A 53,474-nucleotide genomic window follows, 5' to 3' on the forward strand; every position below is an offset into this window, starting at 1 on the left:
GATCGAGCCAGATCGTTAGCGAGCCGCGTCGCTTGAGCCCGTCGCTGTAGGCAGGCCAGTTCCTGGTCTTGTAAGTCGGCGGTGTCGGTCTGCTCATGCCGTCCAGCTATCACGCTGGATTCACGAGATGAATCCCCCTCAGGCCATTTGTGCAACAGAGCCTAGCAACATCAAAATCGCAACTGTTATTACCACAGGCCAAGGCCTACGACTTCCTCGAGGCTTTGCACGCATGACCGTTCACGCTCCTGCTCAAACTGCCGGTACCGATTCTGACCGGTGCTGTCCGTCCAGCGCAAGCCGCACTAGTATAACATCAAGGCTCATACCTCACAGGTCGTCGCCGATACGGCGCCGTTTCAATGCGAAAATGGCTTGCGAAACTGCAGGCACACACAGCCAAGCGTCGATAAAGTTCTGAAGGCACCACCTATCGAGACGCCCAGACGGCAGGCTTGTCGGAGGTTCAGGGCGATACAGTCTCAGGGGGGCCATCTAACGCTCCAACTTCGCCGTCGAGATGCACCAGGCCTTCGTCGAGCTGGTCGTTACCGGCACCGGCGTCCTGCTGGTGGAGGAGGCCCCGCTCGGCGAGCCCTCCGCCTTCCGCTTCGCCGCGCTGCCGCTGCGGAGCGCGGTGCTGGAGGAAGGGCCGGACGGCCGGCTCGACACCATCTACCGCCAGGCGCGGCTGACGCCGGGCCAGCTGCGTGCCCGCTTCCCCGGGGCGCCGCCCGAGCTGGAGCGCGCGGGCAGCGATGCGACGCCGCTGCAGCTGCTCGAGGCGCTCTGGTCCGAGCGCGGCGGCACCGGCTACGCCGCCATCCTCACCGCCGATCCCGGTCGGCCGCTGCTGCTGGCCGAGGGGCGCTTTCACGAGAGCCCATGCATCGCCTTCCGCTGGCTGAAGGTGCCGGGCGAGCTCTACGGCCGCGGCCCGGTGATGAAGGCGCTGCCCGATATCCGTACCGCCAACAAGGTGGTGGAGCTCGTCCTCAAGAATGCCTCGATCGCCGCCACCGGCATCTGGCAGGCTGAGGATGACGGCGTGCTGAACCCGGCGACGGTGAAGCTCGTCCCCGGCGCCATCATCCCCCGCGCGCCGGGCAGCAGCGGCCTCACCCCGCTCGCGGCGCCTGGCAATTTCGACGTCTCGCAGCTGGTCCTGCAGGACCTCCGCACCCGCATCCGCGGTGCCCTGCTCGCCGATCGGCTCGGCGCGATGCAGGCCGGCACGATGACGGCGACCGAGGTGCTGGAGCGCAGCGCGCAGACCGCGCGGCTGCTCGGCGCCACCTATGGCCGCCTGCAGACCGAGCTGCTGACGCCGCTCGTCACCCGCTGCCTCGGCATTCTCGGCCGGCGCGGCGAAATCCCGCCAGTCCTGCTCGACGGGCGCGAGGTGGCGCTGCGCTACGAGAGCCCGCTCGCCCGCATCCAGGGCCGGGCCGATGCGGCGAACACGCTGCTCTTCCTCCAGGCGGTCGGCCAACTCGGCGGCGAGGCCGCCCGGCAGGTCGATGCCGCGGCGGCGACCCGCTGGCTGGCTCGCACCCTCGGTGCCCCCGCCGAGGTGCTGGTGCCCGCTTCAACCCTCTCCAACCGGGAGTGACCCGAACATGCCCGAGGATCTGTTGCAGCCCGACGGCCCCACGCCGCGCCCCGCCGATGTGCCGGAGAAATTCTGGGATGCCGAGACCGGCACGCTGCGCACCGAGGCGCTGCTGAAATCCTACCGCGAGCTGGAGCGCCGCCTCTCCCAGCGCGCCGCCCTGCCCGGCGCGGATGCGGCGCCGGAGGATGTCCTGCGCTTCCGCCAGGCGATGGGCATCCCCGACTCGCCCGACGGCTATGAGATCACGTCGCCGCACGACCTCTGCTGCGCCGATGCCGAGGTGAACAGCCGGCTGCATGCCGCTCACTTCACCCCCGGCCAGGCTCAGCTGGTCTACGACCTCGCCGCCGAACGCCTGCTGCCGCTGATCGCCGAGGCCGCCGCCGAGTTCGAGGCCAATCGCCAGCGCGAGAAGCTCGCCGCGCATTTCGGCGGCGAGGAGCGCTTCAAGGCCATGGCCGCGCAGCTCTCCGCCTGGGGCCGCGCGAAGCTGCCGGCGCCGGTCTATGCCGCGCTCTCCTCCACCGCCGAGGGCGTGCTCGCGCTCGAGCGGATGATGCAGGGCGGCGAGCCCGGCCTCTCCCGCGAAGGCATGACGCCGCCTGGCGAGAGCGAGGCCGAGCTGCGCGCCATGATGCGCGACCCGCGCTACTGGCGGACGCGCGAGCCGGCCTTCGTCACCCGCGTGACCGAGGGCTTCCGCCGCCTCGTCGGCCAGTAAGGCCCCATCCCCTTTCCCGCCGCGAACAACCCCGCCCGCATCCAGCGGGCGGAGCCGCGGCGTGCCATGCCGCGGCGGTCCTGCAAGCGGGACAAACCGCCGCGCCACGGCGTCACCCCCAAGACCTCCAGCCGAAGGGCAGACCATGTCCAGCTCCATCGACCAGGCTTTCGTCAAGCAGTACCAGGCCGAGGTTCAGGAAGCTTTCCAGCGCCAGGGCAGCAAGCTGCGCCCGCTCGTGCGCAGCAAGTCCGAGGTGCGCGGCGCTTCCACCATCTTCCAGAAGGTTGGCCGCGGCACCGCCGCCGCCAAGGCGCGCAACGGCGTCGTGCCGATGATGAACATCGACCACACCAATGTCGAGTGCTTCCTGCAGGACTACTACGCCGGCGACTGGGTCGACCGGATGGACGAGCTCAAGACCAACATCGACGAGCGCGCGGTGGTGGCGAATGCCGGCGCCTACGCCCTCGGCCGCAAGACCGACGAGCTGATCATCTCCGCCCTCGATTCCGCCACCAACGAGGCGGTCGGCACGAACACCGGCGAGACCGACAACGACGGCATGACGCGCGCCAAGGTGCTGCTCGCCTTCCAGGCGCTCGGCAATGCGGACGTGCCGGATGACGGCAACCGCTTCGCCGTCGTCGGCTGGAAGCAGTGGAGCGAGCTGCTGACCATCCAGGAATTCGCCAACACCCAGTATATGGGTCCGGACGAACTGCCCTGGAAAGGCACGCAGGCGAAGCGCTGGCTCGGCGCCATCTGGATGCCGCATAGCGGCCTGACCAAGAACGGCGCGCTGCGCTACTGCTACTTCTTCCACAAGACTGCGATCGGCCATGCCTCGGCGGCGGAGATCTCCACCGACATCACCTGGCACGGCGACCGCGCCGCGCATTTCGTCAACACGATGATGAGCCAGGGCGCCGTGCTGGTCGACAACACCGGTGTCGTCCGGATGCGCTGCAAGGAATAACGCAGCCGCCGCCCCACCCCGCGTCCGCGGGGTGGGGCACCCCTTTCCCTCACCGCCGGAGTTCCGTACCCGATGGCCCTCTCCGCCCTCGCGCTCTGCACGCGCGCGCTGTTGAAGATCGGCGCCCAGCCGATCGCCTCGCTCGACGAAGGCACCGCCGAGGCCGAGGTGGCGGCCAACCTCTATGTCGGCACGCGCGATGCACTGCTCTCCTCGCATCCCTGGAGCTTCGCCACCGGCCAGGCCTGCCTGCCGCGCCTGGCGGCGACACCGGTCGCCGACTTCCAGCATGCCTTCCAGTTGCCCGCCGGCTTCCTGCGCGTGCTCTCGGCCGGCGTGCCGGAGAGCGGCCGCGGCCTCGCCTACCGGCTGTTCGAGGACCGGCTGCACTGCAACGCGCCGCAGGTCGTCCTCAGCTATATCTTCCGCCCGGACGAGGCCGCCTTCCCGGCCTTCTTCGCCGCCGCGCTGGCCACGCGCTTGGCCGCCGAATTCTGCATCCCGCTGACCGAGAACACCTCCCGCGCCCAGCTTCTGCTGGCCCAGGCGGATGCCGAGCTGCGCAATGCCCGCCGCGCCGACAGCCAGCAGGCGACGCCGCGCGCCATCGAGGACTTCCCGCTCGTCACCGTGCGGGGCTGAGCATGGGCCAGTCCCGCACGCTGAAGACCAGCTTCACCGCCGGCGAAGTGGCGTCCACGCTGCTCGGCCGGCCCGACCTGCGCGCCTATGCCAATGGTGCGCGACGCCTGCGCAACGTCTTCATCCAGCCGACCGGCGGCGTCACGCGCCGGCCCGGCCTCCGCCACGTGGCGATGCTGCCGGGCGCCGCGCGGCTCATCGCCTTCGAGTTCAACACCGAGCAGGCCTATCTGCTGGTGCTGACCGGCGGGCTGCTCCAAGTCTTCATCGACGACGGGCTGGTGGCGCAGTTCTCCGCGCCCTGGACCGCGGCGATGCTGCCGCAGCTCGCCTTCACCCAGAGCGCCGACACGCTGCTGGTCTGCCACCCCGACCTGCCGCCGCAGTGCGTCACGCGCACAAGCCATGTGGCCTGGACGATCGCGCCCTGGTCCTTCCTGCGCGAGCCCTTCCACCGCTTCGCCGCGCCCGAGGTCACGCTGACGCCGAGCGGCACGACGGGTGCCATCACCCTCACCGCCTCCGCCGCCGTCTTCGCGGCCGGCCATGCGGGCGTCCGCTTCCGCCTCGGCGGCAAGCGGCTGGTGATCGGCAGCGTCGTCTCGCCGACCCAGGCGAATGCGGTCGTGGAAGAGACCCTCGCCGGCACCCCGGCGACGACGGATTGGGATGAAGCCGCCTTCTCGCCCGTGCATGGCTGGCCGGTGACGCTCTGCTTCCACCAGGACCGGCTGGTGCTCGGCGGCTCGCGCGACATGCCGAACCGCCTCTGGCTCTCCTGCACCGGCGACCTGTTCAACTTCGACCCCGGCACCGGGCTCGACGACCAGGCGATCGAGTTCAGCCTCGTCTCCGACCAGGTGAACGCCATCCGTGCCGTCTTCTCCGGACAGCACCTCCAGGTCTTCACCTCGGGCACGGAATGGATGGTGAGCGGCGCGCCGCTGACGCCGGGCAGCATCCAGCTCGACCGGCAGACACGCGTAGGCTCGATCACGGCGCGCATGGTGCCGCCGGTCGATGTCGACGGTTCCACCATCTTCGCCAGCCGCAGCGGGCGGGGGATCTTCGAGTTCACCTACACCGACCTGCAGCAGCTCTACCAGGCGAACGATCTCGGCCTCGTCGCGCAGCACCTGATCCGCGACCCCGTCTCCATGTGCTACGACCAGCGCCGCCGGCTGCTGCATGTAGCGATGGCCGATGGCAGCCTCTCGACGCTGACGCTCTACCGCGCCGAGCAGGTCATTGCCTGGACGCGGCAGGAGACGGCCGGCACCTTCCTGGCGCTTGCCGAGATCGGCGGCACGGTCTGGGTCGCGGTGCGGCGGGCCGGCAGCATCCGGCTCGAGCGCTTCGACGATGCGCTCGGCCTCGACGCGGCGCTGACCGGAGCCACGCCAGCGCCGCAGGACAACTGGTCCGGCCTCGCCCATCTCGAGGGCCAGCCGGTCGGCGTCGTCGCCGATGGCGCACCGCGCGAGCCGGCGGTGGTGCAGGCCGGCAGCGTCACCATCCACCCGCCCTCGACGAGCGTGCAAATCGGCCTCGCCTTCACCCATGTGATCGAGCCGCTGCCGCCCGACCTCTCCACCGCGATCGGCGCCCGCGCGGCGCCGATCCGCCTCGTCGCCGTCACCTTCCGCCTGCTGGAGACGACGGCGCTCGCCGTCGATCTCGGCCGCGGCACGCAGCCGGTGCCATTCCGCCGGCTCGACACGCCGATGCTCGACGCAGCCCCCGCGCCCTTCACCGGCGATGTGCGGCTGCGCGCCCTCGGCTGGCGCAGCGATGCGATGCGGCCGCTCTGGCGCATCGAGGACGACACGCCTCTGCCGATGACGCTGCTTTCCGTCACCACCGATACGAGGATGACCGACTGATGGGCGCACTCACCTCGATCGCCACCGTGCTCGGCGCCGGTGCGACGGTCTACGGCCAGGTCCGCCAGGCCCAGGCGCAGAACGCCGCCAACAAGGCCCAGGTGCAGATCAATGCGACGCAGGAGGCGGCGCAGCAGCAGGTGCTGCTGGCCCAGGCGCAGGAGGCGGCGCTGCAACGGCAGACGGCGCTCGCGCGCACCGTCGCCTCCGCCCGCGCGCGCCTCGCCGCGGCCGGCGTCTCGCCCGACAGCGGGTCGGCCGCCGCCGTGACCGGCGGCCTCGCCAGCGAGGCGGCAGCGGCCCAGGGCGCGGACGAGGCGACCTTGCGCGCCCGCCTCGCCGATGGCCGCAGCAGCCTCTTGAACCCGGACGGCACGGTGACGGCGCTGCTGGGCGCTGGCCGCGGCATCGCCGGCATCGGCCGCGGCTTCGGCGGCATCGCCAGGACCCTGTTGGATTAGGAGCGCAGCATGGACGACCATATCAGGATCGGCGACGTCGCGCCGCGCGTGCAGTACCGTGCGGATGGCGTGCTGACCGGCTTCACCTATCCCTTCCCGATCTTCGCACCGACGGATCTCGAGGTGCGGCTGGACGGCGTTCCGCAGGCCGGCGGCTTTGTTGTCACCAATGCCGGTGCCAGCGAGGGCGGCAGCGTCGTCTTCTACGCGCCGCCGCGCGCCGGCACCCAGGTCACGCTCCGCCGCAACATGGTGGTGGCGCGCACCACGGATTTCCAGGCGAACGGCATCCTCCGCGCCCGCACGCTGAACGACGAGCTGGACTACCAGGTCGCCGTGCTGCAGGAGGTGAAGGACGGCCTCGGCAACGCGCTGCATCTCGACCCGTCGGAGAGCGGCTCGACGGCGTTGCCGCTGCGCGGCGCGCGCGCCAACCGGCTGCTCGGCTTCGACAGCCTCGGCAACATCGCGACCTTCGGCCGCGACGAGGGGCTGCTGACCATCGGCTTCCCCGGCGGCGTGCCGCGCACGGTGGAGGACAAGCTTTCCGAGCGCCTCACCGCGCGCGACTTCGGCGCGACCGGCGACGGCACGACGGATGACGGCCCCGCGCTCCAGGCGGCGATGACGGCGGCGGCGGCGAGCGGCAAGCTGCTCGAGATCGGCGAGGGCATCTTCCGCACCAGCATGGCGCTGACGCTGCCGGGCGCCGCCGCCGGCCTCGTCATGCGCGGCAGCATTCTCTATGCAGGCCCCGCCGGCCTGCCGGCGCTGACACTGGGCGATGGCGGCACGGCCAACAACCAGGGCAAGCTTTACAGCGGCCTCGCCGTGCTCCGCGCCGTGCAAAGCGACTGGTCGGACGAGGGCGATGTCGGCATCCTGATCCGCAACCTCGATGCCGGCACCGTCGATATCCGCCGGGCCGAGCGTTTCACCATCGGTGTGCAGCTGGTGGGCGACGGACGCGGCTGCGAGGACAGCGACCTGCGCTATGGCCGCCTGATCGACAACCGCATCGGCCTCGACCTGCGCACGCTGACGGCGAGCGGCTGGATGAATTCGCTGCGCCACCAGGGCGGGCATTTCGCCTGCTCCAGCGCGACCAATCCGACGCAGCCGCGCTTCGGCGTGCGGCTCTCCGCCGCGGCCGGCGCCTACAGGCTGCACAACACGCATCTCTTCACCGGCCCGGCCTTCGAGCTGCAGCGCCAGGGCACGCCGGGCGCGGTGGATGCCATCCCCTTCCTCGTCGAGGTCGACGGCCGCTGCCTGGTGGCGACGGGCGTGCGGATGGAAGCCTGCTCCCCCTATGTCGCCCGCCACACCGGCGGCTTCAGCGATGCGCGCTACGAGGTCTCCTATGTCGGCACCTACGGCTTCCTCGGTTGCTCCGTGCAGTACCAGGGCGCCTCGCGGGCCGGTGGGACGGTGGTGCCGATGCACCAGGCCGTGGCCGCCATCGCCGCGCCGCGGCTGGTGGCGGGCGCGGAGAACCTGCGGACGCTCGCCTTTCGCCAGGGCATCTCCGTCAGCGATGGCATCGGCTTCGACCAGCTGGCGGTGCTGTCCGGCAACCCCTCCGGCCCGCCCTCGACCCTGAACGGCTTCTGCTTCCCAGGCCTCAACGCCTTCACCCTCAACGCCGACGACGTGACCATCCCCACCTCGCGGGCGCTGGCCTACATCGTCGATTGCAGCCATTGCAAGGAGTTCTTCATCGCCGCCGAGGGCATCGGCCTGCGGCCTATGGTGATGCAGTTCGACGCCGCGGAGAATGTGCTCGGCGCCGGCAGCCCCGTGCTCTTCTCCAACATGAACACGCTGATGCAGGGCACGCCCTCCTACTGGTGGGAGGGCAATGCCGATCTCGACAGCCTCACCGGCGGCTTCGCGCTCAACAAGCTGCAGCGGGTGACGCTGAGCGCCGATGCGCAATACGCCGCCATCGGCATTCGCGGCAGCTCGGCCAGCGCGGTGCTGCGCTCGCTCCGCCTCTACACCTCGGCGCTGCACGCGCCGCGGGTGCTGTTCGGCGGCTCGCGCGCCTGGGGCAAGCGCGAGTACACGGTGAGCGACACTGGCTGGACCATCCCGGCGCTGGCCGCCGGCGCCACCGCGACCTATGACGTGACGCTTCCCGGCGTGCGGCAGGGCGATTTCGTTCGCGCCGGCTTCGCCCAGTCGGCCGGCTTCCAGAACGGCGGCGTCGTCTTCCACGCCTCGGTCGGCGGCACGGCGGGCAGCAACCAGGTGCGCGTCACGGCGCAGAATGTGAGCGGCAGCTCGATCACCCTCGGCGCCGGCACGCTCTTCGTCCGCGCCGTCAAGCCGCGGGTCTGAGCGCATGGCCGCCAAACGCAGGCTTCGCATCTCAGGCGACTTCGCCGGCGCCGTGGCGCTGGTCTTTGCCGACTACCGCCGCTTCGTCGCCCTCTGCCTCGAGGAACCGGACGAGGCCATGGTGAAGGCCTTCGCCGCCCGCCACACCGCCGGCCGCACGGCCCTCGCCCATGCCGAGCAGCTGCTGAAGCTCGCCGCAGATGCTGGCGAGGAGGCGCAGCAGGACGCCATCGCCGAGGTTCTCGCCGAATGGCGCCGCCTCATGCCAACCCTGCCGGAGGAGGAGGATGACGCAAGCGCCGGACGTTGACTTCCTCGAATTCGCCTGGATCTGGAACGCCGTCCAGAACCAGGGCATGCCGGCGCCGCACCGGCGCATCGCCCGCTGGCTCCAGGCCCGCTGGGAGTGCGACGACCGGCGCCTTCTGCTGATGGCCTTCCGCGGCTGCGGCAAGTCCACGCTGGTCGGGCTGTTCTGCGCCTGGCGCCTGCTGCGGGCGCCGGACACGCGCATCCTGGTCCTCGCCGCCGACCAGGTGCTGGCGGCGAAGATGGTCGCCCAGGTGCGCCGCATCCTGGAACGCCATCCGCTCTGCCGGCAGCTCCTGCCGGAACGCGCGGAGAGCTGGGCGGCGGACCGCTTCACCGTTTCCCGCAAGGCGGTGCTGCGGGACCCGTCGATGCTCGCCCAGGGCATCGGCGGCAACATCACCGGCGCGCGGGCCGACCTCATCATCTGCGACGATGTCGAGGTCGCCGGTAATTGCGACACGGCGGGCAAGCGCGAGGAGCTGCGCGAACGGCTCGGCGAGTGCGAGTTCGTCCTCGTCCCGGGGGGAGGCATCCTCTATGTCGGCACGCCGCATTGCGCCGAGACGCTCTACCTGCCGCCGGAGGAGCCCGCCGCCTTCCTCCGCGGCTACCGGCGCCTCGCCCTGCCCCTGCTCGATGCCGAAGGCCGCAGCGCTTGGCCCGAGCGCTTCACGCCGACCTCGGTCGCCGCACTCCGCGACCGCGTCGGCCCGCTGCACTTCGCCCGGCAGATGCTGCTCCAGCCGGTGGCGGAGGCGGCGCTCCGGCTCGATCCGGCCCTCCTCATCCGCTACGGGGAGGAGCCGGACTACCGCGAGGCCGGCGGCCGCGCCCAACTCTCGCTGCTGGGCCGGCGGCTGGCCTCGGGCGGCGGCTTCTGGGACCCGGCCTATGGCCGCCCCGGGGCCGGCGATGCCTCGGTGCTGGCCGCAACCTATGCGGACGGCGAGGGCAACCACTACCTCCATCGCCTCGCCTACCTCACGCATGACCCGGACAGCCAGGTCGACCCCGCGACCCAGCAATGCCGGGCCGTGGCGCGGCTGGCGCGGGAGCTGCTGCTGCCGGTGATCCGGGTGGAGACGAACGGCCTCGGCCGCTTCCTCCCCGCCCTGCTCCGCCGGGCGCTGGCGGAGGCGGGGGCGCCCTGCACGGTGATCGAGCATGCCAGCCGCCGCGCCAAGGCGGAACGCATCCTCGCCGCCCTGGAGCCGGCGCTCGCCGCCCGCCGCCTGCATGCCCACGAGTCGGTGTTCCGCACGCCCTTCCCGGGCGAGATGGCCGCCTGGCGGCCGGACGCACCCGGCCAGCGGGACGACGCCCTCGACGCCCTGGCCGGCTGCCTGCTCGCAGAGCCGGTCCGCCTGCCCGCCGCCATGCCTGCCCCGCGCCAGCCCGCCTGGCGCGGCTAACCGGCCTTCTTCAGCCGCAGAATCTCCCCGGCATGCCGCTCCCGCCCCGCCGGGGTCAGCTCGTACCGCCCATCCGCCCTGAGCCTCGCCAGCCCCATGCCCTGGAGCCGTTCCAGGCATGGCCCGTCCTTCAGCCCATCGGGCCGTCCGCCTCCGCCCACCAGCACCAGCCGGTGGAGCGCCGCGCGGCAGCAGGTCTCGAGATAGGGCTCGTTCCAGATCGTCACTGTTCCATCGCGTCCCGGTACCGCCCGAGGGTGGTCGCACCGGCACGCCGCTTCAAGGAGGCATGTGAGCCGCGATGTCAATCGAACCCACCTGGTGGATCAGCGCAGTGGAGGCGCCGATCGCCGCCGCCCTGTTCTGGATGCTCCACGGCCTGCGGAAGGACCTGCACGACCGCATCGACCGCACCACGGAGCGGGAGAGCGGCGAGGTCCGCCGCACCCGCGACGAGCTCGCCGACTTCAAGCTGGAGGTGGCGCGCAGCTACGTCCCGCTCTCGCTCATTCGGGACGTGGACCGCCGCCTCTCCCAGCACCTGCTGCGCATCGAGGAGAAGCTGGAGGCAGCCGGCACGCTCCGCCTGCGCGACCGCCTCGGGGGAGACGAGCCATGAGCGCCGAGGTCCTGGCCCTCACCCTCCGCGCCGAGGCCGGCAGCCGCTCCGTCCGCGCCATCGAGGCGCTCGCCGCCCTGGTGGTGAACCGCGCCTGCCTGGCTGCCGAGGCCCCGGCGCTGCGCACCCGCTTCGCCCCCGGCCTCCGCGCCGGGGCAGGTTGGGCCGCGCTGCTGGCCGAAGCCTGCCGCGCCCCCTTCCTCTTCCGCTGCTGGCAGCCCGGCCGGCTGCGCGCCGAGGCGCCGGCCGATGCGGCGATGGAGGTCTGCCGCCGCATCGCCGCCCGCGCCATGGGCGGCGCCCTGCAGGACCCGACCGAGGGCGCGACGCACTGGCACGACGGCGCCTCGCTCCCCGGCTGGGCGATCGGCCAGGTGCCGACCGCCGAGATCGGCGGCCTGGTCTTCTACCGCCTGCCCGGCTGAGCCCGCGTTACAGCAGGACAAGCCCCGCCCGCGCGCCGCGCGCCACCGCATCCGCCCGGCTCGCGGCGCCGAGCTTCTGCAATACGGCGGCCACATGCGCCTTCGCCGTATGGAAGGAGAGACCGAGCCGCCGAGCGATCACCTTGTTGGAGGCCCCGGCGGCCAGCAGGTCCAGCACCTCGCGCTCGCGCCGGGTCAGCCCCGCCTCGACCGCCGCCGGCGCCGGCACCCGGCCGACGAGGCCGGCAAGCTGCGCCGGCGGCAGCACCGCCAGCCCACGCGCGATGGCCGGCAGCGCGGCCGCCAGCAGGGCAGGGGCCGCATCCGGCGGCAGCACCGCCCGCGCCCCGGCGCGGAGCGCGGCCAGCGCCGTCGCCCCCTCGGCCAGCACCAGGGTCGGCGGCCCCTCGGGCTCCACCGCCGGCAGTTCGGTGACGACCACCGCCGCCGTCGCCGGCTCCTCCACCAGGCGGATACCGGGCAGGTCGGCCAGCCGCGCGGCGATATCGGCATCGGCGGCATGCACCGCGACGGAAGGCAGGCTCGCCGGACGCCGCGGCGGCGTCCCATGCGAAGGCCGTTCGAGTAGGATAGCAGCCATCACGCAGCAGCCCTTTCACCGATCCGCAGCGTTACCCGTCGCTGCTCCCCGCCCCGGAGCAGGTCGAGCACCACCTCGGTGCCGACGCTCTCCGGGTCGAGCCGTGCCAGCATCTCCCGCACTGACCCGAGCGGCACCCCGTCCCAGGCCGCCAGCACGTCGCCCAGCATCAGCCCGGCCTGGCCCGCCGGGCTCTTCGGGTCGATGCCGACGACGATGAGCCCGCGCAGCCCCTCCGCCCGCACCGGCTGCAAGGCGAGGCCGACATAGCCCCGCGCCACACGCCCATGACGTTGAATGTGCCCGACCGAGCGGGCGATGGTTTCGGCCGGAATGGCGAGCGCCCGCCGCCTTGGTCCGGGGACGGCCATGCCGACCAGCCGCCCGGCATGGTCGAGCACCGCCCCGCCCTCGCAGGCCGGGTCGAGCCGGAGCCCGAGCTGGATTCGCCGCTCCAGCCGCCCGCCGCGCATCGAGCGCCAGGGCCCCGCCACCTGCGCCGCCGCGCCGTAGGCGACCAGCGGCCCATGCTCGTCCCGCCCGATGGCGATCACCAGATGCCCCGCCGCCAGCGCCTCGGCCGGCGCCGTCTCAAGCCCCGGCAGCGGCCCCGTCTCGGCCCGCAGCAGGGCGACATCCGTGCCGGGATCGCGCCCGATGAGGCTCGCCGTCACCTCCCGCCCGTCCGGCAGGGTCAGGGTCAGCTCGTCGTCGCGCTCCAGCGCCTCCTCGGCGGTGACGACCAGCCCCTCGGCCCAGAGCAGGCCGGACCGCGCCCGCCCGTCGCGGCCATGCACCGCGACGGTACGGGCAGCCCCCAGCGCGCCGAGGCTGGCGAGCCGGTCGGAGAAGGCGGCGAGGGCGGGAATCAGGGCGTCGCTCATGATGCTTAATGTGTGCATGCCCTGGCCTCGGCGCCATGGCCCGAATGGGCGGGCCGCGGATAACCGCCGGCCATCAACCCTTTCGTGAAAATCGGGTGCGATGATGCAACGGACCGGTGGTTGACCAAAACGGCCGGAACGGGCGCCATAGGCGGCATCGGGGCGTGGGGGATAGAATGTCGAAGCTGCTGTCATGGCAAGGGCCGGCGCTGGCCGTGCTGCTGGTGCCGCTGGCCGGGTGCGGCCTCACCGTGGAACGCAGCGAGCGCGTCGCCGCGATGCAGCGGAATCTCCAGGCGTCGGAGGCCCAGGGAACCGCCCTGCGCGGCCGCGTCGCCGAGCTGGAACAGGCGCTCGCCGCCGAGCGCCAAGCCGCCGGCGACCTCGCCGCCCTCGAGCAACGCCTGAGCGCCGCCCGCGGCGCGCTCGCCAATGCCCAGCGCTCCCGCGGCGGCGCCGAGGCCGAGGCGCAGCGCCTGCGCGAGCGCCTCGCCGCGGAGGAACGCCAGCTCGCCGAGCTGGAGCAGAGCAGCACCGCCCGCCGCGGCAGCCTCGGCGAGGCGGAGACGCGCATCGCCAGCCTGCGCGACCAGGCCGCCGCCGCCGAACGCCGCCTCGCCGAGCTGCGTGACCAGTCCTCCGCCCAAGACGGCCGCCTCTCCTCCCTCGGCGAGCGCGCCGTCGCCGAGGAACGCCGCCTCGCCGGCCTGCGCGAGATGGCCGCCACCACCGAGCGCCGCCTCGCCAGCCTGCGCGACGAGGTGGCGAACGAGGACCGCCGCCTGGTCGGCCAGCGCGAGCGCGCGACGCAGGAGGAGGCGCGGCTGCAAAGCCTGCGCGCCACCATCGCCGAGGCGCAGCAATCCCTCGCCGAGCGGCAGCAGGCCGGCACCGAGGCGGAGCGCCGCATCGCCACCCTTCGCGCCGACACGGCCAATGCCGAGCGCGAGCTGGCCGCCCGCCGCACCGCCCTCGCCGAGGCCGAGACCCGCCTGACCAGCACCAACCGCAGCGCCGACGAGGCCGCCGGCCGCGCCCGCGCCTCGCAGCAGCAGGTGGCCGAGGCCGACCGCCGCCTCGCCGGCCTGCGCGACGAACTCAGCCAGGCCGAAGCTGCCCTGACGCAGCGCCGCGGCGCCGTCGAGCAGGCCCAGGCCGAGCTGGCCCGCATCACCACCGCCCGCGACGAGGCCCAGACCACGCTGCGCGGCCTCGAGCAGCGCAGCGCCGCCCTGCGCCAGGAAGTCGGCGCCGCCGAACGCCGCCTCGCCGAACTGCGCGACGGCACCGCGGCGGAGGAGCGGCGCCTCGCCTCGGTCCGCGCCGAGGCCGAGGCCGCCGGCACCGAGCTCGCCGCCCGCCGCGCCGCCCTGGCAGAGGCCGAGACCCAGGCCCGCGCCGTCGAGGCCGCCCGGCGCGACGCCGCCCAGCTGCTCGACCAGGCGGCCGCGCTGCGGGCGCAGGTGGCGCAAATGGAGCAGCGGCGCCAGGAACTCGCCAGCGAGATCGCCGAGGGCGAGGGCCGCCTGGCCCGGCAACGCCGCGAGATGCAGGCCCTCGGCGAGCGGATGACGCCGGCCAGCGGCCAGTCGCCTACGCCCGACACCCCGGCCGAAGGCGGCGGCGCCCCGCCTCGCTGACGCGGGGAGGGCGCCTAAAGCCCTAAATTCCTAAATGTCCGAAGCCGCGCCTGGCCGCCCCGGCGCGGAACGGGCAGGCTGGAGCCGGCCGGCACCCGTGGCGACCTGCGGCACGGCAAACGGCGCGGATCAGCGCGATGGACGAGGTGGCGCCCCATTGATGAAGAACCGACCCGTCACCTGCCCGCCGCATGTAGGGCCGGTGGCGCCATGATCACCGTGCGCTTCCTGACCAGCGGGCGCGAGGCCCGGGTGGCGGAGAGCACCAGCCTGCTGCGCCTCTCCATCCGCGAGCAAGGCGGCATCCCCTTCAAATGCGGCGGCGGCGTCTGCGGCACCTGCCGCTGTAAGGTCGAGGCGGGGCGCGACCATCTCGAAGCGGTGACGCCGAAGGAGCGCCGGCACCTGACCGAGGCCGAACTCGCCGATGGCTGGCGCATCGCCTGCCAGGCCCTCGTCATCGGCGACGTATCGGTCTCCTGGCCCGAGGCCGGCAGCAAGCGGTGAAGACGCTCCTCATCGTCTGGCACAGCATGACGGGCGGCACCCGGCAGATGGCCGAGGCCGCCGCCCGCGGCGCCGCTGGCGAGGTGCGGGTGCGCCTGCTCCCGGCACCCGAGGCCGGCCCGGACGACATGCTCGCGGCCGATGGCTACCTCTTCGCCACGCCCGAGAACCTCGCCGCCATGTCGGGGCTGATGAAGGACTTCTTCGACCGATCCTACTACCCGGTGCTCGACCTGGTGAACGGCCGCCCCTATGCGACGATGATCTGCGCCGGCAGCGACGGCAGCAACGCCGCCAGGCAACTTGCCCGCATCGCCACCGGCTGGCGGCTGCGCCCGGTGGCGGAGCCATTGATCCTCTGCACCCGGGCACAGACGCCGGAGGCGATCCTCGCCCCCAAGACCATCCCGCCCGAGGAGCTTCGCCGCTGCGAGGAGTTGGGAGCGATGCTCGGGGCAGGCCTGGCGATGGGGATTCTTTGACACCGACGGGCTATGGTGCAGGCATGTCCCGGCCCTTCCTCCGCCGCATCGCGCATATCCCCATCATCCTGCTCGCATTGGTGGCGGTGCTGCTGGAGTCGACGCTGTGGCGCTGGCTGACGGCACTCGGCCATGCGCTGTCGCGCCTGCCGGTCTTCGCGGCGGTGGAACGGCTGGTGGCGCGGCTCAGCCCGCGCATGGTGGTGGTGGTCTTCGTGCTGCCCTTCCTCGCCGTCATCCCGTTGCTGAAGCTCGGCGAGCTCTGGCTCTTCCTGCACGGGCATTTCGTGCTGGGCATCGTGCTGCTGCTGGCGGCGAAGGTGCTGGGCGTCGCCTTCTCCGCCCGGCTCTTCGCCATCGCCCGGCCGAAGATGCTCCAGGTCCCGAGCTTCGCCTGGGCCTATGGCGGAGCGATGCGGCTGCTGGCCTATGGCCATGCGGTGCTGGAGGGCATTCCCGCATGGGTGGCGGCACGGGAGTTCATCCACCGCCTCGGCGCGACCGGCCGAGCACTGCTGGCGACGGGCTGGCGCGCCTTGCGCGGCGGAGGCGGCCCTGGCCTCCGCCTGCGCTTCGCCGCCGCGATGCGCCTTCTCCGCCGGGGCTAGCGCCAGGGCTCCACCAAAATCTTCGCGTGCCGCTCCGGGCTGGCGAGGTCCTGGAAGGCCTGGCGCACGCCATCCAGCCCTGTCCGCCCGGTGACCAGCGGCGCCGCGTCTATCCGCCCGGCAGCGATGTGGTCGAGCGTCTCGTGGAATTCCTCCGGCGTGTAGCCCAGCACGAATTGCAGGCTGAGCTGCTTGACGATGCCGAAGAAGGGCTCGATCTGGTCCGGCTGCATGCAGACGCCTACGACGACGATGCGGGTGCCGGCCGGCGCGCCCTCCATGATCTGCTGTACGACGCCGGGCACGCCGACGCATTCAAAGACGACCGCCGGCCGCCGCCGCGGCCCGGTGCCGAAGAGCTGCGCATATCGGCCAGGATCGAAACCCTCCGGCGTCACCGCCGCCTCCAGCGCCGCATAGGGTGAGTCGCGCGCCGGATCGATCACCGTGGTCGCCCCCATCCGCTCGGCCAGCGCCCGCCGCGCCGGCGAATAGTCCGAGGCGATGATCGGTCCCGCCCCGCGTAGCTTCAGCGCGGCGATCACCGCCAGCCCGACCGGCCCGCAGCCGATGACGAGCGGCACATCCGCCTCCATCATATGCGCGAAATTGACGGCATGCAGCCCGACCGCCATCGGCTCCACCATCGCCGCATGGTCCGGCTCCATCCCCTTGGGCAAGGGCAGCAGCATGCGCTCGGCGAGCGGCATGTACTCGGCGAAGGCGCCCGGCACCTCCGGGTTGTAGCCGATGCCCTGCACGGTGCTGCCGCGGATGGTCAGCGGCATGGAGGTGACGAGCGTGCCAGGGGCGAAGCGCCCTTCGGTGCCCGGCCCGTTCGCCACCACCTCGCCGACGAATTCATGGCCGAACACCACGTCGCGATCGGCCGGCATGCCGAAGCGCCCGCCGCTGCGTGCCGACAGCTCGGCGAATTCCTTCGCATGCTTGGCGGCATGCAGGTCGGAGCCGCAGATGCCGCAGGCGCGGGTGCGGACCAGCACCTGGCCTTCGCCGAGATCGGGGTCGGGGACGGTGTCCACCACCAGATCGCCCTGGCGGAAGATGGCTGCGCGCATCGACATTTCCTCCGGTTGTTGTGCGCATTGAACCGCCCATCGCCTGCAACCCGCAAGCTGTCATCGAAGGGACGCTGAACCGCCATCCGCCTGTCAGGACGCATGCGCTATCGGCCCCGGCCGGAGAGAGGTGGATGATGCAGCGGCCGCGGAACGTGCTCCTGATCGTGGTGGACCAATGGCGGGCGGATTTCGTGCCCTGGCTGGGCGCGGATTTCCTGCGCACGCCCAATCTCGACCGGCTTTGCCGCCAGGGCGTCACCTTCCGCAACCATGTGACGACGACCGTGCCCTGCGGCCCGGCCCGCGCCAGCCTGCTGACCGGCCTCTACCTGATGAACCACCGGGCGGTGCAGAACACCGTGCCGCTCGACGTCCGGCACATGAATCTGGGCAAGGCGCTGCGGCGCATCGGCTACGACCCGGCGCTGATCGGCTACACGACGACGACGCCCGACCCGCGCACCACCGGCCCGCGCGACCAGCGCTTCACCTATCTCGGCGACCTGATGGAAGGTTTCCGCAGCGTCGGCGCCTTCGAGCCGACGATGGACGGCTATTTCGGCTGGCTCGCCCATAAGGGCTACACGCTGCCGGAGCGGCGCGAGGATATCTGGCTGCCCGCCGGCGAGGATGCCGTGCCCGGCGCGACCGACCGCCCCTGCCGCATCCCGGCCGAGCTGTCGGACACCGCCTATTTCACCGACCGCGCGCTGACCTACCTGAAGGGCGTCAACGGCAAGCCCTGGTTCCTCCATCTCGGCTACTATCGGCCGCACCCGCCCTTCATCGCCCCGGCGCCCTACAACACGATGTACGCGCCCACGGCGATGCCTGGCCCGGTGCGTCAGGCGGACTGGCGCGACGAGGCGCGGCAGCACCCGCTGCTCGACTTCTACCTGCGCGGCATCAGCCAGGGCTCCTTCTTCCATGGCGCGGGCGGGGCGGTGACGGGGCTCGACGAGGCCTCCATCCGCCTGATGCGCGCCACCTATGCCGGGTTGATGAGCGAGATCGACGACAATCTCGGCCGCGTCTTCGCCTATCTCGAGGAGACCGGGCAGTGGGAGGACACCATGGTGGTGTTCACCTCCGACCATGGCGAGCAGCTCGGCGACCATTGGCTGCTCGGCAAGATCGGGTATTTCGACGAGAGCTTCCGCATCCCGTTGGTGGTGAAGGAGGCCGGGCGGCCCGCGCGCCCCGGCGCGGTGGAGAGCGCGCCGACCGAGAGCATCGACCTGATGCCGACCATCCTCGAGGCGCTCGGCGGCGAGATCCCGCGCGCCTGCGACGGCGCCGCGCTCGCGCCGCTGCTGCGTGGCGGGGCGCCGGCGGGCTGGCGCGACGAGCTGCATTACGAGTTCGACTTCCGTGACGTCTTCTACTCTCGGCCGGAGAGCGAGCTCGGCCTGGACATGGACGAGTGCAGCCTCTGCGTCATCCAGGACGGAAGGTACAAATACGTCCACTTCGCCGCCCTGCCGCCGCTGTTCTTCGACCTGGAGCGGGACCCGCACCAGTTCACCAATCTCGCCGAAAGCCCGGAGCGTGCCGCGCTGGTGAAGGAGTATGCGCAGCGCGCCCTCTCCTGGCGGCTGCGCCATGCCGAACGCACGCTGACCGCCTATCGCGCCACGCCCGATGGGCTCGAAGACCGGGGGACCCCAGCATGATCGACCGTCGTAGCCTCCTCGCCGGCACCGCGCTCGCGGCCGGCCTGCCGCGCTTCGCCATCGGCCAGTCCGACCAGCGGCCGAGCATCACCGTCGCGGTGCAGAAGGTCAGCAACTCGAACACGCTGGAGCCGCTGCGCGAGCAGTCGAATGTCGGCGAGCGGGTGATGCTGACCTCGCTCTGGGAAGGCCTGCTCGGCCGCGACTACGGGAGCCGGCTGGAAACCGTCCCCGTGCTCGCCACCGAGGTGCGCCGCATCAGCGACAGCGTGCTGGAGCTGAAGCTTCGGCAGGGCGTGAAATTTCACAATGGCGACGAGCTGACGGCCGAGGATGTCGCCTTTTCCTTCGGCAACGAGCGTATGTTCGGCCCGGGCGGCCCGAACAGCGGCAGCACCATCCGCATCAACGAGGTCAATCCCGGCCGCGCCGGCCGCGAGTTGCCGGTGGAGGTGCCCGCCGTCGCCAATCGCAGCTTCCCCGGCTTCGAGCGCATCGAGATCGTCGACAAGTACACGCTGCGCTGGGTCAACCGCACGCCGGACGTGACGCTGGAAGGCCGCCTCGCCCGCTACGGCGCCGAGATCGGTAGCCGCCGGGGCTTCGCCGAGGCCGCCACCTGGCTCGATTGGGCGCGCAAGCCAGTCACCACCGGCCCCTACAAGGTAGCGGAATTCCGTGCCGACAACTCACTCACCCTTGTCGCGCATGACGAGTACTGGGGCGGCCGCCCGCCGCTGAAGCAGCTGCGCTTCGTCGAGGTGCCTGAGGTGTCCTCCCGGGTGAACGGGCTGCTTTCCGGCGAGTACCACTTCGCCTGCGACATCCCGCCCGACCAGATCGCCGGCATCGAGCGTAACCGCGCCTTCGAGGTGCTGGGCGGCACCATCCCGAACCACCGGCTGACGGTATTCGACAGGAACCATGCTACCTTGCGCGACCCGCGGGTGCGCCGCGCCTTCACCCATGCGATCGACCGGCAGGCAATCGTCGACAGCCTCTGGGCCGGGCGGACGGCGATCCCGCGCGGGCTGCAATGGGATTTCTACGGTGACATGGTCATCGCCAATTGGGCGGTGCCGAAATATGATCTCGCCGAGGCCCGCCGCCTGCTGCGGGAGGCTGGCTACAAGGGCGAGCCCATCCCCTACCGCCTGACGAACAACTACTACACCAACCAGGTGGCCACGGCGCAGGTGCTGGTCGAGATGTGGCGCGCCGCCGGCCTCAACGTGCAGATCGAGATGAAGGAGAACTGGTCGCAAATCCTGGAGGCGACGCCGACGCGGGCGGTGCGCGACTGGTCGAACTCCGGCCTGTTCAGCGACCCGACCTCCTCGCTCACCAACCAGCACGGGCCGAACGGCCAGCAGCAGCAGGTCGGCGAATGGACCAACGAGGAGTTCAACCGCCTCTCGGTCGAGCTGGAGACGAGCACCGACCGCGCCCGCCGCAAGGCGGTCTTCCGCCGCATGCTGGAGATCGCCGAGCGCGAGGACCCCGCCTATACGGTGCTGCACCAGAACGCGACCTTCACCGCCAAGCGCCGCGACATCCGCTGGCGCGCGGCGCCGGCCTTCGCCATGGACTTCCGCGCGGCGAACTGGGGTGTCTGAGCCGCTGATCGCGCTGCGCGGCCTCACCGTCGATTTCGGCGGAGCGCCGGCGCTGCGCGGAATCGACCTCAGCGTGGCGCCGGGCGAGGCGCTCGGGCTGGTGGGCGAGAGCGGCTGCGGCAAGTCGGTCACCTGGCTCGCCGCGCTCGGCCTGCTGCCGGGGCGGGCGCGCGTCGCCGGCAGCGTGCGGCTCGGTGGCGAGGAGTTGCTGGGCGCCCCGCCGGCGGTGCTGGACCGGGTGCGCGGCGGACGCGTCGCCATGATCTTCCAGGACCCGGCGAGCAGCCTCAACCCGGTGCACCGCATCGGCCGCCAGGTGGCGGAGGCGCTCGGCTTGCATCGAGGGCTGCGCGGCGCGGCGGCGAGGGCCGAGGCGCGGCGGCTGCTCGATCAGGTCGGAATCCCCGATGCCGGGCGGCGGCTGGATGCCTATCCGCATGAACTCTCGGGCGGCCAGAACCAGCGGGTGATGATCGCCATGGCGCTCGCCGGCCGGCCGGAGCTGCTGGTGGCGGACGAGCCGACCACGGCGCTCGACGTCACCATTCAGGCGCAGATCCTCGAACTGCTGGGCGCGCTGCGGCGGGAGACGGGCATGGCACTGGTGCTCATCTCCCACGACCTCGGCGTGGTGGCGGAAACCTGCGAGCGGGTTGCGGTGATGTATGCCGGGCGCATCGTGGAGGAGGCGTCGGTCGGCCGCCTCTTCGCCCGGCCGACACACCCCTACACGCAGGGCCTGCTCGGCGCCCTGCCGCCGCTCGACGGGCCCCGCCTGCCGCTCGCAGCCATCCCCGGCAGCGTACCGGAGCCGACTGCCATGCCCTCCGGCTGTGCCTTCGCCCCACGCTGTCCGCAGGCCGCCGCCGCCTGCGCCGCGGGCGTGCCGGCCACCATCGCCGTCGAGCCGGGCCATGCCGCCGCCTGCCTGCGCGCGGTGCGGGAGCTGGTGCCGGCATGAGCGATGCGCCGTTGCTCGAGGCCGTCGGCCTCACCCGCCGCTATGCGATGCGCCGCGGCCTCTTCGGTCGGCCGGTAGAGGTGCGGGCGGTCGATGGCGTCTCGCTCACGCTGGAACGCGGCCGGACCCTCGGCCTGGTCGGTGAGAGCGGCTGCGGCAAGTCCACCACCGGGCGCCTGGTGCTGGGGCTAGAGCGGCCGGATGCCGGCAGCGTCGTCTTCGAGGGCAGGCCGATGCCCGGCCCCGGCACGCCGGCCTGGCGGGCTCTCCGGCCGCGGATGCAGATGGTCTTCCAGGACCCGCTCGGTGCCCTCGACCGGCGCATGACCATCGGCGCGCAGATCGCCGAGCCGCTTGAGATCCACGGCATCGGCGACCGCGCCGACAGGGTCGCGGCGCTGCTTCGCGATGTCGGCCTGCGTGCCGACCAGGCCGGGCGCTATCCGCATGAGCTTTCCGGCGGCCAGCGCCAGCGCGCCGTACTGGCCCGGGCGCTGGCGACCGATCCGGCGCTGCTGGTCTGCGACGAGCCGATCAGCGCCCTCGACGTCTCGATCCAGGCGCAGGTGATGAACCTGCTGGTGGAGCTGCAATCCCGCCTTGGCACCGCGATCCTCTTCGTCAGCCATGACCTGCGCGCGGTGCGGCAGGTGAGCCACCGGGTCGCGGTGATGTATCTCGGCCGCATCATCGAGGAGGGCGAGCCGGATGCGGTGCTGCACGACCCGGCGCACCCCTATGCCCAGGCGCTGGTCTCCGCCATCCCGCATCCCGGCCGCAGCCAGCGGCGCATCCTGCTGCAGGGCGACCCACCCAACCCCGCCGACCGGCCGAGCGGCTGCGCCTTCCACCCTCGCTGCCCCGTCGCCACGCCGCTCTGCGCGAGAGAGGACCCGGTGCTGAAGCCTCGTGCCAGCGATGGCCGCCGCGTCGCCTGCCATGTGGCACAGGGCGATGTTCCCGCCCGGAGGGCGGCGTGATGCTCCGCTTCCTCGGCTTCCGCCTGCTGCGTGCCGCCATCACCATCGTCATGGTGGTGAGCTTCGCCTTCGTCGTGCTGCGCCTCTCGGGTGACCCGGCGCAGATCATCATGGGCGCCGATGCGCCACCCGAGGCCATCGCCGCCTTCCGCCGCGCCTGGGGGCTGGAGGAGCCGCTCTGGCTGCAATATTTCCGCTATTTCGGGGCGATCTTCAGCGGCGACCTCGGCCGTTCCATGCGCGATGGGCGGGAAGCCATCGGCCTCGTCGCGGAGCGCATCCCGGCGACGCTGGCGCTCACCGTTCCGGCGCTGCTGATCAAGCTCGGCCTCGGCATCCCGGCCGGGATCACCGCGGCGCTGCATCGCAACTCCTTCATCGACCGGGCGGTGATGATGCTGGCGGTCGCCGGCTTCACCGTGCCTTCCTTCGTGCTGGGGCTGTTGCTGGTGCTGGTCTTCGCGGTGCAGCTCGGCTGGCTGCCCTCGGGCGGGCAGGAGGGGTGGCGCCATGCCATCCTGCCCATCGTCACCATGGGGGCCGGAGGTGCTGCGGTGCTGGCGCGCTTCACCCGCAGCGCGATGCTGGAGGTGCTGGGCCAGCCCTATATCCGCACCGCCTCGGCCAAGGGCGTGCCCTGGCGGGCCGTGGTCTGGGGCCATGCGCTGCCGAATGCGGCGATCCCGACCGTCACCATCATCGGCTTCATGGTGGGCAGCCTGATCGCGGGCGCCGTGGTGGTGGAGAGCGTCTTCTCCTGGCCCGGCGTCGGGCGGCTGCTGGTGGTGGCCGTCGCCAACCGGGACCTCGCTGTGGTGCAGTGCATCCTGCTGCTGGTGGCGGCGACCATGGTGACGGCCAATCTCGTGGTCGACCTGCTCTACGGCGCGCTCGACCCGCGGCTTCGGCAGAGGACGGCCTGAGATGTCCGGCATCGCACTTCCGGTCCGGCTGGCCAGCAAAGGGAAGCGGCGGCGCTGGCCGGCGCTGGTGGTCTTCGCCATCGCCTGGCTCTTGCTGATGCTCGGCGTCGCGCTGCTGGCCGATGCCATCGCCCCTTACGCCTATACCGCGCTCGACCTCCGCAACCGCCTGGCGCCGCCTGGGGCGACGATGCTGCACCCGCTCGGCACGGACGAGCTGGGGCGCGACGTGCTGTCGCGGCTGATTTTCTCCATCCGCATGAGCCTGCTGATCGCCTTCGGCGCGACCATCATCGGCGCGCTGATCGGCACCTCGCTCGGCGTGCTGGCGGCGCATTTCCGTGGCCTGGTCGAGCAGGTTGTCCTCGCCCTGGTGGATTTCTCGGCCAGCCTGCCCTTCCTCATCCTGGCGCTCGCGGTGCTCGCCTTCTTCGGCAACTCGCTGACGCTCTTCATCTGCCTGCTCGGCCTGCATGCCTGGGAGCGCTATGCGCGGATCGCGCGCGGCCTCGTCATCAGCGCCGGCGCGCAAGGTTATGCGGCGGCGGTGCGGCAACTCGGCGCCTCGCCCTGGCGCGTCTATGGCCGGCACGTGCTGCCGAACATCGCCTCGACGCTGATCGTCTCGATGACGCTCGCCTTCCCGGAGGTCATCCTGCTGGAGAGCGGCCTTTCCTTCCTCGGCCTCGGGGTGCAGCCGCCGGAGACCTCGCTGGGCTCCATGGTCGGCTATGGGCGCGAGTATCTGACGCGGGCGCCCTGGATCCTGCTGTCGCCGGCGGCGGTGATCGTGCTGACGACCTTCTCAGTCTCCGTCCTTGGCGACTGGCTGCGCGACCGGCTGGACCCGACCCTAAGCTAGTGGAGCCGCCCCGGCTGGTGCGGGCTGTCGAGGCTGAAGGTGGGGATCGCCACGTCGAAACCCTCGCCGGTATCGCTCAGCACCATGTGGTAGGTGCCCCGCATGAAGCCCGAGGGCGTCGCCAGCGGCGTGCCGGAGGTGTACTCGAAGCTTTCGCCAGGATCGAGCACCGGCCGCTCGCCCACCACCCCATCGCCATGCACCTGCTGGGTGCGCCCTTGGGCATCGGTGATGAGCCAGGTGCGCTTCAGCAGCTGCACCGTCTGCCGGCCCTCGTTGGTAATGGTGACGCGATAAGCCCAGACGTAATGACTGCGTTCCGGCGCCGACTGGTCGGCGAGGAAGAAAGTTCGGACCGAAACCCGCACGCCCCGCGTCACCTCGGTATAGCCGGGCTGGCGGGCCGGGTCGGCATCGGTAGGCGAGCGCTGCATGGCTTCAGCTCTCCCCCAGACGGAAAGTGGCGGTCGGGTCGCTCCAGGTCTCAAGGCCCATGATGTAGTTTCCCCCCGTTTGGGGCCACAGCCTGCCACGGCCGCGACCCCGCGCGCTACTATTCCGCGGCGCGGGCTACAGCCCCGCCCGCCGCGTCCAGCGCATCGGCCAGGTCCTCGATCAGGTCCGCTACATCCTCCAGCCCGACCGAGAGCCGGATGGTGCCGTCCGTGATGCCGAGCCGCGCCCGCTCCTCCGCGCCGATGCGCATATGTGTGGTCGTCGCCGGATGTGTCACCATGCTCTTCGAATCGCCGAGGTTGTTCGAGACGTCGATCAGCTTCAGCGCGTTGCAGAAGCGGAAGGCCGCCTCCTTCCCCCCCGCCAGGTCGAAGGTGACGATGGTGCCGCCGCCCGTCATCAGCTTCTGCGCCAAGGCGTACTGCGGATGGCTGGCGGAGAGGGGATAGAGCGCCCGCTTCACCTCCACCCGCTCGGCGAGGAAATCGGCGATGGCGGCGGCGCTGCGGCACATGGCGTGGACGCGGAGATGCAGCGTCTCCAGCCCCTTCAGGATTACCCAGGCATTGAAGGGGCTGATCGAGGGGCCAGTGTTGCGGATGAAGGGCTGCAGCACCTCGTCCACCCACTTCTTGCTGCCCAGGACGGCGCCGCCGAGCACGCGGCCCTGGCCGTCCATGTGCTTGGTGCAGGAATAGACAACGACATCGGCGCCGAGCGTCAGCGGCTTCTGCAGCAGGGGCGTGGCGAAGACGTTGTCGACGACGACGATGGCGCCGGCCTTGTGCGCAAGCGCCGCGACGGCCGGCAGGTCGACCAGTTCCAGCATCGGATTGGAGGGCGTCTCCAGCAGCACCAGCGCCGCCGGCCGCGACAGCGCCGCCTCCCACTGCGCGAGGTCGGCGCCATCGACGAACTCGCCGGTGATGCCGTAGCGCGGCAGCAAGGTCGAGACGATCCAGTGGCATGAGCCGAACAGCGCCCGCGAGGCGACGACACGGTCGCCCGCCTTCAAGTGCGACAGCATCGCCGCATGCACCGCCGCCATGCCTGTTGCGGTGCAGCGGCAGGCCTCGGCCCCTTCCAGCGCTGCCAGCCGGCCTTCGAGCATGGAGACGGTCGGGTTGCCGAAGCGGGAATACTGGTAATGCGTGGCGGTGCCGGCGAAGGTCGCCTCCGCCTGCTCGGCGCTGTCATAGACGAAGCCCGAGGTGAGGAAGAGCGCCTCCGCCGTCTCGTCATGGTTGGAGCGCATGGTGCCGCCGCGGACGAGCAGGGTCGCGGGGCGGAGGGGACGCTCGGGCAGGGACTTGGACATCGGATTGGAACACCCTGGCAAACCAATGGCGTCCGGCACCCTTCACGGGGCGCGAGGGCACCCGCAGGCACCCTCGACGGCCGATTTAGCGCGAATATTTTGAACCCATCACCGTCGCTGCGCGTCGCCGATGGGGACCCGTAAGGACCTCGCCGCAAGCTGGCCGGACAAATCGCGAGGGGGCCTCGCGGCCCGGGCGCAGTTAGCGGCCCCGGACGCATGCGGTCAACCCTCCATACCGTCTGATGCAAGAGGCGGGCTTGAGCCCAGCGCCGGCTGCGGCTAATGTCATCCCTACTGCGGGCGTAGTTCAGAGGTAGAACGTCAGCTTCCCAAGCTGAATGTCGTGGGTTCGATTCCCATCGCCCGCTCCACCATCCCCTCATCAACGGCCTTTCACTTGGCCTGCGCCACCCTCCGGGGCAGAGTGCAGGCCGAACCCCTTTGGGAATTGCGACAAGTTGGAATTAACGCCTGAACAGGTCGCCGCCGCCCGAGCCATCGGCTGCGCCTTCTTTCCCGCGACCGAATTGCAGGTCCAGCGCCTCACCATGCAGCAGCGCATCTTCAAGGTGGAGGGCAAGCATTACCTGCTGAGCCGCGACGGTTCCTATTTCGAGACGGCCGGCACGCTGCGGGCGCTGATCGCCAAGGCGGCGCCCCCGCCCGCGCCGGTGCCCGAGGTTCCCGTCGTCGAGGCCCGGACTCCCAAGCCACCGCCGCCTGAACCAATCATCGAGGCTCCGGCGCCCGAGCCGCCGCCACCCGATCCGGTTGCCGAGGCCACCATCCCCGAGCCGCCTCCACCCGGCCCGGAGGCCGAGGCCGCGATTCCAGAGCCGCTTCCGGCGGAGCCGGCCCCGCCACCCGCCCCCCGTCGGCGTGGCCGCCCGCGGAAGGCTGCTGCCGCGCCCGTGGAGGCCGAAGCGCCCGAGCCCGAGCCCGAGCCCTCACCGCCCGCTACCGAACCCGCCCCGCCCCGCCGCCGCACCAAGGAGACCCAGCCCCGCTGGAAGACCGCCGGCCCCGCTCGTCGCGGCCGCCTCAAGCCTTCCTCCTGAGGCTGGACAGAACGCCCCGCCTCGGCTTCCTTGCGCATGAGGATCGAGGAACGTTCATGCTGCTTCGCCGCACCACCTTGGCCGGTCTCGGTACCCTGCTGGCCGCCCCGGCGCTTCACGCCCAACCGGCCGAGTGGAAGCCCGACCGGCCGCTCCGCCTGATCGTCACCTACCCGCCGGGTGGCGTAACCGATATCGTCGGCCGCATCGCCGCCGATCCGCTGGGCCGGGAACTCGGTCAGCCCGTGGTGGTGGAGAACCGCGCCGGCGCCGGCGGCAATATCGGGACGGGGGCCGCCGCCCAGGCGGAGGCGGACGGCACCACCATCCTCTTCGGCACCACCGCCATGTTCGGCGTGAATCCCGTCCTTTACGCCAATAGCGGCGTCGATGCGGTGCGCGACTTCATCTGCCTCGGCACGATCGGGGAGGTGGCGAACATCCTCTCCGTCATACCATCCCGCGTTCAGGCGAAGGATGTGCGGTCCTTCATCGCCGAGGCCAAGGCGCGGCCGCTGATCTACGGCTCGGTCGGCAATGGCAGCTCGTCGCATCTCTCGGCCGCGGTCTTCCTGAAGGAGGCGGGGATCGACGCGACGCATGTGCCGTACCGCGGCTCCTCGCCGCTGGTCGCCGCCATGCTGGCGGGCGAGGTGGATTTCGGCTTCGACACCACCGCCACCTCCACCGCGCATATCCAGTCCGGCGCCTTCCGCCCGCTCGCCGTCACCACCGTCCGCCGCGCAAGCGCCCTGCCGCAGGTGCCGACGCTGAAGGAGAGCGGCATGCCGGATGTCGACCTCGGCATCTGGTTCGGCCTCTTCGTGCCGCGGAAGACGCCGCCGGCCATCATCCGGCATCTCACCGCGGCGCTGGAGCGGACCCGCACGCCGCAGACCGAGCAGCGCCTGCAATCGGCCTTCGTCGACCCGCTCTATATCCCGCAGCCCGAGGTGGACGGCTATATCCGCGCCAGCGCCCTCCGCTGGCAGGCCATTGCGAAGGACGCCCGCATCTCGGTCGATTGAGCCATGCTGCTCAGCGCTGCCAGAGGCCGAATCGGCGCGCCTGCTTGAGCCACCAGCCCTGCTGCCGCCACCAGGGCAGGAAGGCCCGCCGCGCCGCCGAGGCCGGCGCCCAGCCGGACGGGTCGGCCAGCCGCTCCAGCAGCAGTTCCGGCCCGCAGGGCAGCATCGTCACCGGGTCCAGGTAGCGTGGGTAGAGGATCAGCGCGCCGGCGACCAGCGCATCCAGCGGGAGGGCACGGCCGCGCCGCGGCACCGGCTCCATGTCCCGCGTCAGGCCCCAGCCGGCATAGAAGGGGCGGCCCCAGACCGTTACCTCCAGCCCGCGCAGCAGCGCCTCGAAGCCGGCGAGGCTGGTGATGCCGTGCAGCGCATCCACCTGGGCGAAGAGCGTGCCGATATCGCCCTCCGCCGCCACCGCATCGGCGAAGCGGAGTGCCAGCCGCCGCGGGACATAGCCGCGGCGATAGCCCGTCTCCACATCCGGGTGCGGACGGAAGACGATGAAGGCTCCCGGCTCCTGCCGCCGCACCGCCTCCAGCAGGGCGAGGTTGCCGCGCACCCGCCCGGCGCCAAGCCGGATCGAGGCATCGTCCTCGACCTGCCCGACGACGAGGATGCGCCGCCGCCCCGGCGTCGCCGGCAGGGGCGGGGCCGGGCGGCGGAGGTTGTACTTGGTCACCCCCTGCGCGACGATCGACATACGCAGCGCCGCCGCGCGCGCCAGCAGGGCAGGGGTGAAGGCCGTCTCTGCCAGGATGCGTTCCAGCGTGGAGGCCTCGCCCGCATCGTAATGCGGCACCAGAGGATCGACGGCCAGCGAGGCGGAGGGGATGAAATCCACCCCGAGCCCGACCGAGCGCAGGAAGCCATCCTCCACCCAATGCAGCGGCACCCCCGCCGCCCGGCAGCGCGCCGCCAGCCCCGGCGAAGCCCGCGTCGCCCAGACAGCGATGCCGCCCTGCCGCTCCCGCGCCACGGCCAACGCCTCATTCTCATCTCCGGCGAAGATGACAGGCGGGCCGTCATGCGCGAAGGCGGCGGCGATGGCGGCCTGCTTCCACCGCGCCATGCCGAGGAAGGCGGCGATGCCCCGGTTCGCCGCCGCCTCGCGCCGCCACAGCGCGAGCAGGGCCAGCCCCTCCTCGGCGGTGGAAGCCTGCCCGCGGAACGGATCCGCCCAGCGCGTAGCCGCCAGCAGCCGGGGATCGATAGGGTCCGGCCAGAGCGGTTGCAGCGCGGCCGCCTGCGCCTCAGCCTCGGCCGATGCCGGACGGGCCAGCGCCGCCGCGACCGGCTCCTCGCCGATGGCCGCCAGCAGCCCCACCACGCGCCGCCGTGGGCCGAAGGCGGGTGCCGCCCAGGGCCCCTCGGCCAGCTGTACCCCCTCCGGCACGCCCTCGGGGAAGAAGGCTGCCAGATGCGGAAGCTCGGTCAGGGCAGCTCCTGCATCCGCCGCTCGACCATAGCACGCCAGGGGGCCTCGGGTGGCGCCTCGGCCACCAGCGCCTGCCACAGCTCGCGCGCCCGCTCGGGGTGCCCCGCCCGCGCCTCGACCAGGCCAGAGAGGAAGCGCAGGCCCACATGCTGCGGCGCCTGGGGCAGGGCCGTGGCGAGCAGCCGCCGCGCATCCTCCACCTTCTCGTCCTCCAGCAGGACCTGGGCGAGCTGGCTGGTCAGCTCCGGGTCGAATTGCGCTGCCAGCGCGCGCTTGTAGGCCGCCGCCGCCGGGCCGAGTGCGCCGCGGCTGCGTTCGGCATTGCCGAGCAGGCGGTAGCCCTCCTGCGCCTGCGGCGTCGTTGGGTCGAGCCGTGCGAGGCGGCTGCGCAGCAGCTCCAGCATCTCCTCGTCCCGCGCCGCCACCTGCTGACGCAGCGAGAAGGGCGCCGAGGGCATGTCCGGCAGCGCGCTCGGCCAGTAGAGGGCGAGGGCCAGCAGCGGCACGGCGGCCACCGTCGCCCAGAGGGCGAGCTTCGCCCCGCGCCCGGCCTGGGTGCCCGGCTCGGCCGGGGCCGCCAGCAGCCGGCGCTGTACCTCGAGCACGGCAGCCTTGTGCGCCGTCTCGTCCAGCCGGCCGGCGTCGCGCTCGCGGTCCAGCTCCTCCATCTGCGCCCGGTAGAGGGCGAGGTCGGCCTCGCGTCGCCCGCGCGCCGCCGGCGGGCGGAACAGGCTGGCGGCGAGCGGCAGGATCGCCGCCACGGCCAGCAGGCCGAGCAGCGGCCAGAACGGAAACCAGTTCACTCGCGCGGCCTGCCGGAGAGTTGGGCGAGGCGATCGCGCTCCGCCTGGGTGAGCTCCTGCGGCCCGGGCGCCACCCGCTGCCGCCGCCGCATGCCGCGGATCAGCAGCGCGCCACCGAGGAGCGCGATGGCCGGCATCCCCCAGAGCAGCGCCGTCTCCGGCTTGAAGGGCGGCTTCAGCAGAACGAAGTCACCGTAGCGCTCATGCACGAAGCGGAAGACGGCATCGTCCGGCTTGCCCTGCGCCACCTGCTCGCGGACGATCCGCCGGAGGTCGCGGGCAAGGTCGGCATCGCTGTCCTCGATCGACTGGTTCTGGCAGACCATGCAGCGCAGCTCGCGCCCGATGACGCGGGCGCGCTCTTCCTGCGCCGGGTCGGGGAGCTGGTCGGCCGGGTCGCCCACGGCGAGCGCCGGACCCGCGGCCAGCATCAGCAGCAGCAGCCAGCGGATCATGCGGTGCGCCGCAGCAAGGGAGTCACCTGTTGCGCCAGGATCTCCTCGGTGATTGGCCCGGCCATCCGCCAGCGGATGATGCCCGACTTATCGAGGAGATAGGTCTCCGGCACGCCATACAGCCCCCAATCGATCGCGACCCGCCCCGGCTGGTCCACGCCGAGCCGCGCGTAGGGCGTGCCGCGCTGCTTCAGGAAGCCGAGGCTGTCCGCCGGCTTGTCCTTGTAGGCGATGCCCATGATGGCGACGCCGTCGCGCGCGAGGCGCATCAGCTGTGGATGCTCGATCACGCAGGGCACGCACCAGGAGGCGAAGAAATTCACCAGCAGCGGCTTACCCGTCTTCAGATCGGCCGCCGACAGCCCCGGCAGCCCCGTGCCCTCGAGCGGCGGCAGGCTGAAATCCGGCGGCGCCTTGCCGATCAGTGCGGAGGGCACGCCGCGCGGGTCGTAGTTGCCGGTGCCGAGGCCGCGCAGCATGGCGTAGAAGCCGGCGCCGCCGAGGCCGGCGACGGCCAGCGGCGCCAGCAGCAGCGCGCGGCGGCGCCAGGCGGCCGCTTCGGGGTTGGGGGCCGCCTCGCTCATGCCCGTGCCCCGGCCTTCACGGCCTTCGGTGCTGGCGCCGAAACACGGACGCGTCGGTCGCTGAGCGAGATGCCGCCGCCGAGCGCCATGATCGCGGCGCCGAGCCAGATCCAGGGCGCCAGCGGGTTGTGGTGGATGCGCAGCACCGCGCCGCCCTCCCGTTCCTCGCCGAGCACCACATAGAGGTCGGCGAGCCAGTTGGTGTGGATCGCCGCCTCCGTCGTCGTCATCCGGGCGACGGGGAAGCTGCGGCGCTCCGGCGTCAGAACCGTCACCAGCCGGCCGCCATCGCGCACCTCGACCGTCGCACGCCGGGCCGAGAAATTCGGCCCCGGCGCATCAGCGACGCCGACCAGCCGGTAGTCGTACCCGGCCAGCGCCACGCTCTCGCCAGGCTTCACCAGCCGCAGCGTATCGGTGGCGAGGCCCATGCCGGCGAGGCCGAGGATCATCACCCCCATCCCCGCATGGGCCAGCGCCCCGCCCCAGGCCGCCCGCGGCAACCCCTTGGCCCGCGCCCAGGCCGCCCGCGGCCGGCTGAAGAGCGCGATGCGGTCGGCAATGTCGGCGACGGCGGCGAGGATCACCCACACCGCCGCGCCGAAGCCGAGCGCCGGACCGACGCGATAGCCCTCGATGGCGAAGCAGAGCACGAGCGCCACCAGCCCGGCGAGCGCCGCCCACCACAGCCGCTGCAGGGCGGGGAAAAGCCGCGCCCGCTTCCAGGGCATCAGCGGCCCGAGCGTCATGGCACCGATCAGCGGCACCGCCAGCGGGAAGATTGCCGTGTTGAAGAAGGGCGGCCCCACCGAGAATTTCTCGCCCAGCACGAGGTCGGCGAACATCGGGTAAAGCGTGCCGGCCAGCACCACCGCCGCGATCGAGCAGAGCAGCAGGTTGTTCAGCACCAGCGCCCCCTCGCGGGAGACCGGGGTGAAGACGCCTGTCGGCAGCATCGCCTGCGCCCGCCAGGCGAAGAGCAGGAAGCCGCCGCCGATATAGACCGCGAGCAGGATGAGGATGACGGTGCCGCGCGCCGGGTCGTTGGCGAAGGCATGCACGCTGTTCAGCACCCCGGAGCGGACGAGGAAGGTGCCGAGCAGGCTCATCCCGAAGGCGAGGAGGGCGAGGAACACCGTCCAGGTCTTCAGCGCCTCCCGCTTCTCGACGACGATGGCGGAGTGCAGCAGCGCGCAGCCGGCCAGCCAGGGCAGCAGGGAGGCATTCTCCACCGGGTCCCAGAACCAGTAGCCGCCCCAGCCAAGCTCGTAATAGGCCCACCAGGAGCCGAGCGCGATGCCGAGCGTCAGGAAGGACCAGGCGGCCAGCGCCCAGGGCCGCACCCAGCGCCCCCAGGCCGCGTCGACGCGCCCCTCGATCAGCGCGGCGACGGCGAAGGCATAGGTCACCGCGAAGCCGACATAGCCGAGATAGAGCAGCGGCGGATGGAAAGCGAGGCCCGGGTCCTGCAGGATCGGGTTCAGCCCCTGGCCGTCCATCGGCGGCGGCCAGATGCGCTCGAAGGGATTCGAGGTGGCGAGGATGAAGCCGAGGAAGCCGAGCGCCACCAGCGCCAGCACGCCGAGCACCCGCGCCTGGAGCGCCGAGGGAAGGTTGCCGCCGAAGGCCGCCACCGCCCCGCCGCAGAGGGCGAGGATGAGCACCCAGAGGAGCATCGATCCTTCATGGTTTCCCCAGGCGCCGCTGATCTTGTAGAGCGTCGGCTTCAGCGAGTGGCTGTTCTGCACCACGTTCAGCACCGTGGTGTCATTGGCGACATAGGCCCAGACGAGGCAGGCGAAGGCCGCGGCGACCGTCACCAGCACGCCGGCGGCGATCGGCCCGGCGGCGCCCATCAGCCGCGCATCGGCCCGCTGCGCGCCGGCTAGCCCGACCAGCGCCTGCGCAAGCGACAGGGCCAGCGCGAGGGCGAGGGCGAAATGCCCGATCTCGGGGATCATGAGCCGCGCCTCGGCTGCGCCTGCGCCGGCTCCAGCATGTTCCAGGTGGCGGCCGGGGGCGGCGCCCCCTGGTTCGGGTTCCAGTGGCCGCTCTTCTTCAACGCATCGGCCACTTCGGGCGGCATGTAGCTCTCGTCGTGGCGGGCCAGCACCTCGCTCGCGCGGAAGGTGCCGTCGGGCCCGAGCTTGCCAAGGGTGACAACGCCCTGGCCCTCGCGGAACAGGTCCGGCAGCACGCCGGCATAGGTGACGGCCACCCCATTCGCGCCATCCGTCACGCGGAAGCGCGCCTCCGGCTTGCCGTCTGGCGCCGTCTCCCGCACCACGCTGCCGGTCTCGACGAGGCCGCCAAGGCGGAAGGCGCGGTCCGGCTTCGGCGCCTCGCGGGCGATGTCGCTCGGCGAGCGGAAGAAGACGAGGTTGTCCTGGAAGGCGGAGAGGGTCAGGGCCGTGGCGCTGCCGAGCCCGAGGGCACAGAGCAGCAGCAGCCAGAGCCGGCGGGACTTGCGGGTCATGCGGTATCCTGTGCGCGCCTTGCGGCACGCGGGTCGAGCTGGGCCAGCCGGCGCTTCGCCGCGGCATGACGCAAGATGGTGGCGATGGCGAGGATCAGGAAGCCACCGAGCACCAGCGCATAGCTGGCCGTGACATGCATCCAATGGAGGCTCATCAGGCGGCCTCCGCCCGTCGCGCTGCGGCGAGTTCAAGCGCCCGGATGCGCCGCTCCATCACCGCCGCCCGCGTCCGCGCCAGGACCAGTGCCATGAAGGCGAGGGTGAAGCCGAGCGCGCAGACCAGCAGCGGGTAGAGGATGTCGACATGCAGCCCCGGCGCGCCGAGCCGCGTCACGCTCGCCGGCTGGTGCAGCGTGTTCCACCAATCGACCGAGAATTTCACGATCGGCACGTTCACTGCCCCGATCAGCGCCAGGATGGCGCCCATCCGCGCCCCGCGCTCGGTGTCGTCGAAGGCGCGGACCAGGGCGGCATGGCCGAGCCAGAGGAAGAACAGCACCAGGACCGAGGTGAGCCGCGCATCCCAGACCCACCAGGTGCCCCACATCGGCTTGCCCCAGAGGCTGCCGGTGGCGAGGCAGAGGGCGGTGGCGAGCGCCCCGATCGGCGAAAGCTCCCGGCAGGCGAGGTCGGCCAGCGGGTGCCGCCAGATCAGCGACAGGATCGAGCCTACCGCCAGCCCGGCATAGCCGCCCATCGCCAGCCAAGCCATCGGCACATGGATGTAGAGGATGCGGACCGTCTCGCCCTGCTGCCAGTCGGGCGGCGAGAAGAACAACCCCCAGGGCAGGCCGATACCGAGCGTCAGCACCGCCGCCGCCGTCAGCCAGGGCAGCACCCGCCCGGACAGCCGCAGGAAGCGGCCCGGATTGGCGAAGCGGTGCAGCCCGCCCCGCGGGGCAGGGGAGAGGGGCCTGGCGCCCAGGCTCGTGTCGGCGGTTTCCACGGCGCCACCCTAAGCCTTGTGCGCGACGGATTGAAGCTTTCGCACAGCCGGGTAACCTGCCGCCCTCGATAACCGAAAGGAACGATTATGCGGCACGGCTTGGCCAGCACGGTCGCCCTCGCAGCCATGGCTCTCGCCCAGGCGGCCATGGCGGAGACCTTCCTTACCTGCCGCTTCCCCAATGGCGGGCAGCTCCGGGTCGTGGTGGAGGAGCGCGGCCTTGCCGTCGAACGGCCCGGCCAGACCGCCTGGCTGGAGTCGGAGGAGATGGGCATGCGGCGTGATCCGTTGGCCGCCGGCTTCGGCTCACCCCTGCCCGGCGAGGGCTGGCGGGGCGTGCCGGCGCATGACCGCTTCGCTCTCAGCCTGTCCCGGGTGACGGGGGAGGCGCGGCTGCTCTTCTCCCGCCGGCCCGATCCGGCGCAGGTCGAGGCCTGCCGCGCCGCCGCCGCCGCCCGCCCGGCTGACCAGCCCCCGTCGATGCCGGTGCCTTGCGAGGTTCCGGTCGCCGCCGGCACCCTGGCCGGCACCTGCGAGGTCCAGCGGTTGAAATTCTGAACCTTACAGCATCCAGGCCGAGCCGACCGGGTGGCTCACGGCCGGCAGCACCCCGCTGCCGAGCCCGGTCTCCATATGCCAGGCCGCGCTGCCGCCCAGCGCCTGGCCGACCCAGACCCCGTCCGGATCGGCCGCCGCCGCCAGCGCCGCGTCCGAGCCCGCCAGATCGGCGACGAGCTGCGCCCGGGTGACCCCGGAGGCCAGCCGGCCGAGTTGCAAGGCCAGCTCCGCCGCCTCCGGGTCACGGTGCAGGGCGGATTGGTAGAGCGTCGTCACCAGCGCCGCATCGTCGAGCCCGGCCATTGCCCCCGTCACCAGCCCCGCCGCCAGATCGACCCAGCCCTGGCCCGCGGTGTTCTGCTCCACCAGCGTCGCCCGCTGGGTCCCGCCCGCCGCTTGTCCCGTCACCGTGCTGTGCAGGGCCGAGGCACGTACCGCCTGCCCCACCGGGTCGAAATCGAGGTAGCCATCGGCGAGGCGGATGGTCTGCACCGCCGGCATCCAAACCTCCTTGCCCTCGGCGAGCAGCACCTGGCGCAGTTCCTCGCCGTAGCTGTTGGCGGCCGTGACATTGCGGGCCTCATGCAGCGTCACCGCCTGGCTCGGCGTGTGGAGGACGAAGCCAGATTGCGGCGTCACCGGCGTCAGCACATCCACATGGCTCTGCTGCGTGCCCGGATCCGTCACCGTGAGGTTGAGGGTGAAGCCCGCGCTCTGCCGGCCGTCGGAGACCTGGACGAAGAGCGGGCGCGTCGGCATCTCGTCAAGGCCGAGGCTGATGCCATCCTTCAGCTTCAGCACATTGCCCACCACCTCGAAGCGCCAGGCATCCTCCTCTGAAAAGGTGAAGGTGAAGGGCCCGGCCGAATCCGGGTCGGTGACGGAGAGCGTGCCGATCGCGCTGCCGATGGCCCCTGCCACGACGCTGCCGCCGGTGACGAGACGCAGGTCGCTCGGCGGCGCGTCGTCCTGGTCGAGCACGGCGATGCGATAGACCGTGCTCGGGCTCTGCCGGCTGCCATCGGCGAAGACGAAGCGGAGCGAGAAGGAGAGCTGTGTCGGCAGGTGGGCGGCGGCGAAATACTCGTAGTCGACTGGGGCGGCGAGGCCGAGGGTGACGAGGCCCAGGCCCGGATCCCACGCCGCTGAGAAATTCAGCGCGTTGGCGCCGATGAGCTCGATCCCGACCAGGCTGTTCGTGTCGCCGGTGAGCGTCAGGCCGGCGGCCCATTCCCCGGGTTTCGAATTCTCCCGCAGCGTGCTGGGAATGGTCCCGGAAACCTGGACGCTCGGCATGGTTTCTCGCCCCGTCTGTGTGACAGGGCGGACCATGTGGCACCGATCTTACGGAAGCATAAATGAGACTGGCGCTATTTCCGTTGGGCGGCTGCCAGCTGCGTCCGCACCGTCCAGAGTTCCGGAAAGAACCCCCGCTCGAGCACGCCCTTGAGATAGGCGACGCCGGCCGAGCCGCCGGTGCCCATCCGGTGGCCAATGATCCGCTCCACCGTCCGCATGTGCCGGAAGCGCCAGGTCTGGACGGCGTCCTCGAGGTCCACCAGCTCCTCGGCCAGTTCATAGAGGTCGAAATGCGCTTCGGCCTGCTCGTAGACGATGACCCAGGCCGCGGTGACGCCTTCGTCGGCCGCATGAGGCTTGCTGGGGTCGCGCCCGAGCACCGCCTCCGGCACCGGCAGGCCGCGGCGACCAAGCAACCTGAGCGCCTCGTCATAGAGCGAGGGCCCGTGAAAGGCCGCCTCCAGCACCGCCAGGATGTCCGGCCGATGGGCATGCGGCTTCAGCATGAAGCCGTCCCGCGCGCCGAGCTTGAACTCGATCAGCCGGTACTGCCAGGACTGGAAGCCGGAGGAACTGCCGAGGCTGTCGCGGAAGGCGAGGTAGTCGTGCGGCGTCATGGTCGAGAGCACGTCCCAGGCCTCGACCAGCTGCTTCTGGATGCGCGAGACGCGCGCCAGCGCCTTGAAGGCCGGCCGCAGCGCATCGGCGCGGATGTTGGCCATCGCCAAGTCCAGCTCGTGGTTCAGGAGCTTCATCCAGAGCTCCTGCACCTGGTGGATGGTGATGAAGAGCAGCTCGTCATGCTGGCCGGAGAGCGGCTGCTGCGCCGAGAGGATCTGGTCGAGATGCAGGTAGTCGCCATAGCTCATGCGCTTGGCGAAATCGGTCTCGACACCCTCGACCATGGTGATGGCCTCCTCGGAAGACTTACTTTAAGCTTAAAGCAATCAGCCGGAGCAAGACCATGCTGGACCTCCGCCCGCACTTCTCCCGGAGCCTCGGCGCCGCGCCGGAGCGGCTGCATTTCGCAGCCCACAGCCACCATCCGCGGCCCGACGTGACCCGCGCAGCCCAACTTGCCGCCTGGGACGACGCGGCCCGGTTGCTGGACACCAAATGGGGGCATGTCCTCGGCCCGGTCTGGCAGTCGGCCCAGCGCCATGTTGCCCGGCATTGCCGCCTGCCGGACCCGTCGACCATCGTCTTTGCGCCGAACACCCAGGAATTCGTCGTCCGCATCCTCTCGGCGTTGCCCACCCACCGGCGGCCGCGCATCCTGACCACGGATGGCGAATTCCACAGCTTCGCCCGGCAGGTCGCCCGGCTGGAGGAGGAGGGGCTGATCGTCGTCACCCGTATCCCGAGCGAGCCAGCGTGCGACTGCATCCCGCGCCTCGCCGAGGCTGCCCGGCAAGGCTTCGACCTGATCTGGGCGAGCGAGGTCTTCTTCACCTCCGGCGCCGCGCTGACGGACCTGTCCGCCCTGGCCGAGGCAGCGGGCGAGGCCGCCCTGGTCATCGACGGCTACCACGCCTTCATGGCCCGGCCGGTGGCTCTCTCGGCCATCGCTGGCCGCGCCTTCTACCTGGCCGGCGGCTACAAATACGCCATGGCGGGGGAGGGGGCCTGCTTCCTCCATTGCCCGCCGGGCTGGCTGATGCGGCCGCGCTCCACCGGCTGGTATGCCGGCTTCGGGGCGCTGGCGGAGGGTGGAGCCGGCGTGCCCTATGCCGAGGATGGCTGGCGCTTCATGGGCTCCACCTTCGACGCCAGCGGCCTTTACCGGCTGAACGCAGTGATGGACTGGCTCGCCGGGCTCGGCCTCGACGCCGCCGCCATCCATGCCCATGCCCATGCGCTGCAGGCGCGCTTTCTCGCCGGCCTGCCGCACACCGGGCTCGATCCGGCCCGGCTGGTGGTGGCGCCGGATGACCCGGCGCGCGGCAATTTCCTCGCCTTCAACCTCGAGGATGCGGAGGGCTGGCAAGCCCGCCTTGCCGCGGCCGGCATCGTCACCGACCGGCGCGGACGGCGGCTGCGCTTCGGTTTCGGCCTCTACCAGACGGGGGAGGAGGTGGACCGGCTGCTCGATCGGCTCCAGAATCTGGCGCCATGAACTCCCCCATCTACACCATGGTCCGCGCCGCCGACTGGCGTGCGGCCGAGGCCGCCGGCGCCTATCACGGCAGCGCCGATGACCGGCGCGACGGCTTCCTCCACTTCTCGGCCGGCGCCCAGCTCCGCGCCAGCGCCGCCAAGCATCGCGCCGGCGAGCGGGACCTGCTGCTGGTCGAGGTGGACCCTGTGAGCCTCGGCGAGGCGCTCCGCTGGGAGCCGGCCGGCAGCCGCCCCGGCCTTTTCCCGCACCTCTACGGCGCCTTGCCGCTCTCCGCCGTGCGCACGGTGACGCCGCTGCCGCTCGGCCCGGACGGCACCCATGTCTTCCCCGCTGGGATCGACTGAGCCAGCCCGCGCCGCCGCGCCCGTTCGCTCATCAGACAGGCGAAGACGACGACCGCGCCGCCGGCCAGCATCGCCAGGTCCGGCCAATGCCCCCAGATGGCGAGGTCGAGCCCGACCGAGACCGGCAGCGCCGCGAAGCCCCAGGGCGCCAGCCGTGACGCGTCCGAATGCTGGAAGGCGGCCGCGGTGCAGACCACCGCCCCGCCGGCCAGCAGCCCGTTCCCCAGCATCCGGGCCAGTTCCATCGGCGGCGGCGAGGACCAGTCCAGCGCTGCCAGCGGCCCGAACAGCGCGAGGCCCAGCAGGCTCGGCCACAGGATGACGCCGACCAGCCCCGGCTCCGTCCGCAGCTTGCGGTTCAGCGTCTGGTTCATGGCGAAGGCGAAGGTCGCGGCCAGCAGCGCCAGGTAGCCGCCGAGCGGCGCGTCGAGCCCGCCGAGCTTCGGCGCCACCGCCAGCAGCACGCCGGCGAAGCCGAGCAGGCACCAGGCCCAGGCCGCCCGCGCCACCACCTCGCCCAGGATCAGCACCGAGAGGCCGAGGGTCAACAGCGGCGCGGTGAAGAAGAACAGGTAGCCCTCCGCCAGCGGCACATGCCGGAAGCCGAGGAAGAAGCCGCCCGCCGAGACCATCATCGAGCAGGCCCGAAGCGCCTGCAGCCCCGGATGCCGCGTCGAGAGCGGCCCGCCGAAGCCTGGCCGGACCGCCCGCGCCAGCAGGAAGGCCGGCAGGAGCATGGCGTAGCGGAGGAAGAGCACCTCGCCGAGCCCGTAATGGCCGGAAAGCAGCTTGCTGTTGGCATCGTTGATGCTGAACAGCACGACGCCGGCCAGCAGCAGCGCTGGTCCCTTCACTCGCCTTCCTCCCGGGCTTTTCCCGTGAAGGTTGTCGCGGGCGGCGCCCAGGGCGTCAACATCAGGGCGTCAACCGCGCTTCCCAACCCGCACCGGCTCGGGCACACAGCGGCGCCATGACACCGCGTCTCGCCTCCCTTGCCACCCCTTTGCTCCGCCGCCTCGATGCCGAGACGGCGCATGGCCTGGCCCTGAAGGCCCTGTCGGCGGGCCTTGCCGGCCGGACCGAGGCGGCGGCCGACCCGATCCTGGCGACCGAGGCGCTCGGCCTCCGCTTCGCCAACCCCCTCGGCCTGGCCGCCGGCTTCGACAAGGATGCGGTGGCGGTGCTGCCGCTGATGCGCCTCGGCTTCGGCTTCGTCGAGGCCGGCACGGTCACGCCGCGGCCGCAGCCGGGCAACCCGAGGCCACGCCTCTTCCGCCTCGCCGAGGACGCGGCCGTCATCAACCGCATGGGCTTCAACAATGGCGGGGTGGAGGCCTATCTCGCCCGGCTCCGCGCCCTGCCGCGGCCGTTGCCCGCGGTGTTCGGCGCCAATATCGGGGTGAACAAGGAGGGCGCTGACCCGGCCAGGGACTACCCGACGCTCTACCGGGCGCTGGCGGGGCTTGCCGACTACGTCACCGTCAACGTCTCCTCGCCCAACACCCCGGGCCTCCGCGACCTGCAGGGGGAGGAGCGGCTGGCGCAGATCCTCGCCGGCATCGCCGCCATCGAGGGGCCGCCGGTCCTGGTGAAGATCGCCCCGGACCTTTCGGAGAATGCGCTCGGCCCGATCATCGAGACCTGCATCGCCCAGGGCGTCGCCGGCCTCATCGTCTCCAACACGACGATCGCCCGGCCGGAGAGCCTGCGCTCGGCCTATCGCGGAGAGGCGGGTGGCCTCTCCGGCGCGCCGCTGCGTGACCGGGCGACCGAGGTGCTGCGGCATTGCCACTGGATCGCCCAGGGACGGCTGACGCTGATCGGCGTCGGTGGCATCGCCAGCGGCGCGGATGCGCTGGCGAAGATCAGGGCCGGTGCCAGCCTCGTTCAGCTCTACACCGCCTTCGCCTATGCCGGCCCCGCGCTGGTGCCGGAGATCCTCCGTGACCTCGCCGCGCTGCTGCGGCGGGACGGTTTCACCAGCGTCGCCGAAGCGGTCGGCATCGCGGCCTGAAGGAAGAGCGAGATGGACATCCTCGACGGCATCGCCCCGCTGGCGGAGCGCTATGACGGCTACGTCCTCGACCTCTGGGGCGTCGTGCACAACGGCAAGCGCCTCTATCCCGGCGTGCCCGAGGCGCTGGGCGAGCTGAAGAAACGCGGGAAGCGCATCGTCTTCCTGACCAATGCGCCGCGCCGCGCCTGGTTCGTCCAGGAGATGCTGGACCGGATGGACCTCGACCGCGCGCTCTATGACGGCATCATGTCTTCGGGCGAGATCGCCTGGTGGATGCTGAAGGAGCGCACCCATCCCTTCTTCGCCCCACTGGGACGCCGCGCTTTTCATATCGGCCCGGAGAAGGACCTTTCGGTGATCGAGGAGGGCGTCGCCGAGCCGGTCGCCGACCCGGCCGGGGCCGATTTCCTGCTGAATACCGGCCCCGACCCGGAGCGCGGCTCGGCCGACCCCGCTCCCTATCGCCCCGCGCTGGAGGCCGCCGCCGCCCATCGCCTTCCCATGGTCTGCGTCAACCCGGACCGCTTCGTCATGGTGGGCGAGGACCGGCTGATCTGCGCCGGCGCGCTCGCCGACATCTACCTGGAACTCGGTTGCCCGGTCTTCGAGGTCGGCAAGCCGGACCCGGCCGTCTACGACCCGGTGATGGAGCTCCTCGGCCTTGCCGACCGGCGCCGCGTGCTGGCGATCGGCGACACGCCGCATACAGACCTCGCCGGGGCCGCGGCGGCGGGGATGGACGCGCTCTGGGCGATGACCGGCCTCGCCGCCCACGCCCATGGCGACAACCCGGACCCGGAGCGGCTGCGGCAGGTGGCGCTGGCCGAGGGCGTGGACCCCATCGCCGCCATCCGCGCGCTGCGCTGGTAGCCCTGGCGTCATTCCGGCCTATGCTGCCCCGGTTGGCAGCGGGAGGTCACGGAATGATCGGACGGCGCAGGCTCCTTCAGGCTTCGGCCCTCACCCTTGCGGCACCGCGCTTGGCCGGCGCGCAGTCCGGCCAGAAGCTGCTGCGCTTCGCCCCGCAGGCCGACCTCGCCATTCTCGACCCCATCGTCACCACGGGCTTCGTCACTCGCAACCACGCCTTCCTCGTCTTCGACACCCTCTATGGCTGGGACGAGCAGTACCGGGCGCAGCCGCAGATGGTCGCGGGCCACACCATCGAGGATGACGGCCTTACCTGGACCATGACGCTGCGCGAGGGCCTGCGCTTCCATGACGGGGAACCGGTGCGGGCGCGGGATGCCGTCGCCAGCGTGAAGCGCTGGGGGCTGCGCGACAGCTTCGGCCTTGCCGTCATGGCGGTGACGGAGGAGATCACGGCGCCCTCCGACCGGGTGATCCGCTGGCGGCTGAAGCGGCCCTTCCCGCTGCTGCCGGATGCGCTCGGCAAGGTCGGCGCCAATGTCGCCTTCATCATGCCGGAGCGGCTGGCGAGCCAGGACGCGGCGCTGCCTATCTCGGAGATGGTCGGCAGCGGCCCCTTCCGCTTCGTGGCCAGCGAGCGCGTCCCCGGCTCGCGCGCGGTCTATGCGAAATTCGACGGCTACGTGCCGCGCCCCGACGGCACGCCGAGCCTGCTCGCCGGCCCGAAGCGCGCCTATCTCGACCGGGTGGAGTGGCTGACTCTGCCGGATGCGACGACGGCGGCCGGCGCGCTCCGCCAGGGCGAGATCGACTGGTGGGAGCAGCCGACGACCGACCTGCTGCCGACGCTGCGGCGCGGCCGTGGCCTCAAAGTGGAGGTGCTGGACCCGACCGGGGCCATCGCCATGCTCCGCTTCAACCACCTGCATCCGCCCTTCGACAACCCGGCCATCCGCCGCGCCGTGCTCGGCGCCATCAGTCAGGAGGATGTGATGACTGCCGTTGCCGGCAATGATCGCTCGCTCTGGCGGAACGGCGTCGGCTTCTTCGCCCCGGGCTCGATCATGGCGAGCGATGAGGGGATGGCGGCGCTGACCGGCCCGCGCGACATCGCAGCATCCCGCCGAGCGCTGGAGGCCGCCGGCTACAAGGGCGAGAAGGTGCTGCTAATGGCGCCGACAGACTTTCCCGCCATCAATGCGATGAGCGAGGTGGTGGGCGACATCTTCCGCAAGCTGGGCCTCAACCTCGACTATGTGGCGATGGACTGGGGCAGCGCGCTGCGTCGCCAGGCTAACCGGGAGCTGCCGGACAAGGGCGGCTACAACGCCTTTTGCACCTATACGGCGGGAGTGAACCAGTTCAACCCGGCGGCCCACAACTTCATCCGCGGCAGCGGCCTGACGGCGACCTTCGGCTGGTCCACCAGTCCGCAACTCGAGGAGATGCGGAACCAGTGGCTGCAATCGACCGATGACGAGGCCCGCCGCCGCCTCGGCCGGGAGATGCAACGCCAGGCCTTCCTCGACGTGCCCTATGTGCCGCTCGGCCAGTTCTACCAGCCGACCGCTTACCGCGAGGATGTCAGCGGCATGCTGAAGGGGCTGCCGCTGTTCTGGAACGTCAGGCGGGGCTGAGGCCGGGGGCGAGCCTACCGGGCCGGCAGCACCTCGAAGGGCCTGGTGGCGAGGAAGCCCGCCCCTGCCCGCAGCACCAGGGCATCCGCCAGCCGCGGCCCGGCCAGTTGCAGCCCGACCGGAAGCCCGGCCTCCGTCACGCCGCAGGGCACGGAGATGGCCGGCCCGTGCGAGAGGTCGAAGGGATAAGAGAATTCCGCCCAGACCAGCCAGTCCCAGTCATGCGCCGGCCAGTGCGGCGGCCGCTGCATCCCGACCGGGAAGGCGGCGACTGAGGCGGCGGGCGTCGCCAGCAGGTCGAAGCCCGCTTCCTCGAACCAGGCGTTGACCCGGCCGGCATAGGCAAAGCGGCGGGTCTGTGCCGCATGCGCCTCGGCGAAGCTCAGGTGGCGATAGGCCTCGGTGCAGGCGACGAGGCCGGGGTCCATCTCGGCCGCGGCCTTGTCGTCGGCGGCGAGGAAGGGCCGCATGGCGCCGCCCCAGAGGTCGCGCTCCAGCCCCGGCCCTTCCGGGCCCCAGGGTGGCGTCACTTCCTCGACGAGCGCGCCGCCCGCCTCCAGCGCGCGTACCGCCTGGGCCGTGAGGGCGGCGATTTCCGGATCGACCCGGGCATGCCCGAGATCGGAGCTCCAGGCGATGCGCAGCCCCCGCAACCCGCCCGGCGCCACCTCGGGCGGGAAGCGGTCGGGCAGCGTCGTGTGGTCGAGGGCATGCGGCCCAGCGATGACGGAAAACATCAACGCCGCATCCTCCACGCTGCGGGCGATGGGCCCGGCATGGGAAAGCGCGCCGTTGTTCGGCACCGGCACATAGGGCACCCGGCCATAGGTCGGCTTGAAGCCGACGACGCCGCAGAAATGCGCCGGCAGTCGGATGGAGCCCGCCCCATCGGTGCCGAGATGCAGCGGCCCGCAACCGGCGCCGGCCAGCGCCGCGGCGCCGGAGGAGGAGCCGCCGGCCGTCATCCCATGCTGCCACGGGTTGTGCGTCGCTCCGGTCAGCGGGTTGTGGCTGACGGCGGTCCAGCCCTGCTCGGTGCTGGTGGTCTTGCCGAGGATGATGGCGCCCGCCTCGCGCAGCCGCGCCACCAGCGGGGCGTCGGCGGCGGCGGGGCTGGGGTCGGAGAGGCGGGAGCCGCGCCGGGTGGGCAGGCCCTTCACCGCCTGGACATCCTTGATGGTGACGGGCACGCCATGCAGCGGCCCAAGCACCCCGCCGCGCATCACCGCCGCCTCCGCCTCGCGTGCCGCGGCGCGGGCTCCCTCGGCATCCAGCGCGACGAAGGCGTTGAGCGCGGGCTCCTTCGCTGCGATGCGGGCGAGCACCGCCTCGGTGATCTCGACGGGCGAGGCGCGCCGCTCGCGCACCATCGCCGCCATCGTGACCGCCGAGGCGGTCGCCAGTTCAGTCGTCGCCTTGTCCTGGGCCATAGGTCGTCCGGTAGCTCTCGGTCATGATCTCGTCGAGCCTACGACCGGGCATGAAACCTGCCAAACCCGGCGGGTAGGGGACGCCCTCTGGCATGCGCGGGCAGGGCTCCGCGGCGCCGATCACCTGCGTCACCGGGAAGCGGGCGGCGTAGATGGGGAGAGCATAGTCCTCCTCCTCGTCGCCGACGCCCTTGGCGCGGATCTTCCCGCTCGCCTCCTCGATGGTCATGCCGATGACCATGGTAGCCTTCAGCTCCTGCGTGGTGCTGGGGCGAAGCTCGGCATTCCGGCCGGGGTAGAAGCGGTCGATCATCACGTCGAGCGCCTTCGCCTTCTCGTCGAGGTCGTCCACGATATGCGCCGTGCCGAAGCACATGGCCGAGCGGTAATCGACCGAGTGGTTAAAGCCGCAGCGGGCGAGGACGAGGCTGTCGAGATGCGTCACCGTCAGGCAGACCGGGATGCCGGGCTTCTGCGTGCGCAGCATCCGGCTGGCCGAGGAGCCGTGCCAGTAGAGGTGATCGCCCTCGCGCCAGAAGGCGGTCGGCGTGCAGTAGGGCTGGCCGTCGATGACATAGGCGATGTGGCAGATCATCGCCGCGTCGAGGATGGCATGCACCGTCTCGTGGTCGTAGCGGCCGCGCTCATGCAGGCGCTTCACCCGGTTGCGGGGCGTGACGGGGTAGGCGGTGTCGGGCATCGGTCTTCTCTCGCACGGGTCGATGGGTGCATATGACAGATCGGATTGGTCCCCCGTGAGGGCCAATCGAGCGCCCTGGGGCTGGTCCAATTCCATGGAAGCCGATCTGCTGCTGATCCCGATCGACCGCGCCGGGCCGGAGCCGGTGCTGCGCCAGGTCTATCTCGGCTTGCGCCGAGCGATCCTTTCGGGCGCCATCCCGGCGGGCGGCCGCCTGCCGCCGACGCGGGCGCTGGCGGCGCGGCTCGGCATCGCCCGCAACTCAGTGGTCGCGGCCTATGAGCAGCTGCTCGCCGAGGGCTTCATCGAGGGGCGGGTCGGCGCCGGCAGCTTCGTCTCTCGCGACCTGCCGGAGCCGCTGGACCTGCCGCCGCCCGCCGCACCGCCCCCGCCACCTGTCGTCCCCCATGCCGGGCAGTACGGCGCCGCTCCCTTCAACACCGGCCGCTGCACGCTGGACGACCGGACGCTCCAGGTCTGGCGCAGCCTGACCTCCCGGCGCCTGGCGCGGCCCGACCCTGCGCTGCTCGGCTATGCCGACCCGAGCGGCTCGGCCGCGCTGCGCGGCGCCATCGCCCGCTACCTCCGCGCTGCGCGCGCCGTGCGCTGCGAGCCGGAGCAGGTGGTGGTGACGGCGGGTGCGCAGCAGGCGATCGATCTGGTGCTGCGCGTGCTGCTGCGGCCGGGCGACGCCGCCTGGTTCGAGGACCCCGGCTACCCGGCGGTTCGCGCGGCGCTGGCGGCTGCCGGGGCGCGCATCGTGCCCGTGCCGGTCGATGCGCAGGGGATGGACGTGGCGGCCGGCATCGCCGCGGCGCCCGAGGCGCGGCTCGCCTATGTGACGCCCTCCTCGCAATACCCGCTCGGCGTGGTGCTCTCCATGGCGCGGCGAATGGAGCTGCTGGCCTGGGCCCACCGCGCTGGCGCCTGGCTGCTGGAGGACGACTACGACAGCGAGTTCCGCTATGCCGGCCGCCCGCTCGCCTCGCTCCAGGGCATCGATGCGGCGGGGCGGGTCATCTATGTCGGCACCTTCAGCAAGGTGCTCTTCCCCGGATTGCGGCTGGGCTATGCCGTGCTGCCGCCCGCCTTGCTGGAGGCCGTGCGCTCCGTCAGGCTGCTGAGCGACTGGCACCCCGCCGCGCTGCAGGAGGGCGTCGTCACCGATTTCATCGAGGAGGGGCATTTTGCCCAGCATCTGCGGCGGATGCGCCAGCACTACCGCGGCACGCGGGACGCGCTGGTGACGGCGCTGCGCGAGCACTTGGCCGACATGCTGGAGGTGGAGGTGCCGGACCAGGGCATGAAGCTCCTCGCCCGCCTCCGCCCCGGCCTCGCCGACCAGGCGGTGGCCGAGGCGGCGGCGCGGCGCGGCGTCATCGCCCGGCCGGTGAGCCCTATGTTCCTCGCGGCCCCGCCGATTCAGGCGCTGATGCTCGGTTTTTCCGGGCATGAGCCGGGCAGCCTGCGCTGGGCGGCGCGGGAACTGGCCCGCGCATTGGCGTAATTGTGCGTCCCTCGCCCTGGGCAGCGGCGGCGGTGGCGCCTAGAAGGGCCGGGTGAGCCCGCGCGACATCCCAGAGGGCAACCTTTCCCCCGCCGCCAAAGCCCCGCCCCGGCGGCCGGTCCCGTCCATGCTGCTGCTGGTGGCGATGACGGGCATCGGCCCCTTCACCATGCAGATTCTCATCCCGAGCCTGCCGGCCCTGGCGGAGGCGCTGGCCTCCAGCTACGGCCTCGCCCAGCTCAGCCTGACGCTCTACCTGGTCGGGGTGGCGGGGGCGCAACTGGTCTACGGCCCGCTCTCGGACCGATACGGGCGGAAGCCGCTGCTGCTGGCCGGGCTGGTGCTCTATTGCCTCGGCAGCCTCGGCGCGGCGCTGGCGCCCTCCATCCATGCGCTGATCCTGGCCCGCGTGGTGCAGGCCATCGGCGGCTGCGCCGGCCTCGTGCTCGGCCGCGCCATGATCCGCGACGCCTATCCGCGCGAGGAGGCCGCCAGCCGCCTCGGCATCGTCAGCTCGGCCATGGCCATCGCGCCGATGATCGGCCCGCTGCTCGGCAGCCTGCTCGAGGCGCAGTTCGGCTGGCGGGCCAGCATGCTCGCCTGCCTCGTCTTCGGCCTGCCGCTGCTGGCCGCCATCCGCCTCCGCCTGCCGGAGACGCTGGCCGAGCCTGCGCCGCTGCCCGGCCTCGCCGGCCTGCTCGGCGCCTATGCCGCGCTGCTGCGGCTGCCCGCCTTCCGCGCCTATTGCGGCATCACCGCCTTCGCCACGGGGATGTTCTTCGCCTTCGCCGGCGGGGCGCCACTGACCGTCATCAAGGGGCTCGGCTACAGCTCCACCGCCTATGCCGTGGCGATGATGACGACGCCCTTTGCCTGGAGCTCCGGCACCTTCACCGCGGCGCGGCTGACGCAGCGGGTCGGCATGGTGCGGATGATGGCGCTCGGCACGGCCGTGATGCTGGCGGGCGGCACGCTCGCGGTGCTGCTGCCGCTGCTGGCGCCAGGGCATATCGCGCTGGTCTTCCTGCCGATGGCGGTCGCCGCCTTCGGCAACGGCATGACCCAGCCGAACGCCATCGCCTGCGCCATCAGCGTGCGGCCGAACCTGGCCGGCACCGCCTCCGGCCTGATCGGCGCGGCGCAGATGGGCTGCGGGGCGCTGATGACGGTGTTCTGCGGCGTGACCGAGACGGGCAATGGCCTCGCCACCGGCGTCTGGATGCTGGTCTCGGCCCTGGCGACGCTCTGGGCGTTGCGCGCCTCGCGCCGGCTGAAGGCCTGACTACCATGGCCTGTCGCGGCCTTGCCGCGGCAGGCGTGCCGAAATCTCAGAGATGGGGCGGAGCCGGGGCCCCCGCGCAGCGGCATCGTGGGGAGTTATGCGTGCCCCGCCGCCCCCGAGAGCAGCAGCGGATCGACCCGCAGCTTGGCCATGGCCTGCCGCCACTTGCCGTCATGTCCTTCGCCGAAGAGCAGCGCCTCGTCCGGATCGACTGAGAGCCAGGAATTGGCCTGGATCTCGTCCTCCAGCTGCCCCGGCCCCCAGCCGGCATAGCCGAGCGCCAGGATGCCGCTGCGCGGCCCGCCGCCGCCGGCGATGGCTTTCAGGATGTCGACGCTCGCGGTCAGCGCCAGATCCTCGGCGACGGGGAGGGAGGCGTCGCTGGTCCAGTCCTTGGTGTGCAGCACGAAGCCCCGGCCGCCCTCGACCGGCCCACCCTGACAGAGGGCGATGCGCCGCTGCGGCGGCACCGGCTCCAGCTCGAGCTGCTTCAGCAGCTCGTCGAAGGACATGCCCTCGATCGGCTTGTTGATGATGATGCCCATCGCCCCCTCGGGCGAATGGGCGCAAAGACAGATCACGGTCCCGGCGAAGCGCGGGTCCTGCATGTTCGGCATGGCGACCAGGATCTGGCCGCTCAGATAGCCCTCTTCGTGGCTGGCCTGGGCGGTCGGTCGGGTGCGTTGACGTTTGGCCATGTCTTCAAGATGGCGGCTGCCCCTGTGCCACGCAAGCCGCCTGCCCGGGCCCTGCGGAATGGTGAAACGCCTCCTGCCGGCGCTGCCGCATCCCCTGCCGTGACAGCGGCCGGGGAAGCGATTACAGGAATGGACCATCGGAGGAGAGGACCCCCCATGACGATTCAGGTTGGCGAGAGCATCCCCTCGGCGAAGCTGATGCAAGGCACGGCCGAAGGCCCGAAGGAGACCTCGACGGAGGAGCTGTTCGGCGGCAAGACGGTGGTGCTCTTCGGCGTCCCCGGCGCCTTCACGCCCACCTGCTCGGCCAAGCACCTGCCCGGCTTCGTCACCCAGTACGACGCGCTGCGCGCCAAGGGCGCCGATGTCGTCGCCTGCATGGCGGTGAACGACGCCTTCGTCATGGCCGCCTGGGGCAAGGACCAGGGCGTCGGCGACAAGGTGGTGATGATCGCCGATGGCAGCGCCGAGTTCACGAAGAAGCTCGGGCTGGAGCTGGACCTGACGGCCCGCGGCCTCGGCATCCGCAGCCAGCGCTTCGCCCTCATCGCCAAGGACGGCAAGGTGACGCATGTCGCCGTCGAGGCGCCGGGCGCCTTCGAGGTGAGCACGGCCGAAGCCGCCCTGGCGGCGCTTTGATCGGGAGGCCGCGGCCATGAACCCCTTCACCGCCGCGGCCTTCGCCTGGCAGACGGCCTTCGTCTTCACACTCCGCAGCGCCCAGCTCTGGGCCGAGCCGGCCGAGGCTCAGGCCCGCCTCACCGGCTATGTGCTGGAGAAGCAGAAGGCCTTCACCAGCGGCGCCTTCGCCGCCGGGCAGGCGGCGCTCTCCGGCGCCGGGGCGGAGGCGGTGATGGCCGCCGCCATCGCCCCCTCGCATCGCCGGGTGCGGGCCAATATGCGGAAGATCATCCGGGGCTGAGGAGGGGCGCCCGCCTCCGCCGCAGCGCCAGCCCCCCAAGCAGGGCGAGCGCCGCCAGGTTGCAGGCGATCCCGACCTGCCAGGCGATGGCGTAGAAGCCGAAGCCGTCATAGAGCGCGCCTGCCAGCCAGGCTCCCGCCGCCATGCCGGAGAGGCTGAGGAAGAGCAGCACCGGCACCCGCCAGGCCGCCTCGCTGGCCGGGAAGAGCTCCCGCACCGCCAGCACATAGGCCGGCACGATCCCGCTGAAGCCGAGGCCGTAGCCGGCGGCGACGAGGAACAGCCCGGCCTCGTCCTGGGTGGTGAGGAAGGCCGCCATTCCCAGCGTCTGGCAGAGATTGCCGGCGAGCAGCGTGTTCAGCCCGCCGATCTGGTCGGCGACCCAGCCCCAGAATTGCCGCGCCAGGAAGGCCGCGATGAGCAGCACGGAGAGCATCCACGCCCCCTGCTGCGCACTGATGCCGAGATCGCCGCAGAAGGCGACGAGATGCGCCGCCGGCATCGCCATCGGGATGCAGCAGAGGAAGGAGGCGAGCGCCAGCAGCCCGAGCGCCAGGTTCGGCGGGAGGCCGAGCACCGTCTCCCCGGCGACCGGCCCGGTCTCCGCCGCGGCCCCGGCCAGCGGCTGCGGCGCCGGCCGCAGCACCAGCGCCGCCAGCGGCAGGATGGTGGCGGCCGCGAAGATCCCGTAGCCCAGCATCACCCGCTGCCAGCCATGAGCGGCGATCAACCGCTCGAGCAGCGCCGGCCAGAGGGCGCCCGCGACATATTGGCCGGAGGCGACCAGGGCCAGCGCCGTGCCGCGCCGCCGGTCGAACCAGAGCGACACATAGGTCATCATCGGCGGAAAGAGCGCGCCATTGCCGAGCAGCCCGACCAGCAGCCCGAAGCCGAGCACCAGCTGCCAGGCCGCCCCGCCCGAGGCCAGCGCCAGCCCTGCGCAGACCATCGCGCCCCCGATCATGGCGATCAGCCGCGTGGAGGTCCGCCCGGCGATCCACCCCATCAGGACGCCCCCCGCCCCCGCGCCGAGATAGGCGAGCGACGAGGCCAGCGCCGGGATCGAGCGCGCACCGCCGAGATCGGCGGCGATCGGCTGCAAGGCGACCACCACCAGCAGCGGCGCCCCGAAGGAGATGGAGAGGATGACGACCGCCGTGACCGCGATGACCCAGGAGGCGCGGCTTTCGATGCTCACCAGCACATGAGCATCCGCAGCCCCTCCGCGTCGCGGACCACCCGCCCGGCGGTGCGCCCGGCGAAATGCGTGCCGATCACCAGCACCGGCGTGCCGGCCATGCCGCCGAAGATCTCGCGGCGCGTCGCCTCTGCCTGAGCCGGGTCGGCATCCGCCGTCGAATTCCAGTGTGGCCGGGCGAGCTGGCAGGGGTGGTGAGCAATGTCGCCGGTGATGAAGCCCCGCTCGCCCCCGGACTCGATGGCGACGCTCACATGCCCCGGTGTATGGCCGAAGCTCGGCACCAGCCGCACCTCGGGGCACAGGCGGTGATCCGCCTCGACCAGATCGTGCAGCCCTGCCTCAACGATGGGTTGAACGGAATCGGCGAAGACCGCAGCTTGCGCCTCACCGCCCGCGCCGGCCGACCAGTGCTCGAACTCCCGCCGACCGAAGAGGTAACGCGCGTTCGGGAAGCTCGGCACCCAACGCCCCTCGACCAGCCGCGTGTTCCAGCCGACATGGTCGACATGCAGGTGGGTGCAGAGCACCGTGTCGATGCTCTCGGGTGGGAAGCCGGCCTCCGCCATCTCCTCGAGGAAGCGGGACTGCCGGTCGTTCCAGTGCGGGATCTTCCGCCCCTGCTTGTCGTTGCCGAGGCAGGTATCGACCAGGATGCGCCGCCCCGGCGCCTCGACGACCAGCGCATGGATGCTCATCCGCAGCCGCCCCGCCTCGTCGGCGAAATCCGGCAGCAGCCAATCGATCTTCCGCACTTCCTCAGGCGTCGCCTGGGGCAGCAGGAAGCGGCTGCCGCCCGTCGCCTCCAGCTCCACCAGCTTGGTGACGGTGACCTGGCCGATGGTCCAGTGCATGGAAGGCCCTCCCCACCGCCATAGCAGCGGCGGGGGTGGGCTGCGTCAAGCCGGGCCGCCGACCCCGGTGATGCCGCTATGCGCCGGCGGGTCGCTGGCGGGGAAGCTTTCCTTGCTCGCCTCATCCGCCTCCTGGTCCTGTTCGGCGGCGATGGCGCGGTGCCAATACTCCTCCGCCTGACCGTTCGGCTGGCCATCGCCGAGCCAAAGGAAATAGGCGCGCTCGCGGATGCGCCTGTCGCGGTCGTCGTCGCTCATTCCAGGGGCCTTTCGTTGCTGCCGTCTCAACTGGCCAGGGGGCAATGAGTTCGCCTTGGAATTGCACCGATCCGCGATGCACGGGCCAGTGACTGGAACGGAATGATTGCGTCGCACAAAATCTGGTCCGCAACGACGCTACGGTCGAACAGGTGCAGGACATACTCGATCGACGGAAGACGGAGGCGCGCCAGGCGCTCCGCCCGAACCCCAATGCCTGGCAGCAGGCCCGGCCTCGCGCCGTGGCCATGCGCGCGCCGCGTCCAGTGCGAATGAGCCTCAGCGAGGTGTTGCAGCGCCTGCTTGAACAGGGCGCCGCCCGCAATGCGTGGAGGCTGTTCGGCATCGCCGTTCTCGCCTGGGCGCTGGCGCTGTTCTGCACCGCCTGGCTGCTCGGTGTCTTCCCCTGATGACAGGCGCCGCCCGCTCCTGTTGACTGCGGGCGCATGAGCATCACCGCCTATCTCGCCGGGCCCGACGTCTTCCTGCCCGATGCCGCCGCCCATGCGGCCCGCAAGGTCGCCATCTGCGCCCGGTTCGGCCTCACCGGCCGCCCGCCCTTGAACGAGGATGTCGAGACGCTGCGCACCCTGCCGGAGGACCGGCTCTGGCGCGTCATCTACGACAAGGACGTGGCGATGATGGAGGAATGCGACATCGTCATCGCCAACCTCACCCCCTTCCGCGGCCCCTCGGCCGATGCGGGGACGCTGGTGGAGCTCGGCTGGTTCCTGGGCCGCGGCAAGCCGATCTTTGCCTATTCCAATACGGCGACGCCCTTCGCCGAGCGCAGCCGACAGTATCTGGCGGCCGTGCCGGACCCGATGCCCGGCCTGATGGTCGAGGGCTTCGGCCTGGCCGACAACCTGATGATCCCGGGCGCCGTGCTGCAGGGCGGCGGCTATCCGGTCGTGCTGCCGGCCGATGGTATCGACCGCCCCTTCGACTCGCTCGAGGTCTTCACCGAATGCGCCCGCCTCGCCGCCGA

At 71.6% G+C, this 53,474-nt stretch carries 58 protein-coding genes, 1 tRNA gene and 1 pseudogene (1 of these 60 running past the window's edge); 36 read left to right on the forward strand and 24 right to left on the reverse strand.

The window, feature by feature from the left end; translation table 11 throughout:
• Positions 1-97: pseudogene (locus tag EP26_RS34750) on the reverse strand (IS5/IS1182 family transposase); the annotation flags it as partial.
• Between the two features lie 423 nt (positions 98-520).
• On the opposite strand from EP26_RS34750, the gene EP26_RS10600 reads away from it, so the two are divergent.
• The 9 genes from EP26_RS10600 to terL all read left to right on the forward strand — a co-directional run bounded on the left by EP26_RS10600 (position 521) and on the right by terL (position 10,368).
• Complete coding sequence (locus EP26_RS10600; RefSeq protein ID WP_052389034.1) at positions 521-1,612, forward strand: portal protein; 1,092 nt, start codon at positions 521-523, stop codon at positions 1,610-1,612.
• Positions 1,613-1,619: 7 nt separating this feature from the next.
• Positions 1,620-2,336, forward strand: a complete 717-nt coding sequence (locus tag EP26_RS10605; protein WP_043338444.1) for a capsid assembly protein — start codon at positions 1,620-1,622, stop codon at positions 2,334-2,336.
• A gap of 145 nt (positions 2,337-2,481) precedes the next feature.
• Positions 2,482-3,315: a phage capsid protein gene (locus EP26_RS10610; protein WP_043338445.1), complete on the forward strand. Its 834-nt coding sequence runs from the start codon at positions 2,482-2,484 to the stop codon at positions 3,313-3,315.
• A gap of 72 nt (positions 3,316-3,387) precedes the next feature.
• Entirely contained in the window at positions 3,388-3,957 is a 570-nt protein-coding gene (locus EP26_RS10615) for a hypothetical protein (protein WP_043338447.1), read from the forward strand.
• Positions 3,958-3,959: 2 nt separating this feature from the next.
• On the forward strand, positions 3,960-5,840 hold the full coding sequence (locus EP26_RS10620) for a hypothetical protein (protein WP_043338449.1): 1,881 nt from the start codon (positions 3,960-3,962) through the stop codon (positions 5,838-5,840).
• Positions 5,840-6,301 (forward strand): hypothetical protein, encoded by a 462-nt coding sequence (locus tag EP26_RS10625; RefSeq protein WP_211259417.1) that lies wholly within the window; start codon positions 5,840-5,842, stop codon positions 6,299-6,301. Before EP26_RS10620 ends, EP26_RS10625 begins: the two co-directional genes overlap by 1 nt.
• A gap of 9 nt (positions 6,302-6,310) precedes the next feature.
• Positions 6,311-8,644, forward strand: a complete 2,334-nt coding sequence (locus EP26_RS10630; protein ID WP_043338450.1) for a hydrolase — start codon at positions 6,311-6,313, stop codon at positions 8,642-8,644.
• Between the two features lie 4 nt (positions 8,645-8,648).
• A complete protein-coding gene (locus EP26_RS10635) occupies positions 8,649-8,954 on the forward strand; it encodes a hypothetical protein (protein WP_043338451.1) in 306 nt (101 codons plus the stop codon).
• Positions 8,932-10,368, forward strand: coding sequence for a phage terminase large subunit (gene terL, locus EP26_RS10640; protein WP_043338452.1), 1,437 nt, complete (start codon positions 8,932-8,934; stop codon positions 10,366-10,368). The genes EP26_RS10635 and terL overlap by 23 nt, the downstream gene beginning before the upstream one ends.
• On the opposite strand, the gene EP26_RS10645 is transcribed toward terL, so the two are convergent.
• Positions 10,365-10,589, reverse strand: coding sequence for a hypothetical protein (locus EP26_RS10645; RefSeq protein WP_043338592.1), 225 nt, complete (start codon positions 10,587-10,589; stop codon positions 10,365-10,367). The genes terL and EP26_RS10645 overlap by 4 nt on opposite strands.
• A gap of 80 nt (positions 10,590-10,669) precedes the next feature.
• Between EP26_RS10645 and EP26_RS34755 the strand changes: the two genes are divergently transcribed.
• Both EP26_RS34755 and EP26_RS10655 read left to right on the forward strand, forming a co-directional pair.
• Positions 10,670-10,987, forward strand: a complete 318-nt coding sequence (locus EP26_RS34755) for a hypothetical protein (RefSeq protein ID WP_052213746.1) — start codon at positions 10,670-10,672, stop codon at positions 10,985-10,987.
• The gene (locus EP26_RS10655) at positions 10,984-11,412 is read left to right on the forward strand and encodes a cell wall hydrolase (RefSeq protein ID WP_052389035.1); all 429 of its coding nucleotides are present in this window, start codon (positions 10,984-10,986) and stop codon (positions 11,410-11,412) included. Before EP26_RS34755 ends, EP26_RS10655 begins: the two co-directional genes overlap by 4 nt.
• Before the next feature lie 7 nt (positions 11,413-11,419).
• Here the strand turns inward: EP26_RS10655 and EP26_RS31840 are convergent, their stop codons facing one another.
• Positions 11,420-12,013 carry a helix-turn-helix domain-containing protein gene (locus tag EP26_RS31840; protein ID WP_052389036.1) on the reverse strand — a complete coding sequence of 198 codons (594 nt, stop codon included), beginning with the start codon at positions 12,011-12,013 and terminating at the stop codon, positions 11,420-11,422.
• Entirely contained in the window at positions 12,013-12,897 is an 885-nt protein-coding gene (locus EP26_RS10665; protein ID WP_043338453.1) for a S1C family serine protease, read from the reverse strand. The genes EP26_RS31840 and EP26_RS10665 overlap by 1 nt, the downstream gene beginning before the upstream one ends.
• A 176-nt stretch (positions 12,898-13,073) precedes the next feature.
• On the opposite strand from EP26_RS10665, the gene EP26_RS10670 reads away from it, so the two are divergent.
• The 4 genes from EP26_RS10670 (at position 13,074) to EP26_RS31845 (ending at position 16,134) form a co-directional block, all read left to right on the forward strand.
• A complete protein-coding gene (locus tag EP26_RS10670) occupies positions 13,074-14,537 on the forward strand; it encodes a coiled-coil domain-containing protein (RefSeq protein ID WP_043338454.1) in 1,464 nt (487 codons plus the stop codon).
• 210 nt (positions 14,538-14,747) lie between these two features.
• On the forward strand, positions 14,748-15,044 hold the full coding sequence (locus tag EP26_RS10675; RefSeq protein WP_043338456.1) for a 2Fe-2S iron-sulfur cluster-binding protein: 297 nt from the start codon (positions 14,748-14,750) through the stop codon (positions 15,042-15,044).
• Entirely contained in the window at positions 15,041-15,526 is a 486-nt protein-coding gene (locus tag EP26_RS10680) for a flavodoxin family protein (protein WP_211259418.1), read from the forward strand. Before EP26_RS10675 ends, EP26_RS10680 begins: the two co-directional genes overlap by 4 nt.
• Before the next feature lie 23 nt (positions 15,527-15,549).
• Positions 15,550-16,134, forward strand: coding sequence for a hypothetical protein (locus EP26_RS31845; protein WP_052389037.1), 585 nt, complete (start codon positions 15,550-15,552; stop codon positions 16,132-16,134).
• Here EP26_RS31845 and EP26_RS10690 read toward each other — a convergent pair.
• The gene (locus EP26_RS10690) at positions 16,131-17,213 is read right to left on the reverse strand and encodes a zinc-binding dehydrogenase (RefSeq protein ID WP_043338460.1); all 1,083 of its coding nucleotides are present in this window, start codon (positions 17,211-17,213) and stop codon (positions 16,131-16,133) included. The genes EP26_RS31845 and EP26_RS10690 overlap by 4 nt on opposite strands.
• Before the next feature lie 134 nt (positions 17,214-17,347).
• Between EP26_RS10690 and pehA the strand changes: the two genes are divergently transcribed.
• The 6 genes from pehA to EP26_RS10720 are packed head-to-tail and all read left to right on the forward strand — an operon-like array spanning position 17,348 to position 24,231.
• Complete coding sequence (pehA, locus tag EP26_RS10695; protein ID WP_245624366.1) at positions 17,348-18,889, forward strand: phosphoric/sulfuric ester hydrolase PehA; 1,542 nt, start codon at positions 17,348-17,350, stop codon at positions 18,887-18,889.
• Positions 18,886-20,505, forward strand: a complete 1,620-nt coding sequence (locus EP26_RS10700) for an ABC transporter substrate-binding protein (RefSeq protein ID WP_043338462.1) — start codon at positions 18,886-18,888, stop codon at positions 20,503-20,505. Before pehA ends, EP26_RS10700 begins: the two co-directional genes overlap by 4 nt.
• On the forward strand, positions 20,498-21,466 hold the full coding sequence (locus tag EP26_RS10705; RefSeq protein ID WP_043338463.1) for an ABC transporter ATP-binding protein: 969 nt from the start codon (positions 20,498-20,500) through the stop codon (positions 21,464-21,466). The genes EP26_RS10700 and EP26_RS10705 overlap by 8 nt, the downstream gene beginning before the upstream one ends.
• On the forward strand, positions 21,463-22,446 hold the full coding sequence (locus EP26_RS10710; RefSeq protein ID WP_043338469.1) for an ABC transporter ATP-binding protein: 984 nt from the start codon (positions 21,463-21,465) through the stop codon (positions 22,444-22,446). Before EP26_RS10705 ends, EP26_RS10710 begins: the two co-directional genes overlap by 4 nt.
• Positions 22,446-23,369: an ABC transporter permease gene (locus EP26_RS10715; protein WP_043338470.1), complete on the forward strand. Its 924-nt coding sequence runs from the start codon at positions 22,446-22,448 to the stop codon at positions 23,367-23,369. The genes EP26_RS10710 and EP26_RS10715 overlap by 1 nt, the downstream gene beginning before the upstream one ends.
• Before the next feature lies 1 nt (position 23,370).
• Positions 23,371-24,231 (forward strand): ABC transporter permease, encoded by an 861-nt coding sequence (locus EP26_RS10720; RefSeq protein WP_084112456.1) that lies wholly within the window; start codon positions 23,371-23,373, stop codon positions 24,229-24,231.
• Here the strand turns inward: EP26_RS10720 and apaG are convergent.
• Positions 24,228-24,665, reverse strand: coding sequence for a Co2+/Mg2+ efflux protein ApaG (gene apaG, locus EP26_RS10725; protein WP_052389038.1), 438 nt, complete (start codon positions 24,663-24,665; stop codon positions 24,228-24,230). The two genes, EP26_RS10720 and apaG, sit on opposite strands and share 4 nt — an antisense overlap.
• A 119-nt stretch (positions 24,666-24,784) precedes the next feature.
• Positions 24,785-26,005, reverse strand: coding sequence for an O-succinylhomoserine sulfhydrylase (gene metZ / locus EP26_RS10730; protein WP_043338471.1), 1,221 nt, complete (start codon positions 26,003-26,005; stop codon positions 24,785-24,787).
• 299 nt (positions 26,006-26,304) lie between these two features.
• Here metZ and EP26_RS10735 point away from each other — a divergent pair.
• From EP26_RS10735 to EP26_RS10745, 3 genes are all read left to right on the forward strand, one after another.
• Positions 26,305-26,379: transfer RNA gene (locus tag EP26_RS10735), tRNA-Gly, on the forward strand.
• Between the two features lie 87 nt (positions 26,380-26,466).
• The gene (locus tag EP26_RS31850; protein ID WP_052389039.1) at positions 26,467-27,066 is read left to right on the forward strand and encodes a hypothetical protein; all 600 of its coding nucleotides are present in this window, start codon (positions 26,467-26,469) and stop codon (positions 27,064-27,066) included.
• 56 nt (positions 27,067-27,122) lie between these two features.
• The gene (locus EP26_RS10745; RefSeq protein WP_052389040.1) at positions 27,123-28,094 is read left to right on the forward strand and encodes a Bug family tripartite tricarboxylate transporter substrate binding protein; all 972 of its coding nucleotides are present in this window, start codon (positions 27,123-27,125) and stop codon (positions 28,092-28,094) included.
• A 10-nt stretch (positions 28,095-28,104) separates the two neighbouring features.
• Here EP26_RS10745 and EP26_RS10750 read toward each other — a convergent pair whose 3' ends face one another.
• The 8 genes from EP26_RS10750 to EP26_RS10780 are packed head-to-tail and all read right to left on the reverse strand — an operon-like array spanning position 28,105 to position 34,772.
• A complete protein-coding gene (locus tag EP26_RS10750) occupies positions 28,105-29,487 on the reverse strand; it encodes a capsular polysaccharide export protein, LipB/KpsS family (protein WP_052389041.1) in 1,383 nt (460 codons plus the stop codon).
• A gap of 38 nt (positions 29,488-29,525) precedes the next feature.
• Positions 29,526-30,332, reverse strand: coding sequence for a c-type cytochrome biogenesis protein CcmI (gene ccmI, locus EP26_RS38100; RefSeq protein WP_043338472.1), 807 nt, complete (start codon positions 30,330-30,332; stop codon positions 29,526-29,528).
• Positions 30,329-30,787, reverse strand: coding sequence for a cytochrome c-type biogenesis protein (locus EP26_RS10760; RefSeq protein WP_043338473.1), 459 nt, complete (start codon positions 30,785-30,787; stop codon positions 30,329-30,331). Before EP26_RS10760 ends, ccmI begins: the two co-directional genes overlap by 4 nt.
• Positions 30,784-31,371: a DsbE family thiol:disulfide interchange protein gene (locus EP26_RS10765; RefSeq protein ID WP_043338474.1), complete on the reverse strand. Its 588-nt coding sequence runs from the start codon at positions 31,369-31,371 to the stop codon at positions 30,784-30,786. Before EP26_RS10765 ends, EP26_RS10760 begins: the two co-directional genes overlap by 4 nt.
• Positions 31,368-33,332, reverse strand: coding sequence for a heme lyase CcmF/NrfE family subunit (locus EP26_RS10770; RefSeq protein ID WP_043338475.1), 1,965 nt, complete (start codon positions 33,330-33,332; stop codon positions 31,368-31,370). The genes EP26_RS10765 and EP26_RS10770 overlap by 4 nt, the downstream gene beginning before the upstream one ends.
• Entirely contained in the window at positions 33,329-33,847 is a 519-nt protein-coding gene (gene ccmE / locus EP26_RS10775; RefSeq protein ID WP_043338476.1) for a cytochrome c maturation protein CcmE, read from the reverse strand. The genes EP26_RS10770 and ccmE overlap by 4 nt, the downstream gene beginning before the upstream one ends.
• On the reverse strand, positions 33,844-34,002 hold the full coding sequence (locus EP26_RS34760) for a hypothetical protein (protein WP_157033488.1): 159 nt from the start codon (positions 34,000-34,002) through the stop codon (positions 33,844-33,846). Before EP26_RS34760 ends, ccmE begins: the two co-directional genes overlap by 4 nt.
• Positions 34,002-34,772, reverse strand: coding sequence for a heme ABC transporter permease (locus EP26_RS10780; protein ID WP_043338606.1), 771 nt, complete (start codon positions 34,770-34,772; stop codon positions 34,002-34,004). Before EP26_RS10780 ends, EP26_RS34760 begins: the two co-directional genes overlap by 1 nt.
• A gap of 108 nt (positions 34,773-34,880) precedes the next feature.
• On the opposite strand from EP26_RS10780, the gene EP26_RS10785 reads away from it, so the two are divergent.
• Complete coding sequence (locus tag EP26_RS10785; protein WP_043338477.1) at positions 34,881-35,351, forward strand: hypothetical protein; 471 nt, start codon at positions 34,881-34,883, stop codon at positions 35,349-35,351.
• Positions 35,352-35,354: 3 nt separating this feature from the next.
• Here EP26_RS10785 and EP26_RS10790 read toward each other — a convergent pair whose 3' ends face one another.
• Positions 35,355-36,647, reverse strand: a complete 1,293-nt coding sequence (locus tag EP26_RS10790) for a DUF4214 domain-containing protein (RefSeq protein ID WP_043338478.1) — start codon at positions 36,645-36,647, stop codon at positions 35,355-35,357.
• 74 nt (positions 36,648-36,721) lie between these two features.
• Complete coding sequence (gene kynA, locus EP26_RS10795) at positions 36,722-37,555, reverse strand: tryptophan 2,3-dioxygenase (protein WP_043338479.1); 834 nt, start codon at positions 37,553-37,555, stop codon at positions 36,722-36,724.
• Between the two features lie 59 nt (positions 37,556-37,614).
• On the opposite strand from kynA, the gene EP26_RS10800 reads away from it, so the two are divergent.
• Together EP26_RS10800 and EP26_RS10805 are read left to right on the forward strand one after the other, a co-directional pair.
• Positions 37,615-38,766 carry an aminotransferase class V-fold PLP-dependent enzyme gene (locus EP26_RS10800; RefSeq protein WP_043338480.1) on the forward strand — a complete coding sequence of 384 codons (1,152 nt, stop codon included), beginning with the start codon at positions 37,615-37,617 and terminating at the stop codon, positions 38,764-38,766.
• On the forward strand, positions 38,763-39,113 hold the full coding sequence (locus EP26_RS10805) for a DUF952 domain-containing protein (RefSeq protein ID WP_043338482.1): 351 nt from the start codon (positions 38,763-38,765) through the stop codon (positions 39,111-39,113). Before EP26_RS10800 ends, EP26_RS10805 begins: the two co-directional genes overlap by 4 nt.
• Here EP26_RS10805 and EP26_RS31855 read toward each other — a convergent pair.
• Complete coding sequence (locus EP26_RS31855) at positions 39,020-39,967, reverse strand: DMT family transporter (protein ID WP_052389042.1); 948 nt, start codon at positions 39,965-39,967, stop codon at positions 39,020-39,022. The genes EP26_RS10805 and EP26_RS31855 overlap by 94 nt on opposite strands.
• A gap of 116 nt (positions 39,968-40,083) precedes the next feature.
• Between EP26_RS31855 and EP26_RS10815 the strand changes: the two genes are divergently transcribed.
• The 3 genes from EP26_RS10815 to EP26_RS10825 are packed head-to-tail and all read left to right on the forward strand — an operon-like array spanning position 40,084 to position 43,637.
• Positions 40,084-41,127, forward strand: a complete 1,044-nt coding sequence (locus EP26_RS10815; RefSeq protein ID WP_043338484.1) for a quinone-dependent dihydroorotate dehydrogenase — start codon at positions 40,084-40,086, stop codon at positions 41,125-41,127.
• A 12-nt stretch (positions 41,128-41,139) separates the two neighbouring features.
• Positions 41,140-42,000, forward strand: a complete 861-nt coding sequence (locus EP26_RS10820) for a TIGR01459 family HAD-type hydrolase (RefSeq protein ID WP_043338486.1) — start codon at positions 41,140-41,142, stop codon at positions 41,998-42,000.
• 53 nt (positions 42,001-42,053) lie between these two features.
• Positions 42,054-43,637: an ABC transporter substrate-binding protein gene (locus EP26_RS10825; protein WP_043338488.1), complete on the forward strand. Its 1,584-nt coding sequence runs from the start codon at positions 42,054-42,056 to the stop codon at positions 43,635-43,637.
• A 14-nt stretch (positions 43,638-43,651) separates the two neighbouring features.
• Here EP26_RS10825 and EP26_RS10830 read toward each other — a convergent pair whose 3' ends face one another.
• Together EP26_RS10830 and EP26_RS10835 are read right to left on the reverse strand one after the other, a co-directional pair.
• The gene (locus EP26_RS10830; protein ID WP_084112458.1) at positions 43,652-45,067 is read right to left on the reverse strand and encodes an amidase family protein; all 1,416 of its coding nucleotides are present in this window, start codon (positions 45,065-45,067) and stop codon (positions 43,652-43,654) included.
• A complete protein-coding gene (locus EP26_RS10835) occupies positions 45,042-45,767 on the reverse strand; it encodes a pyridoxamine 5'-phosphate oxidase family protein (protein ID WP_043338490.1) in 726 nt (241 codons plus the stop codon). The genes EP26_RS10830 and EP26_RS10835 overlap by 26 nt, the downstream gene beginning before the upstream one ends.
• 94 nt (positions 45,768-45,861) lie before the next feature.
• Between EP26_RS10835 and pdxR the strand changes: the two genes are divergently transcribed.
• Both pdxR and EP26_RS10845 read left to right on the forward strand, forming a co-directional pair.
• Positions 45,862-47,274, forward strand: coding sequence for a MocR-like pyridoxine biosynthesis transcription factor PdxR (pdxR, locus tag EP26_RS10840; protein ID WP_043338491.1), 1,413 nt, complete (start codon positions 45,862-45,864; stop codon positions 47,272-47,274).
• Between the two features lie 52 nt (positions 47,275-47,326).
• On the forward strand, positions 47,327-48,556 hold the full coding sequence (locus tag EP26_RS10845) for a multidrug effflux MFS transporter (protein WP_043338493.1): 1,230 nt from the start codon (positions 47,327-47,329) through the stop codon (positions 48,554-48,556).
• 95 nt (positions 48,557-48,651) lie between these two features.
• Here the strand turns inward: EP26_RS10845 and EP26_RS10850 are convergent, their stop codons facing one another.
• Positions 48,652-49,254, reverse strand: a complete 603-nt coding sequence (locus EP26_RS10850; RefSeq protein ID WP_043338495.1) for a YqgE/AlgH family protein — start codon at positions 49,252-49,254, stop codon at positions 48,652-48,654.
• A 156-nt stretch (positions 49,255-49,410) separates the two neighbouring features.
• Between EP26_RS10850 and EP26_RS10855 the strand changes: the two genes are divergently transcribed.
• Both EP26_RS10855 and EP26_RS10860 read left to right on the forward strand, forming a co-directional pair.
• Positions 49,411-49,893 (forward strand): peroxiredoxin, encoded by a 483-nt coding sequence (locus EP26_RS10855; RefSeq protein ID WP_043338496.1) that lies wholly within the window; start codon positions 49,411-49,413, stop codon positions 49,891-49,893.
• 16 nt (positions 49,894-49,909) lie between these two features.
• Positions 49,910-50,176: a hypothetical protein gene (locus tag EP26_RS10860; protein WP_043338497.1), complete on the forward strand. Its 267-nt coding sequence runs from the start codon at positions 49,910-49,912 to the stop codon at positions 50,174-50,176.
• On the opposite strand, the gene EP26_RS10865 is transcribed toward EP26_RS10860, so the two are convergent.
• Genes EP26_RS10865 through EP26_RS10875 form a run of 3 tightly spaced genes read right to left on the reverse strand, consistent with a single transcriptional unit; the run spans position 50,163 to position 52,486 of the window.
• Positions 50,163-51,374 (reverse strand): MFS transporter, encoded by a 1,212-nt coding sequence (locus EP26_RS10865; RefSeq protein WP_169747382.1) that lies wholly within the window; start codon positions 51,372-51,374, stop codon positions 50,163-50,165. The two genes, EP26_RS10860 and EP26_RS10865, sit on opposite strands and share 14 nt — an antisense overlap.
• Complete coding sequence (locus EP26_RS10870) at positions 51,371-52,228, reverse strand: MBL fold metallo-hydrolase (protein ID WP_043338501.1); 858 nt, start codon at positions 52,226-52,228, stop codon at positions 51,371-51,373. The genes EP26_RS10865 and EP26_RS10870 overlap by 4 nt, the downstream gene beginning before the upstream one ends.
• Before the next feature lie 45 nt (positions 52,229-52,273).
• Positions 52,274-52,486, reverse strand: a complete 213-nt coding sequence (locus tag EP26_RS10875) for a DUF2934 domain-containing protein (RefSeq protein WP_043338502.1) — start codon at positions 52,484-52,486, stop codon at positions 52,274-52,276.
• A gap of 152 nt (positions 52,487-52,638) precedes the next feature.
• Between EP26_RS10875 and EP26_RS10880 the strand changes: the two genes are divergently transcribed.
• Both EP26_RS10880 and EP26_RS10885 read left to right on the forward strand, forming a co-directional pair.
• The gene (locus tag EP26_RS10880; protein ID WP_043338503.1) at positions 52,639-52,896 is read left to right on the forward strand and encodes a hypothetical protein; all 258 of its coding nucleotides are present in this window, start codon (positions 52,639-52,641) and stop codon (positions 52,894-52,896) included.
• Between the two features lie 36 nt (positions 52,897-52,932).
• Positions 52,933-53,474: the 5' portion of a nucleoside 2-deoxyribosyltransferase gene (locus tag EP26_RS10885; protein WP_043338504.1), read on the forward strand. 16 nt of this gene lie beyond the right edge of the window; only the first 542 of its 558 coding nucleotides appear in the window; the start codon lies at positions 52,933-52,935; its stop codon lies off the right edge, out of view.

Origin of the sequence: Belnapia moabensis DSM 16746 (assembly GCF_000745835.1) — a bacterium.
In the GTDB taxonomy this organism is placed as follows: Bacteria; Pseudomonadota; Alphaproteobacteria; order Acetobacterales; family Acetobacteraceae; genus Belnapia; species Belnapia moabensis.

Excerpts from the sequence above, each read along its gene's own strand:
- EP26_RS10715 (WP_043338470.1), top strand. The coding sequence starts at position 22,446 with ATGCTCCGCTTCCTCGGCTTCCGCCTGCTGCGTGCCGCCATCACCATC.
- EP26_RS10675 (WP_043338456.1), top strand. The coding sequence starts at position 14,748 with ATGATCACCGTGCGCTTCCTGACCAGCGGGCGCGAGGCCCGGGTGGCG.
- EP26_RS10855 (WP_043338496.1), top strand. The coding sequence starts at position 49,411 with ATGACGATTCAGGTTGGCGAGAGCATCCCCTCGGCGAAGCTGATGCAA.
- EP26_RS10720 (WP_084112456.1), top strand. The coding sequence starts at position 23,371 with ATGTCCGGCATCGCACTTCCGGTCCGGCTGGCCAGCAAAGGGAAGCGG.
- EP26_RS10875 (WP_043338502.1), bottom strand. The coding sequence starts at position 52,486 with ATGAGCGACGACGACCGCGACAGGCGCATCCGCGAGCGCGCCTATTTC.
- EP26_RS10825 (WP_043338488.1), top strand. The coding sequence starts at position 42,054 with ATGATCGGACGGCGCAGGCTCCTTCAGGCTTCGGCCCTCACCCTTGCG.
- EP26_RS10815 (WP_043338484.1), top strand. The coding sequence starts at position 40,084 with ATGACACCGCGTCTCGCCTCCCTTGCCACCCCTTTGCTCCGCCGCCTC.
- EP26_RS10830 (WP_084112458.1), bottom strand. The coding sequence starts at position 45,067 with ATGGCCCAGGACAAGGCGACGACTGAACTGGCGACCGCCTCGGCGGTC.
- apaG (WP_052389038.1), bottom strand. The coding sequence starts at position 24,665 with ATGCAGCGCTCGCCTACCGATGCCGACCCGGCCCGCCAGCCCGGCTAT.
- EP26_RS10860 (WP_043338497.1), top strand. The coding sequence starts at position 49,910 with ATGAACCCCTTCACCGCCGCGGCCTTCGCCTGGCAGACGGCCTTCGTC.
- EP26_RS10820 (WP_043338486.1), top strand. The coding sequence starts at position 41,140 with ATGGACATCCTCGACGGCATCGCCCCGCTGGCGGAGCGCTATGACGGC.
- EP26_RS10670 (WP_043338454.1), top strand. The coding sequence starts at position 13,074 with ATGTCGAAGCTGCTGTCATGGCAAGGGCCGGCGCTGGCCGTGCTGCTG.
- EP26_RS10805 (WP_043338482.1), top strand. The coding sequence starts at position 38,763 with ATGAACTCCCCCATCTACACCATGGTCCGCGCCGCCGACTGGCGTGCG.
- EP26_RS10665 (WP_043338453.1), bottom strand. The coding sequence starts at position 12,897 with ATGAGCGACGCCCTGATTCCCGCCCTCGCCGCCTTCTCCGACCGGCTC.
- EP26_RS10765 (WP_043338474.1), bottom strand. The coding sequence starts at position 31,371 with ATGAGCGAGGCGGCCCCCAACCCCGAAGCGGCCGCCTGGCGCCGCCGC.
- EP26_RS10655 (WP_052389035.1), top strand. The coding sequence starts at position 10,984 with ATGAGCGCCGAGGTCCTGGCCCTCACCCTCCGCGCCGAGGCCGGCAGC.
- EP26_RS34760 (WP_157033488.1), bottom strand. The coding sequence starts at position 34,002 with ATGAGCCTCCATTGGATGCATGTCACGGCCAGCTATGCGCTGGTGCTC.
- EP26_RS10610 (WP_043338445.1), top strand. The coding sequence starts at position 2,482 with ATGTCCAGCTCCATCGACCAGGCTTTCGTCAAGCAGTACCAGGCCGAG.
- terL (WP_043338452.1), top strand. The coding sequence starts at position 8,932 with ATGACGCAAGCGCCGGACGTTGACTTCCTCGAATTCGCCTGGATCTGG.
- EP26_RS10700 (WP_043338462.1), top strand. The coding sequence starts at position 18,886 with ATGATCGACCGTCGTAGCCTCCTCGCCGGCACCGCGCTCGCGGCCGGC.
- EP26_RS10770 (WP_043338475.1), bottom strand. The coding sequence starts at position 33,332 with ATGATCCCCGAGATCGGGCATTTCGCCCTCGCCCTCGCGCTGGCCCTG.
- EP26_RS10760 (WP_043338473.1), bottom strand. The coding sequence starts at position 30,787 with ATGATCCGCTGGCTGCTGCTGCTGATGCTGGCCGCGGGTCCGGCGCTC.
- kynA (WP_043338479.1), bottom strand. The coding sequence starts at position 37,555 with ATGGTCGAGGGTGTCGAGACCGATTTCGCCAAGCGCATGAGCTATGGC.
- ccmE (WP_043338476.1), bottom strand. The coding sequence starts at position 33,847 with ATGACCCGCAAGTCCCGCCGGCTCTGGCTGCTGCTGCTCTGTGCCCTC.
- EP26_RS10835 (WP_043338490.1), bottom strand. The coding sequence starts at position 45,767 with ATGCCCGACACCGCCTACCCCGTCACGCCCCGCAACCGGGTGAAGCGC.
- EP26_RS10745 (WP_052389040.1), top strand. The coding sequence starts at position 27,123 with ATGCTGCTTCGCCGCACCACCTTGGCCGGTCTCGGTACCCTGCTGGCC.
- EP26_RS10630 (WP_043338450.1), top strand. The coding sequence starts at position 6,311 with ATGGACGACCATATCAGGATCGGCGACGTCGCGCCGCGCGTGCAGTAC.
- EP26_RS10605 (WP_043338444.1), top strand. The coding sequence starts at position 1,620 with ATGCCCGAGGATCTGTTGCAGCCCGACGGCCCCACGCCGCGCCCCGCC.
- EP26_RS10635 (WP_043338451.1), top strand. The coding sequence starts at position 8,649 with ATGGCCGCCAAACGCAGGCTTCGCATCTCAGGCGACTTCGCCGGCGCC.
- metZ (WP_043338471.1), bottom strand. The coding sequence starts at position 26,005 with ATGTCCAAGTCCCTGCCCGAGCGTCCCCTCCGCCCCGCGACCCTGCTC.
- EP26_RS31845 (WP_052389037.1), top strand. The coding sequence starts at position 15,550 with ATGTCCCGGCCCTTCCTCCGCCGCATCGCGCATATCCCCATCATCCTG.
- EP26_RS10790 (WP_043338478.1), bottom strand. The coding sequence starts at position 36,647 with ATGCCGAGCGTCCAGGTTTCCGGGACCATTCCCAGCACGCTGCGGGAG.
- EP26_RS10850 (WP_043338495.1), bottom strand. The coding sequence starts at position 49,254 with ATGGCCAAACGTCAACGCACCCGACCGACCGCCCAGGCCAGCCACGAA.
- EP26_RS10690 (WP_043338460.1), bottom strand. The coding sequence starts at position 17,213 with ATGCGCGCAGCCATCTTCCGCCAGGGCGATCTGGTGGTGGACACCGTC.
- pdxR (WP_043338491.1), top strand. The coding sequence starts at position 45,862 with ATGGAAGCCGATCTGCTGCTGATCCCGATCGACCGCGCCGGGCCGGAG.
- EP26_RS34755 (WP_052213746.1), top strand. The coding sequence starts at position 10,670 with ATGTCAATCGAACCCACCTGGTGGATCAGCGCAGTGGAGGCGCCGATC.
- EP26_RS10625 (WP_211259417.1), top strand. The coding sequence starts at position 5,840 with ATGGGCGCACTCACCTCGATCGCCACCGTGCTCGGCGCCGGTGCGACG.
- EP26_RS10785 (WP_043338477.1), top strand. The coding sequence starts at position 34,881 with ATGCGGCACGGCTTGGCCAGCACGGTCGCCCTCGCAGCCATGGCTCTC.
- EP26_RS31840 (WP_052389036.1), bottom strand. The coding sequence starts at position 12,013 with ATGGCTGCTATCCTACTCGAACGGCCTTCGCATGGGACGCCGCCGCGG.
- EP26_RS10800 (WP_043338480.1), top strand. The coding sequence starts at position 37,615 with ATGCTGGACCTCCGCCCGCACTTCTCCCGGAGCCTCGGCGCCGCGCCG.
- pehA (WP_245624366.1), top strand. The coding sequence starts at position 17,348 with ATGATGCAGCGGCCGCGGAACGTGCTCCTGATCGTGGTGGACCAATGG.
- EP26_RS10615 (WP_043338447.1), top strand. The coding sequence starts at position 3,388 with ATGGCCCTCTCCGCCCTCGCGCTCTGCACGCGCGCGCTGTTGAAGATC.
- EP26_RS10620 (WP_043338449.1), top strand. The coding sequence starts at position 3,960 with ATGGGCCAGTCCCGCACGCTGAAGACCAGCTTCACCGCCGGCGAAGTG.
- EP26_RS10600 (WP_052389034.1), top strand. The coding sequence starts at position 521 with ATGCACCAGGCCTTCGTCGAGCTGGTCGTTACCGGCACCGGCGTCCTG.
- EP26_RS10710 (WP_043338469.1), top strand. The coding sequence starts at position 21,463 with ATGAGCGATGCGCCGTTGCTCGAGGCCGTCGGCCTCACCCGCCGCTAT.
- EP26_RS10870 (WP_043338501.1), bottom strand. The coding sequence starts at position 52,228 with ATGCACTGGACCATCGGCCAGGTCACCGTCACCAAGCTGGTGGAGCTG.